This window comes from Pseudomonas sp. URMO17WK12:I12 (assembly GCF_000514395.1).
In the GTDB taxonomy this organism is placed as follows: Bacteria; Pseudomonadota; Gammaproteobacteria; order Pseudomonadales; family Pseudomonadaceae; genus Aquipseudomonas; species Aquipseudomonas mucoides.
In genome coordinates this window covers 288,358-344,948 of the sequence record NZ_AZVV01000008.1, presented here as the reverse complement: position 1 = coordinate 344,948, position 56,591 = coordinate 288,358, and the positions used below count along the sequence as shown (strand labels likewise).

At 58.6% G+C, this 56,591-nt stretch carries 52 protein-coding genes (1 of these 52 running past the window's edge); 30 read left to right on the top strand and 22 right to left on the bottom strand.

Annotated elements, in window-relative coordinates:
* A protein-coding gene (locus D882_RS0112355; protein WP_027923539.1) for a hypothetical protein crosses the window boundary here: on the bottom strand, window positions 1-189 show its 5' portion. It extends 162 nt beyond the left edge of the window; the window shows 189 of its 351 coding nt (coding positions 1-189); it begins with the start codon at window positions 187-189; its stop codon lies off the left edge, out of view.
* Between the two features lie 189 nt (window positions 190-378).
* On the opposite strand from D882_RS0112355, the gene D882_RS0112350 reads away from it, so the two are divergent.
* Window positions 379-1,227: a Ku protein gene (locus D882_RS0112350; protein WP_027923538.1), complete on the top strand. Its 849-nt coding sequence runs from the start codon at window positions 379-381 to the stop codon at window positions 1,225-1,227.
* A gap of 131 nt (window positions 1,228-1,358) precedes the next feature.
* On the opposite strand, the gene lpxO is transcribed toward D882_RS0112350, so the two are convergent.
* The gene (lpxO, locus tag D882_RS0112345) at window positions 1,359-2,258 is read right to left on the bottom strand and encodes a lipid A hydroxylase LpxO (RefSeq protein WP_027923537.1); all 900 of its coding nucleotides are present in this window, start codon (window positions 2,256-2,258) and stop codon (window positions 1,359-1,361) included.
* 494 nt (window positions 2,259-2,752) lie between these two features.
* Between lpxO and D882_RS0112340 the strand changes: the two genes are divergently transcribed.
* The gene (locus D882_RS0112340; RefSeq protein WP_080943075.1) at window positions 2,753-4,342 is read left to right on the top strand and encodes an ABC-F family ATPase; all 1,590 of its coding nucleotides are present in this window, start codon (window positions 2,753-2,755) and stop codon (window positions 4,340-4,342) included.
* Between the two features lie 190 nt (window positions 4,343-4,532).
* Entirely contained in the window at window positions 4,533-5,720 is a 1,188-nt protein-coding gene (locus D882_RS0112335) for an MFS transporter (RefSeq protein WP_027923535.1), read from the top strand.
* 23 nt (window positions 5,721-5,743) lie between these two features.
* On the opposite strand, the gene D882_RS0112330 is transcribed toward D882_RS0112335, so the two are convergent.
* Complete coding sequence (locus D882_RS0112330; protein WP_027923534.1) at window positions 5,744-6,781, bottom strand: dienelactone hydrolase; 1,038 nt, start codon at window positions 6,779-6,781, stop codon at window positions 5,744-5,746.
* Window positions 6,782-7,031: 250 nt separating this feature from the next.
* A complete protein-coding gene (locus D882_RS0112325; protein ID WP_007949372.1) occupies window positions 7,032-7,643 on the bottom strand; it encodes an FMN-dependent NADH-azoreductase in 612 nt (203 codons plus the stop codon).
* Window positions 7,644-7,772: 129 nt separating this feature from the next.
* Between D882_RS0112325 and D882_RS0112320 the strand changes: the two genes are divergently transcribed.
* Both D882_RS0112320 and D882_RS0112315 read left to right on the top strand, forming a co-directional pair.
* A complete protein-coding gene (locus D882_RS0112320) occupies window positions 7,773-8,681 on the top strand; it encodes a LysR substrate-binding domain-containing protein (protein WP_027923533.1) in 909 nt (302 codons plus the stop codon).
* On the top strand, window positions 8,678-9,037 hold the full coding sequence (locus D882_RS0112315; RefSeq protein ID WP_027923532.1) for an MmcQ/YjbR family DNA-binding protein: 360 nt from the start codon (window positions 8,678-8,680) through the stop codon (window positions 9,035-9,037). Before D882_RS0112320 ends, D882_RS0112315 begins: the two co-directional genes overlap by 4 nt.
* On the opposite strand, the gene D882_RS0112310 is transcribed toward D882_RS0112315, so the two are convergent.
* Both D882_RS0112310 and D882_RS0112305 read right to left on the bottom strand, forming a co-directional pair.
* Complete coding sequence (locus D882_RS0112310; protein ID WP_027923531.1) at window positions 9,034-9,465, bottom strand: DUF1294 domain-containing protein; 432 nt, start codon at window positions 9,463-9,465, stop codon at window positions 9,034-9,036. The genes D882_RS0112315 and D882_RS0112310 overlap by 4 nt on opposite strands.
* The gene (locus D882_RS0112305) at window positions 9,462-10,292 is read right to left on the bottom strand and encodes an undecaprenyl-diphosphate phosphatase (RefSeq protein WP_027923530.1); all 831 of its coding nucleotides are present in this window, start codon (window positions 10,290-10,292) and stop codon (window positions 9,462-9,464) included. Before D882_RS0112305 ends, D882_RS0112310 begins: the two co-directional genes overlap by 4 nt.
* A 292-nt stretch (window positions 10,293-10,584) precedes the next feature.
* Here D882_RS0112305 and D882_RS0112300 point away from each other — a divergent pair, with 292 nt between their 5' ends.
* The 9 genes from D882_RS0112300 to D882_RS0112260 all read left to right on the top strand — a co-directional run bounded on the left by D882_RS0112300 (window position 10,585) and on the right by D882_RS0112260 (window position 18,897).
* Window positions 10,585-12,219, top strand: coding sequence for a methyl-accepting chemotaxis protein (locus tag D882_RS0112300; RefSeq protein ID WP_027923529.1), 1,635 nt, complete (start codon window positions 10,585-10,587; stop codon window positions 12,217-12,219).
* A gap of 227 nt (window positions 12,220-12,446) precedes the next feature.
* Window positions 12,447-13,010: a nicotinamide riboside transporter PnuC gene (gene pnuC, locus D882_RS0112295; protein WP_027923528.1), complete on the top strand. Its 564-nt coding sequence runs from the start codon at window positions 12,447-12,449 to the stop codon at window positions 13,008-13,010.
* Window positions 13,007-13,531 carry an AAA family ATPase gene (locus D882_RS0112290; RefSeq protein WP_027923527.1) on the top strand — a complete coding sequence of 175 codons (525 nt, stop codon included), beginning with the start codon at window positions 13,007-13,009 and terminating at the stop codon, window positions 13,529-13,531. Before pnuC ends, D882_RS0112290 begins: the two co-directional genes overlap by 4 nt.
* A 356-nt stretch (window positions 13,532-13,887) precedes the next feature.
* Window positions 13,888-14,343 (top strand): hypothetical protein, encoded by a 456-nt coding sequence (locus D882_RS0112285; RefSeq protein WP_027923526.1) that lies wholly within the window; start codon window positions 13,888-13,890, stop codon window positions 14,341-14,343.
* Window position 14,344: 1 nt separating this feature from the next.
* The gene (locus D882_RS0112280; protein ID WP_027923525.1) at window positions 14,345-14,923 is read left to right on the top strand and encodes a hypothetical protein; all 579 of its coding nucleotides are present in this window, start codon (window positions 14,345-14,347) and stop codon (window positions 14,921-14,923) included.
* A gap of 63 nt (window positions 14,924-14,986) precedes the next feature.
* Window positions 14,987-16,006: a hypothetical protein gene (locus D882_RS0112275; RefSeq protein WP_027923524.1), complete on the top strand. Its 1,020-nt coding sequence runs from the start codon at window positions 14,987-14,989 to the stop codon at window positions 16,004-16,006.
* A gap of 63 nt (window positions 16,007-16,069) precedes the next feature.
* Complete coding sequence (locus D882_RS0112270) at window positions 16,070-16,750, top strand: C39 family peptidase (RefSeq protein ID WP_027923523.1); 681 nt, start codon at window positions 16,070-16,072, stop codon at window positions 16,748-16,750.
* Between the two features lie 44 nt (window positions 16,751-16,794).
* On the top strand, window positions 16,795-17,538 hold the full coding sequence (locus D882_RS0112265) for a hypothetical protein (RefSeq protein ID WP_027923522.1): 744 nt from the start codon (window positions 16,795-16,797) through the stop codon (window positions 17,536-17,538).
* A gap of 45 nt (window positions 17,539-17,583) precedes the next feature.
* Window positions 17,584-18,897 carry a transporter gene (locus D882_RS0112260; RefSeq protein WP_027923521.1) on the top strand — a complete coding sequence of 438 codons (1,314 nt, stop codon included), beginning with the start codon at window positions 17,584-17,586 and terminating at the stop codon, window positions 18,895-18,897.
* A gap of 69 nt (window positions 18,898-18,966) precedes the next feature.
* On the opposite strand, the gene D882_RS0112255 is transcribed toward D882_RS0112260, so the two are convergent.
* Window positions 18,967-20,292, bottom strand: a complete 1,326-nt coding sequence (locus D882_RS0112255) for a sigma-54 dependent transcriptional regulator (RefSeq protein WP_027923520.1) — start codon at window positions 20,290-20,292, stop codon at window positions 18,967-18,969.
* A 344-nt stretch (window positions 20,293-20,636) separates the two neighbouring features.
* Between D882_RS0112255 and D882_RS0112250 the strand changes: the two genes are divergently transcribed.
* From D882_RS0112250 to nhaB, 3 genes are all read left to right on the top strand, one after another.
* On the top strand, window positions 20,637-20,903 hold the full coding sequence (locus D882_RS0112250) for a hypothetical protein (protein WP_027923519.1): 267 nt from the start codon (window positions 20,637-20,639) through the stop codon (window positions 20,901-20,903).
* Window positions 20,904-21,173: 270 nt separating this feature from the next.
* On the top strand, window positions 21,174-22,460 hold the full coding sequence (locus D882_RS0112245) for a hypothetical protein (RefSeq protein ID WP_027923518.1): 1,287 nt from the start codon (window positions 21,174-21,176) through the stop codon (window positions 22,458-22,460).
* Window positions 22,461-22,533: 73 nt separating this feature from the next.
* On the top strand, window positions 22,534-24,036 hold the full coding sequence (gene nhaB, locus D882_RS0112240) for a sodium/proton antiporter NhaB (RefSeq protein WP_027923517.1): 1,503 nt from the start codon (window positions 22,534-22,536) through the stop codon (window positions 24,034-24,036).
* Window positions 24,037-24,148: 112 nt separating this feature from the next.
* Here the strand turns inward: nhaB and D882_RS0112235 are convergent, their stop codons facing one another.
* Genes D882_RS0112235 through gnd form a run of 3 tightly spaced genes read right to left on the bottom strand, consistent with a single transcriptional unit; the run spans window position 24,149 to window position 27,476 of the window.
* Complete coding sequence (locus D882_RS0112235; protein WP_027923516.1) at window positions 24,149-24,979, bottom strand: Cof-type HAD-IIB family hydrolase; 831 nt, start codon at window positions 24,977-24,979, stop codon at window positions 24,149-24,151.
* Window positions 24,976-26,499, bottom strand: coding sequence for a glucose-6-phosphate dehydrogenase (zwf, locus tag D882_RS0112230; protein ID WP_027923515.1), 1,524 nt, complete (start codon window positions 26,497-26,499; stop codon window positions 24,976-24,978). Before zwf ends, D882_RS0112235 begins: the two co-directional genes overlap by 4 nt.
* Window positions 26,496-27,476: a phosphogluconate dehydrogenase (NAD(+)-dependent, decarboxylating) gene (gene gnd, locus D882_RS0112225; RefSeq protein WP_027923514.1), complete on the bottom strand. Its 981-nt coding sequence runs from the start codon at window positions 27,474-27,476 to the stop codon at window positions 26,496-26,498. The genes zwf and gnd overlap by 4 nt, the downstream gene beginning before the upstream one ends.
* A gap of 274 nt (window positions 27,477-27,750) precedes the next feature.
* Here gnd and D882_RS1000000132010 point away from each other — a divergent pair, with 274 nt between their 5' ends.
* From D882_RS1000000132010 to D882_RS0112205, 4 genes are all read left to right on the top strand, one after another.
* Window positions 27,751-27,933, top strand: coding sequence for a DUF6026 family protein (locus tag D882_RS1000000132010; RefSeq protein ID WP_081743948.1), 183 nt, complete (start codon window positions 27,751-27,753; stop codon window positions 27,931-27,933).
* Between the two features lie 194 nt (window positions 27,934-28,127).
* Window positions 28,128-29,864, top strand: a complete 1,737-nt coding sequence (locus D882_RS0112220) for a phosphoethanolamine transferase CptA (RefSeq protein ID WP_027923513.1) — start codon at window positions 28,128-28,130, stop codon at window positions 29,862-29,864.
* A gap of 168 nt (window positions 29,865-30,032) precedes the next feature.
* Window positions 30,033-32,267: a TonB-dependent siderophore receptor gene (locus tag D882_RS0112210; protein WP_027923512.1), complete on the top strand. Its 2,235-nt coding sequence runs from the start codon at window positions 30,033-30,035 to the stop codon at window positions 32,265-32,267.
* 93 nt (window positions 32,268-32,360) lie between these two features.
* Window positions 32,361-32,570, top strand: a complete 210-nt coding sequence (locus D882_RS0112205) for a hypothetical protein (RefSeq protein ID WP_027923511.1) — start codon at window positions 32,361-32,363, stop codon at window positions 32,568-32,570.
* 50 nt (window positions 32,571-32,620) lie between these two features.
* Here D882_RS0112205 and D882_RS0112200 read toward each other — a convergent pair whose 3' ends face one another.
* From D882_RS0112200 to D882_RS0112180, 5 genes are all read right to left on the bottom strand, one after another.
* On the bottom strand, window positions 32,621-33,112 hold the full coding sequence (locus D882_RS0112200) for a GNAT family N-acetyltransferase (RefSeq protein ID WP_027923510.1): 492 nt from the start codon (window positions 33,110-33,112) through the stop codon (window positions 32,621-32,623).
* A 102-nt stretch (window positions 33,113-33,214) separates the two neighbouring features.
* The gene (locus tag D882_RS0112195; protein ID WP_027923509.1) at window positions 33,215-33,796 is read right to left on the bottom strand and encodes a DinB family protein; all 582 of its coding nucleotides are present in this window, start codon (window positions 33,794-33,796) and stop codon (window positions 33,215-33,217) included.
* A gap of 18 nt (window positions 33,797-33,814) precedes the next feature.
* Complete coding sequence (gene zapE / locus D882_RS0112190) at window positions 33,815-34,933, bottom strand: cell division protein ZapE (RefSeq protein ID WP_027923508.1); 1,119 nt, start codon at window positions 34,931-34,933, stop codon at window positions 33,815-33,817.
* A 129-nt stretch (window positions 34,934-35,062) separates the two neighbouring features.
* Window positions 35,063-35,404 (bottom strand): nuclear transport factor 2 family protein, encoded by a 342-nt coding sequence (locus D882_RS0112185; RefSeq protein ID WP_027923507.1) that lies wholly within the window; start codon window positions 35,402-35,404, stop codon window positions 35,063-35,065.
* A gap of 52 nt (window positions 35,405-35,456) precedes the next feature.
* Entirely contained in the window at window positions 35,457-36,173 is a 717-nt protein-coding gene (locus D882_RS0112180) for a YafY family protein (RefSeq protein WP_027923506.1), read from the bottom strand.
* 216 nt (window positions 36,174-36,389) lie between these two features.
* Here D882_RS0112180 and D882_RS0112175 point away from each other — a divergent pair, with 216 nt between their 5' ends.
* Window positions 36,390-37,442 carry an aldo/keto reductase gene (locus D882_RS0112175; protein ID WP_027923505.1) on the top strand — a complete coding sequence of 351 codons (1,053 nt, stop codon included), beginning with the start codon at window positions 36,390-36,392 and terminating at the stop codon, window positions 37,440-37,442.
* Between the two features lie 115 nt (window positions 37,443-37,557).
* On the opposite strand, the gene speB is transcribed toward D882_RS0112175, so the two are convergent.
* Together speB and D882_RS0112165 are read right to left on the bottom strand one after the other, a co-directional pair.
* Window positions 37,558-38,517, bottom strand: a complete 960-nt coding sequence (gene speB, locus D882_RS0112170) for an agmatinase (RefSeq protein WP_027923504.1) — start codon at window positions 38,515-38,517, stop codon at window positions 37,558-37,560.
* A gap of 17 nt (window positions 38,518-38,534) precedes the next feature.
* Window positions 38,535-39,626 (bottom strand): polyamine ABC transporter substrate-binding protein, encoded by a 1,092-nt coding sequence (locus D882_RS0112165; protein ID WP_027923503.1) that lies wholly within the window; start codon window positions 39,624-39,626, stop codon window positions 38,535-38,537.
* A 100-nt stretch (window positions 39,627-39,726) separates the two neighbouring features.
* Here D882_RS0112165 and D882_RS0112160 point away from each other — a divergent pair, with 100 nt between their 5' ends.
* The 3 genes from D882_RS0112160 (at window position 39,727) to D882_RS0112150 (ending at window position 42,742) form a co-directional block, all read left to right on the top strand.
* A complete protein-coding gene (locus D882_RS0112160) occupies window positions 39,727-40,626 on the top strand; it encodes a LysR family transcriptional regulator (RefSeq protein ID WP_027923502.1) in 900 nt (299 codons plus the stop codon).
* 98 nt (window positions 40,627-40,724) lie between these two features.
* Window positions 40,725-42,200, top strand: coding sequence for a nucleobase:cation symporter-2 family protein (locus tag D882_RS0112155; RefSeq protein ID WP_027923501.1), 1,476 nt, complete (start codon window positions 40,725-40,727; stop codon window positions 42,198-42,200).
* 53 nt (window positions 42,201-42,253) lie between these two features.
* A complete protein-coding gene (locus tag D882_RS0112150) occupies window positions 42,254-42,742 on the top strand; it encodes an LEA type 2 family protein (protein WP_027923500.1) in 489 nt (162 codons plus the stop codon).
* Window positions 42,743-42,852: 110 nt separating this feature from the next.
* On the opposite strand, the gene D882_RS0112145 is transcribed toward D882_RS0112150, so the two are convergent.
* Window positions 42,853-43,776, bottom strand: a complete 924-nt coding sequence (locus tag D882_RS0112145; RefSeq protein ID WP_027923499.1) for a carbon-nitrogen hydrolase family protein — start codon at window positions 43,774-43,776, stop codon at window positions 42,853-42,855.
* A gap of 84 nt (window positions 43,777-43,860) precedes the next feature.
* On the opposite strand from D882_RS0112145, the gene D882_RS0112140 reads away from it, so the two are divergent.
* A complete protein-coding gene (locus tag D882_RS0112140; protein ID WP_027923498.1) occupies window positions 43,861-44,769 on the top strand; it encodes a LysR family transcriptional regulator in 909 nt (302 codons plus the stop codon).
* A gap of 9 nt (window positions 44,770-44,778) precedes the next feature.
* On the opposite strand, the gene D882_RS0112135 is transcribed toward D882_RS0112140, so the two are convergent.
* Complete coding sequence (locus D882_RS0112135) at window positions 44,779-45,033, bottom strand: hypothetical protein (protein ID WP_027923497.1); 255 nt, start codon at window positions 45,031-45,033, stop codon at window positions 44,779-44,781.
* Window positions 45,034-45,198: 165 nt separating this feature from the next.
* On the opposite strand from D882_RS0112135, the gene D882_RS0112130 reads away from it, so the two are divergent.
* The gene (locus D882_RS0112130; RefSeq protein WP_027923496.1) at window positions 45,199-45,516 is read left to right on the top strand and encodes a YqjD family protein; all 318 of its coding nucleotides are present in this window, start codon (window positions 45,199-45,201) and stop codon (window positions 45,514-45,516) included.
* Between the two features lie 103 nt (window positions 45,517-45,619).
* On the opposite strand, the gene D882_RS0112125 is transcribed toward D882_RS0112130, so the two are convergent.
* A complete protein-coding gene (locus tag D882_RS0112125; RefSeq protein WP_027923495.1) occupies window positions 45,620-46,657 on the bottom strand; it encodes an Ldh family oxidoreductase in 1,038 nt (345 codons plus the stop codon).
* Between the two features lie 226 nt (window positions 46,658-46,883).
* On the opposite strand from D882_RS0112125, the gene D882_RS0112120 reads away from it, so the two are divergent.
* Entirely contained in the window at window positions 46,884-51,737 is a 4,854-nt protein-coding gene (locus D882_RS0112120; protein WP_027923494.1) for a dermonecrotic toxin domain-containing protein, read from the top strand.
* Window positions 51,738-51,832: 95 nt separating this feature from the next.
* Entirely contained in the window at window positions 51,833-52,834 is a 1,002-nt protein-coding gene (locus tag D882_RS0112115) for a FecR family protein (protein WP_027923493.1), read from the top strand.
* A 55-nt stretch (window positions 52,835-52,889) separates the two neighbouring features.
* Here the strand turns inward: D882_RS0112115 and D882_RS0112110 are convergent, their stop codons facing one another.
* Window positions 52,890-55,235 (bottom strand): acylase, encoded by a 2,346-nt coding sequence (locus D882_RS0112110; RefSeq protein ID WP_027923492.1) that lies wholly within the window; start codon window positions 55,233-55,235, stop codon window positions 52,890-52,892.
* Between the two features lie 226 nt (window positions 55,236-55,461).
* Between D882_RS0112110 and D882_RS0112105 the strand changes: the two genes are divergently transcribed.
* Window positions 55,462-55,863, top strand: a complete 402-nt coding sequence (locus D882_RS0112105) for a fe2+ zn2+ uptake regulation protein (RefSeq protein ID WP_027923491.1) — start codon at window positions 55,462-55,464, stop codon at window positions 55,861-55,863.
* On the opposite strand, the gene D882_RS0112100 is transcribed toward D882_RS0112105, so the two are convergent.
* Window positions 55,853-56,041 (bottom strand): hypothetical protein, encoded by a 189-nt coding sequence (locus D882_RS0112100; protein ID WP_027923490.1) that lies wholly within the window; start codon window positions 56,039-56,041, stop codon window positions 55,853-55,855. The two genes, D882_RS0112105 and D882_RS0112100, sit on opposite strands and share 11 nt — an antisense overlap.
* Window positions 56,042-56,591 lie beyond the last annotated feature (550 nt).

The following is a 56,591-nucleotide window of genomic DNA, read 5'->3' as shown; positions in this document are numbered from 1 at the left end:
GGCGCTGGATTGAGAGCCTTGCATGCTGTTCGGGTTGGCGCGACGAATCGGGCTGTTGTAAGGGTTGCTCGAGGCTCCCGTTGGGCTTTGGGCCAGCAGCCATGCTGAGGGTGGCGAAGCCTGGGCCATGCCGCTCAGCAAACCACTCAGCGCCAGCACGGTGCAGCAGCCGAGTACATATCTGTTCATGGGGCGAGCCTCTCGACGTGGATAGGGTCTTCGATAGCACGCTACGCCCGGGGTTCGGTTTTGTTAACTAAAACCTCCTTCACAAGATGTAACACAAGACGACCACGCCGCCCGGCCGGGCTCCTCAAGCGGCTGAAACTTTTGCCTCAGGCCACGTGTCACCTGATCATCACTCGCGAGAAGACGACCATGGCACGGGCAATCTGGAAAGGCGCAATCAGTTTCGGGCTGGTGCATATCCCTGTGGCGCTGGTCTCGGCGACGTCTTCCCAAGGGGTGGATTTCGACTGGCTGGACAACCGCAGCATGGAGCCGGTCGGGTACAAACGCGTGAACAAGGTCACCGGCAAGGAAGTCACCAAGGAGCATATTGTCAAAGGCGTGCAGTATGAAAAGGGCCGGTACGTGGTCCTCAGTGAAGAGGAAATCAAGTCGGCGCACCCGCTGTCCACGCAAACCATCGACATCTTTTCTTTTGTCGACAGTGAACAGATCCCCTTGCAAAACATCGATACGCCGTACTACCTCGCCCCGGATAAACGCGGCGGCAAGGTGTACGCGTTGTTGCGGGAAACGCTAAGCAAAACCAACAAAGTCGCCCTGGCCCACGTGGTGTTGCACACGCGCCAGCACTTGGCGGCCTTGATGCCGCTGGAGTCGGCGATGGTGCTGGTGATGTTGCGTTGGCCCGCAGAAGTGCGCAGCCTCGATACCCTTGAACTGGGCAGCGAAGTGACCAAACCCGAACTGGCCAAGGGTGAACTGGATATGGCCAAGCGCCTGGTGCAGGACATGAGTGCTGACTGGAAACCTGAAGACTACCGCGACAGCTTCGAAGACAAGATCATGGCGCTGGTCGAGAAAAAGGCCAATGAAGGCAAGATTGAGGATGTCGAGACGGCGACGGGTGAAGAGGAGCGCAAAACGGCGGATGTGATTGATTTGACTGAGTTGCTTAAACGTAGCCTGGGAAGTAAAAGTGCCGGGAAGGCCAAGCCGGCGGCGCAGAAAAAAGCCACGAAAAGCTCGCGTGGTTAGTTTCGAATGTTGTGGTGTTTGTTATGGCCCTATCGCGAGCAAGCTCGCTCCCACAGTTGATTTGTGCACGCCACAGATCAAACGTAGGAGTGTGCCTGCTCGCGATGGCTTGATCCGCCACACCACTAAACTCAGATCAGCACAAACACCGCCAGCAACCCGCCAAAGATCGCCCACTTTTCCAGGTAATAACGCCTGCGATTACGCTGCTTCAACGCTTTGCCCCGCAAACGAATCTTGTAGATTCTGGTGAACAGACGGTTAATCCCCCCCGTCCTGTCGCCCTCATCATTCGGCGCCCCGGCCGCCGACATCACGTTACGGCTGAACCACCCATTAAACGCCGCCGCCCAGCCATACTTCATCGGACGCTCGACGTCACAGAACAGAATGATCCGGTTCTGTTGCGTGGTGTTCTCGGCGTAATGAATGAATGTTTCGTCGAACATCACCGCTTCGCCGTCGCGCCAGTGGTACTTCTCGCCGTCGACATTGATGTAGCAACCAGCATCGTTCGGCGTCTCCAGCCCCAGGTGATAACGGTAAGAACCGGCATAAGGGTCACGGTGACGGACCAGTTTCGAACCCGGCGGCAGTTCGGCGAACATCGCGGCCTTGATCGAGCCGATGCCCTGGACCAGCTCCGTGGTACGCGGGCAGAGTTTCATTGCCGAAGGATGACTGTCGCCGTACCACTTCAGGTAAAACCGCTTCCACCCGGTCTTGAAGAACGAGTTGAAGCCAACGTCGTTGTACTGATCCGCGCGCTTGATCTCCCCCGCCTTCAGCAGGTTTTGGCCTTCAGCACGAATTTCTTGCCAATGCGCCTGCAACGGGCTCAGGTCTGGGAAATCCGCCGGATTGAGATAAGGCTTGCCCGGAATTTTCGAGAACAGATAAAGGAAGCAATTGAGCGGCGCCAGAAACGAAGAGTGATCACTCAACTGGCGCCCCAGTTTGTGGCGCACGCGACCGCGCAGGTGGACGTACGCAATGGAAACTATGTAAACAAGGGCGATGATCAGTTTCACAGAAATCGTCACACGTCTGAAGTGAACAAACTGCCTTCCCGGCCAACCCATTGGCCAAGGGTCTTGTGCAGCGTCTGAAAACCAGACAGCGAACCCGGTAGCGCGTCCTTGAGCCTGCGCCGGCTGTCGGCATCGGGTGAAAAATCGCATTTTAGCCACTCTCTGTAACAAATAGTTAGCTTGCAAATGTGAAAATCTGTCCGCTGGTACTGTCAATGCGCCCAAGCGGTCTCAACGCCCTATCGTTTAGAGAGCCAGACCAGTACAATCGCCGCCAAACATTACGCGCCCCCCTTGGTTGATGACGGGAATGAACCCCGTCTCAGCGCACTTCGACTCGGGCCAAGCGCTCCATATGCTGCTGTCCACTTATTGCCAGATGGACCTTCCGCTTCTGACCGGGATGCATTTCCCGTGGTTTGAATACCGGAAACGGGTACTGAATCGGTACTGCCGCAACCCTAGCTACTCTGAATGCTTCGCAGGAAAAACCTTTGATCTCTACAGCTAACATCACGATGCAGTTCGGCGCCAAGCCGCTATTCGAAAACGTTTCGGTCAAGTTCGGCGCGGGCAACCGCTACGGCCTGATCGGCGCCAACGGTTGCGGCAAGTCGACTTTCATGAAAATCCTCGGTGGCGACCTCGAGCCATCCGGCGGCCAGGTCATGCTCGAGCCGAACGTGCGTCTGGGTAAATTGCGCCAGGACCAGTTCGCCTACGAAGAATTCACCGTGATCGATACCGTGATCATGGGTCACGAAGAGCTGTGGAAGGTCAAGGCCGAGCGCGATCGCATCTACTCGCTGCCGGAAATGACCGAAGAAGACGGCATGGCCGTGGCCGAGCTGGAAACCGAATTCGCCGAAATGGACGGCTACACCGCCGAATCCCGTGCCGGCGAGCTGTTGCTGGGCCTGGGTATCGGCATCGAGCAGCACTTTGGCCCGATGAGCGAAGTTTCCCCAGGCTGGAAACTGCGCGTATTGCTGGCGCAGGCGCTGTTCTCCGATCCTGAAGTGCTGTTGCTCGACGAACCGACCAACCACCTGGACATCAACACCATCCGCTGGCTGGAAAACATTCTGACCCAGCGCTCCAGCCTGATGATCATCATCTCTCACGACCGTCACTTCCTGAACAGCGTGTGCACCCACATGGCTGACCTGGATTACGGCGAACTGCGTCTGTTCCCGGGCAACTACGACGAGTACATGACCGTGGCGACCCAGTCCCGCGAGCAACTGCTGTCGGACAACGCCAAGAAGAAGGCGCAGATTTCCGAGCTGCAATCGTTCGTCAGCCGCTTCTCGGCCAACGCCTCGAAAGCCAAGCAAGCGACCTCCCGCGCCAAGGCGATCGACAAGATCCAACTGGCCGAGGTCAAGCCTTCGAGCCGTGTGAGCCCGTTCATCCGTTTCGAACAAACCAAGAAGCTGCACCGTCAGGCGGTCATCGTCGAGCGCATGGCCAAAGGCTTCGACGGCAAGACCCTGTTCAAGGACTTCAGCTTCCAGGTTGAAGCCGGCGAGCGCGTGGCGATCATCGGCCCGAACGGTATCGGTAAAACCACCCTGCTGCGCACCCTGGTCAACGAACTGACCCCGGATGCCGGTACGGTGAAGTGGACCGACGCAGCGGAACTGGGCTACTACGCTCAGGACCACGCGCACGACTTCGAAGACGACTGCAACCTGTTCGACTGGATGGGCCAATGGACCCAGGGCGGCGAGCAAATCGTTCGTGGCACCCTCGGCCGCATGCTGTTCTCCAACGACGAGATCCTCAAGTCGGTCAAGGTCATCTCCGGTGGTGAGCAAGGTCGCATGCTGTTCGGCAAGCTGATCCTGCAAAAGCCGAACGTGCTGATCATGGACGAACCGACCAACCACTTGGACATGGAATCCATCGAGGCGCTGAACCTGGCGCTGGAGAACTACCCGGGCACGCTGATCTTCGTCAGCCACGACCGTGAGTTCGTATCGTCGTTGGCGACCCGCATCATCGAGTTGAGCCCTAGTGGCGTGATCGACTTCAGCGGTACTTATGACGATTACCTGCGTAGCCAGGGTGTAGTGTTTTAAGAGCAGCGATTAGTTTCAAGCTGCAAGCGGCAAGTAAAAGCCCTGTCCATGTGACGGGGCTTTTTGCATTTCAGGGCCAAGTGGTGGTCGTTCCCACGCTCGGCGTGGAGAATATAGTTAGCCTGCTTCCTTTTATTCCCAGCCCACGCCATGATGCAGCTCTCCCACCGCCGCCCGCGAACGAGCCCAAATGTCTGCGCAGCAACAGCCCCCGCAAAGCTCCCTGGCGATCACCCTGCAGATCGTCTCCATCGTTTTTTATACCTTTATTGCCTTCCTCTGCATCGGCCTGCCGATTGCGGTGTTGCCAGGCTATGTTCATGAGCAACTGGGCTTCAGTGCGATCATCGCGGGGCTGACCATTGGTTCGCAATACCTGGCCACCCTGCTCAGCCGGCCGATGGCCGGGCGCATGTCGGACAGCATTGGCACCAAGCGGGCGATTGTCTACGGGTTGTCGGGGATTGTGCTGAGCGGCGTGTTGACGCTGATGTCGACGTTGCTGCAGAGCATGCCCTTGCTGAGTCTATTGATCCTGATCGCCGGTCGCTTGCTGCTCGGGATCGCCCAGGGACTGATCGGCGTCGGCACCATCAGTTGGTGCATGGGCCAGGTCGGCGCCGAGCACACCGCCCGTTCCATCTCCTGGAACGGCATCGCGTCTTACGGCGCCATCGCCATCGGCGCACCATTGGGGGTGGTGATGGTCGCCGAGTATGGTTTTGCCAGTCTGGGGATCGCGCTGTCGCTGTTGGCGCTTGCCGCGCTGCTGCTGATCCGCAACAAACCCTCAGTGCCGGTGATTCGTGGCGAGCGGCTGCCCTTTTGGGCGGTGTTCGGGCGAATCGCTCCGTTTGGGGCGAGCCTGAGCCTGGCGTCCATCGGGTATGGCACGTTGACTACCTTTATTACCCTGTATTACGTCAGCCGTGGCTGGGCCGGTGCCGCGTATTGCCTCACCGTGTTCGGTGCCTGCTTCATTTTGGCCCGGCTGTTGTTCATCTCCAGCATCAGCCGTTTCGGCGGATTCACCTCGGCCATTGCCTGTATGAGCATTGAAACCGTGGGTCTGGTGCTGTTGTGGCTGGCGCCTTCGACGGGTTATGCGCTGATCGGCGCGGGCCTGACCGGTTTTGGCTTGTCGCTGGTTTATCCGGCGCTGGGGGTTGAAGCGATCAAACAGGTGCCCAATTCCAGTCGTGGCGCGGGGTTGAGTGCTTATGCGGTGTTTTTTGATCTGGCACTGGCCATCGCCGGACCATTAATGGGCGCAGTGGCGTTGAACCTGGGGTACACGTGGATTTTCTTTAGCGCGGCGTTGTTGTCGGTGACCGGATTGGCGTTGACCCTGCTACTCAAACGCCGCGCAATGGCCTAGCCAGCGGCTACAAGGGTTGTGCTTCACTGATCTGCGGTTTGCAGGCCTGCGCGGGTGGCGATGCCCAGGGTGCGAGAGAAGAATCGCCCGGCCTCGGAAATCATGTCACGATGGATGCCCTCGCGGTCGACACCGTCGGCGTCGGTACACAGCGCCGGCATGGCGGCGATCTGCTCTTCGTTGCACGGCGCCATGAACACGAAGTGCCCGGCTCCCGCCAGCAATTTGAAATCAGGGGCAATTGGCAACTTACGCGCGAGTGCAGCGGCGTTCTTGTCGAATGCGACCAGTTTGTCGCCGTCGCCGCTATACAGCAGCACCGGCACATGCACCTCGGACAGGGTGTGACGGCCGAACTTCAAACTCAACGGCGCCATCAACAGCAAGGCACGCACACGCGGGTCGGCCACGGGTTGAAGATCGTCACGATCCACAATCAATTCACCCTTAGTGTTGCAAGCATCGCGGTCGTCCGGGCGTTCCTCGCAATAACGACGCAGACGATCCAGATCAGGCGTAGCACCCGACAGGATCAACGCCGTCTCACCGCCCGCCGAATAGCCGATGACCCCGACCTGATTGGCATTGACGAACGGCGCAAGCATGCGATCGCCCAGGGTGGCGGTAATGGCTTCGGAAATCTGGATCGGGCGTCCGTAAAGATTGCTCAACGTACCAAGACGGCTGTGGTCTTTGGAGTTGTCGCCGGGATGGATCACCGCCACCACCACAAAACCCTTGCGCGCCAGCGAGGTGGCGAGGTCATGCAGGGCCAACGGGGTTCCGGTGTTGCCATGGGACAGCATCAGCATCGGGAAACGGCCGATAGCCACCGGGATGTCTTCACCGGCTTCGACCGTGTAGCCCTCGATTCTGCTGGTGTGTTCGCGGTCACTGGAGGGATAGAACGCGATGGCGTGCATCGGTTGCAAATCGAGAGGGTCGAGAAAACTCATCTCATGGAAGCCGACGCTCCAGTGAGGATGTGGCGCAGGCGCGGCGTGCACTGAATTCAGGCTGCTGAGCAGGCAAAACAGTAACGTTGCACAAAGACGCACCATAAGGATGCCCCACCATTTTGTTACTTGACCGGAAAGCCCGTTCTCCTCGGTTGATCGAGGCAGCGGCCTTGTACCAGCAATCGCGGCCACCAAGGTCGTTGCAGAACGGGAGCGTTAACCCCCTGTTGCATAACCTGGGCCACAACCTGAAACGGCCAGAAACAAAAAACTCCGTATCTGGCACTTGCGTGACCAGAATACAGAGTTTTTTGGGGTGTTGCCTGAGCTGTTTTGCGTTTTTACGCAAGCCTTACGCGGCGGCGAACAATTGCTCGCTGATTTGCGCTTGAGCGTCGCTCATGGCTTTGGTGCGCACTTCATCACCGTAAGCCAGGCCATGGGCACGGACGAATTCAATGTCGGTGATGCCGATGAAGCCGAACAGTACTTTCAAGTACTCTTCGTGAGCCACACCCGTGGCCTGACCGGCATGCAGGCCACCGGAAGTCGAGACGATCACGACTTTCTTGCCGCCGCACAGGCCTTCAGGGCCGGCTTCGGTGTAACGGAAGGTCTGACCGGCAACGGCGATGCGATCGATCCAGGCCTTGAGTTGGGTCGGGATGGTGAAGTTGTACATCGGTGCGGCAATCACCACGGCATCGGCGGCGAGGAATTCGGCCAGGGTAGTGGCACTCAGCTCGGCTTCGTGCTGCTGGGCGGCGTTGCGCAGTTCGGCGGTAGTGCCCGCGGCAACAAGGGTCGTGGCGGAGAAATGGCTGATGGCATCGGCGGCCAGGTCGCGGTAAGTGACCACGGCGTTTGGCTCTGCGGTTTGCCAGGCTTTGACGACTTCGCTGCTCAGCAGGCGGGAAGCCGAGTTGTCACCAAGAATGCTCGAATCGATATGCAACAGTTTCATGTGGGATCTCCAGGTGAGGACCGCCACGGGGCGATCTGATGGAGTGAATCCTACAGACGAAACCAATGGCTGATTAGACCGCAACAATGCGATAGTTCGTCCCACTGATAGAACAATCGGACTGCCGTCATGCAAGACCTCAATGATCTCTACTATTTCGCCAAGGTGGTGGAAGCCGGCGGTTTCGCGGCCGCCGGGCGTTTGCTCGGGATTCCCAAGTCGCGCCTGTCGCGGCGTATCGCCGAACTGGAAGAACGCCTCGGTGCGCGCCTGCTGCAACGCACTACCCGGCAACTCAAGCTGACCGCTGTGGGCGAGCGCTACCTGCGGCACTGTCAGGCGATGCTGCTGGAAGCGGAAATGGCCGATGAAGCGGTGGCCAGCATGTCCAGCGAACCACGTGGGCGCTTGCGAGTGTCCTGCCCCGTGGGCCTCGCGCATGAAATGTTGCCGACGGTCATCGCCCGATTTCTTGAGAAGTATCCGCAGGTGCAACTGGAAGTGATGCTGCTCAATCGCCGGGTCGACCTGGTGACTGAAGGCGTCGATGTCGCCTTGCGCGTGCGAGAGCTTGGCGACGAAGATCCGCTGCTGGTGACCCGACGCCTGCGCCAGGCACAAATGGCCATGGTCGCCACCCCGGCGTTTTTGCACGAACGTGAAATCAATCACCCCGAAGACCTGAAAACCCTGCCGGTGCTCGGCGCCCTTGAAGCCGACCGCATGGTGCATATCCGCCTGCTGGATCAACAGGGCAAAAGTGTCGATCTCAGCATGGAGGCGCGGCTGGGCATCGATGACTTTATCGTGCGCAAGGCCTGCACCCTCGCCGGCCAGGGTTTTACCCTGTTGCCGATGATGTATTGCGAGCCGGAGCTGGAAGACGGTTCGCTGGTTCAACTGTTGCCCGATTGGTCGTTGCCTGGCGGCTGGCTGCAAGCGGTCTACCCTCACCGGCGCGGGGTGATGCCGGCGGTTCGTGCCTGGCTCGACCATTTGATCGAAACATTCAGCGCCTGTGGGGACCGTTTGATATGAAGGCTGGACGTATGAACGAAGAGGATGTCGCGCAGTTCTGTCTCGCGCTGCCGGGTGCGCGGGAAGACTATAAATGGGGCGGTGTACGGGTATTTTCGATTGCCGGAAACAAGATGTTCGCGTTGCAGAACTTGCGCGGCGATTCCCTGGCCTTCAAAGTCGACAAGGACCTGTTCCTGGGGCATTGCGATCGACCGGGCATCCACCCGGCTCCCTATCTGGCGAGAGCCCAGTGGATCATCATGCAAACGCCCTACCCGCTGGGCGCCGAAGAACTGCAAGGCTTATTGCAACGGTCCCACCAATTGGTGGTGAGTAAACTGCCCAAGCGCACCCAGGTGGGACTGCTGCTTTAAAACAAAGCCAACAGATTCGCGCCGAGAAACATCTGATCGATCCAGAACACCTGGTGCAGCAACACAATCAGCCAGAACAGCAGTTGATAGGAAACTTTGCGGGTCTTGTGCCGAAACACCTGCTGGGCCAGCAAGGCGCCGGGCCAGCCACCGGCCAGTTCGACCGCGTGCAAGACGTTTTCCGGCGTGCGCCAGGCGTCGGTGCGGGCCTTGCGTTTGTCGCTCCAGTACAGGAAAAACGCCAGCACACTGACGATCCCGTATGCCGCCAGCGGAATCAGCGACACCCCACGCAGCCAGAGTGACACCGACCCAAACAGCGGCAACGCGCACAGCACTGCGAAAACCAGCAGTTTGAGCCGCAGGTTCTGGATGCGCTCTCCCCCGGACCTGCGTCCGGGGTCGTGGCGCCTGCCGGCGTCACTCATGGCTTGGCCGCGGACCAGTCAACCCAGCCGAACTGCCAAGTGGCCAGAATGACCAGGCCGAACACGATGCGGTACCAGGCGAACGCTGCGTAGCTGTGGCTGGCGATGAACTTGAGCAGGCCACGGACCGCGATCATCGCGAAGATGAAGGCTGTCACGAAACCGATCGCGAACACTGGAAAATCAGCCGGCACGAACAGGTGGCGGTATTTGAACCCCGAATACACCGCCGCCGCGACCATGGTCGGCATCGCCAGGAAGAACGAGAACTCGGTAGCGGTCTTGCGCGACAGGCCGAACAGCAACCCGCCGATGATGGTCGACCCGGAACGCGATGTCCCTGGAATCATGGCCAGGCATTGGGCGAAACCGACTTTCAGCGCATCTTGCCAGGTAATCTCGTCGACGGTTTCGGCATGCACCTGATGTTGGCGTTTCTCGGCCCACAACATAATCACACCGCCCACCACCAACGCCGTCGCGACGGTAATCGGGTTGAACAGGTAATGGTGAATCAGGTCGGAGAAAATCACCCCCAATACCACCGCCGGCATGAAGGCGATCAGCAGGTTGGCGGTGAAGCGACGCGCGCTCGGTTGCGTTGGCAAACCGGTGACCACATCGAGAATCTTGCGACGAAACTCCCACACCACCGCCAGGATTGCACCCAACTGGATAATGATGTTGAACGCGATAGCCCGCTCACCACCAAAGTTAAGCAAGTCGGCGACGATGATCTGGTGCCCGGTACTGGAAATGGGCAGAAACTCTGTCAGCCCTTCTACTACGCCAAGTATCAATGCCTGAAAAGCGGTCCAAAGATCCATCAATCCCCCAAAAGCAATGCCCCCAGGCATGCCCCGTTAGTTTTGTTTAAACGTTCATCGCGCTGAGCGTAGTTGAAGTTCCGCGCGCACAGGATCCAGACGAAACCGTAAAAATTCCGTGAAAAATCGAGCGTGATTCAGGTTTTTCCGCGCGGGGCCGAAATCCTATCAGACAAGCCTTTAAAACGCTGCTGCGGAATAGGACTTGGGTCGCATAGGCCCGACCGGCAAAGCGTGGTTGGATGCGGGCATTGGTTTATGACAATAAAAAGAAAACTGGAGTAACCGCGTTATGAACAGCTTGCGCAGTGTGTCGATCAGCCGACGCTTGTGGCTCATCTTGATCGTGTCGGTGGTGATGCTGCTGACGTTGGGCATGTTGATGCTCAAGCAGATTCACGACGACCTTTATCAGGCCAAGGCGCTGAAAACCCAGCACGTGGTACAGACCGCCAGCGGCATTTTGAATTACTACCATGACCTGGAAACGGCCGGCACCCTCACGCGCGAGGCCGCGCAGAAACAGGCACTGACCGCGGTTCGCGGACTGCGCTACGACCAGAGCGACTATTTCTGGATCAACGACCTGACGCCGGTGATGATCATGCACCCGGCCAACCCCAAGCTGGACGGCCAGAACCTCTCGGCCATCCGCGACCCGGACGGTTTTGCGGTGTTTAACGAAATGGTCGCCGTGGCCAAGGCCAAGGGCGCCGGCATGGTCAACTACCGCTGGCCGAAACCGGGCGCCAGTGCCCCGGTGGAAAAAACCTCTTACGTCAAACTCTTCGAGCCTTGGGGCTGGGTGATTGGCTCGGGCGTGTACATCGACGACACGCAGGCCGAATTTAACGGCCAGGTATGGAAGGCCACTTTCCTCGGCGTGGTCATCGCGCTGGTGATGGCGCTGTTGGTGATCCTGATTGCCCGCAGTATTGTGCGCCCGCTCCAAGACACCGTGAACGCCATGGCCAATATCGCCAGCGGTGAAAGTGACCTGACCCGCAGCCTCGATACCCACGGCCGGGACGAAGTGGCGCAACTGGCACGACACTTCAACGCGTTTACCACCAAGCTGCGCCTGGTGATCACCGAGCTGCAGGTGTCCGCCAGTGCGTTGGGTCAGTCGTCCAGTGAGTTGGGTAATGACGCTGCCCAGGCTCAGCAACGCAGCCAGCAACAGTCGCAGCAGATGGAACTGGTGGCCACGGCGATTAATGAAGTGACCTATGGCGTGCAGGATGTGGCGAAGAACGCCGAGCATGCGGCCAGCGAAATGCGCGATGCCGAATCCCAAGCGCAGCAAGGCCAGATCAACATCGACGGCAGCTTGCAGCAGATCGACAAACTGTCCGGCACCATCGATCAGGCAGTCGAGGTGATTCGTACCCTGGCAACGGAAAGCACGCAGATCGGCAGCGTCCTGGAGGTGATCCGCTCCATCGCCGAGCAAACCAACCTGCTCGCCCTCAACGCCGCCATCGAAGCGGCCCGGGCCGGTGAGCAGGGTCGCGGGTTCGCGGTGGTGGCCGATGAAGTGCGCCTGCTGGCCCAGCGCACGCAGAAGTCCACGGCGGAAATCCAGTCGATGATCGAACGCCTGCAAAGCCATTCGGAGGCGGCGGTCAAGGTCATCGGCGACAGCAGCCGCGCCTCCCAACTGACCATCGAACAAGCCGGTCTGGCCGGTGCGAGCCTGAATGCGATTGGCCAGGCGTTACGCAACCTCAACGGGCTGAACGCGTCTATCGCCAGCGCGACGTTGCAGCAGGCCCATGTGGTGGAAGACATCAATCAGAACGTGACCCAGGCCGCGGGCTTGTCCCACAGCACCGCGTTGGCAGCGGAGCAATCGAGTGTGGCCAGTGTTCGGCTGAAAGACCTGAGCGAGCAGTTGAACGGTTTGCTCAAGCAATTTCGCGTGTAACCCCCTGTAGCAGCTGTCGAACAACGGGAGGCTGCGTTCGGCGACGAAGTCGTCGTGAATTCAGGCAGCGCGGTGTTTGAGTCAGACCGCGTGTACAGGGTTTACGACAGCTGCGCTGCCGAACGCAGCCTCGCGCTGCTCGACAGCTGCTACTAGCCTGCAGGTTCTACTTGGCGGCGGCTGCCGGTACAATCCGCCCCCCACTTCGCTCTCCCCAAGGAACCTCCATGTCCGGGCTTGAACTGTTTGCCGCTGCCCTCGGTGTGATCGCCGTCTGGTTGACGGTCAAACAGAACCCCTGGTGTTGGCCAATTGGCCTGGTCATGGTCCTGCTGTACAGCTGGATCTTTTTTGAGGTGAAGCTCTATTCGGACATGCTCCTGCAAGTGATCTACGCCGCGCTGCAACTCTATGGCTGGTGGCAATGGACCCGTGCAGGCGAAGCGAATACCGGTCGGCAGGTCAGCCGGCTTGACTCGAAATCAGTCGCTTTGGGCCTCGCGGTCGGCGCGCTGGGCAGTGTGCTGTTGGGCGCCGCCATGGCGCACTGGACCGATGCTGCCCAGCCATGGCTCGACGCTGCACTCACGGGGTTCAGCCTGGTCGCGCAACTGTGGATGGCGCAAAAACGCGTGCAATGCTGGCCGCTGTGGATCGCCGTCGATGTCATTTTCGTCGGGCTGTTCATCTACAAAGGCATGTACCTCACGTCGGCCCTCTATGCGCTGTTCCTGCTGCTGGCCGTGCAAGGCTGGCGTGAATGGCGTGCCGACCCGGTACTGCGCGCATGAAGGTGCTGGTGCTCACGGGGCCCGAATCCAGTGGCAAGAGCTGGCTGGCGGCTGAGTTACAGGGGCATTTCGGCGGTGTGCGGGTTGATGAATACGTGCGCTGGTTCATTGAGCAGAACCCACGCGACACCTGCCTGGGGGATATTTCCAACATCGCCCGCGGCCAGTTGCAATGGGAAGATGAAGCCCGCTCCCGGCAGCCCCGGCTGTTGATTCTCGACACTCATTTGCTGAGCAATATCCTCTGGAGCCAGACCTTGTTTGGCGACTGCCCTGAATGGCTTGAGCCGGCATTATTGGCTCGCCATTACGATTTTCACCTGCTGCTATCGCCGGAGCACGTCGACTGGACAGATGACGGCCAGCGCTGTCAGCCCGAACTGAGTGAGCGCCTGGAATTTTTCAAGGCAACTCACCTTTGGCTCGAACAGCACCGCCAACCGTTTCAGGTCCTGCGGGGAAGCTGGGAAAACCGCCGGGGGCAGGCCTTTGATGCGGTCACCCGACTGCTGGATTCCTGAGCCGGTTTTGGGTCGATTTCCCCAGCCATTTCCCCTGTTTTGGGGCAAGAGTGTCCATTCGTGAAACACTCATCTACCCGCAAAGAGGCCATTTCAGCGCCCTTCATCATCTTGTCATGACTCTTGTTAAGCGCTTGAAACACATCCTCGCAAACCCTTGTTCCAGAGCTTTGCGTCGCGATTGTTCAGCCAAACCCTGTCGAGCTTGTCTCAGCCATGAAACAGCGGACGTATCGCGCACTTTTCACAAAACGTTAACCCGTTGAATTAAAACGACAATTCAAAAGCGGCACAGCTTTCGCTCTCTCCTTCCCAACGCTGACAAGGGCCAGCCCACAAAAGAAGGAATTGCTGCCGTGGGGACTTTCAATAAAGGCATGACTTGCCTACTGCTGATCGGATGTGCCGCCACGTCGGTACTCAGCCTCAACGCTCAGGCTGATGGCAATGGCGTCATCGTTCTCACACGTGATGTCCAACCCGTCCCAATTGGCCGCACTGGCGGCAAAGACCCCTACCCGACCACCGTCAATGCCAACCCTTCAGCACGCATCACGTCGACCATGAGCAACACCGAGTTGACTGACGGTGATTTCGCCAGCATTGCCAGCGGCTCGACCATCAGCGGCAACATCAATCCAAACTCAACCGGTGGCAGCATGCCAGGCCTCAATGTCGTGACCAATCCCAACGGGATGCCTGGCATGAGCGCCGGCCACGGTGGTGGCAGCGGTGCCGCGATTTCCGGAACCATCAATCGGGCCATGAGTTCCGGCATGGCCCCACTGACCAGAATGGCCGGAGGTCAATGACATGAATCGTAGCCTGATCTTTCTCGCCTTGTTCGCCAGTGCCAGCGCCATGGCCGACTCCGGTGTTCCAACCGTGAACAACGCCACCATCCAGGATGCCGGCGTTCAGTACAAAGGCAACTTGAACGTCAACCAGGCGGCCGGCGATCAACAACAACAAACCAACGTTCGCGCCATCGCAATCGGTACCAATGCCGGGGCGAGCACCAAGATTCACCAGTCAATCGACACCTCCGCCAATCCGTCCATGAATGCGACGGCCACCATCGGCGGAACCTCTTTCAGTAATGGCAACGGTGTACTGGGCGTCAACCAGAGCGCCGGGGCCAACAACCAGATGGCCAACGCTGCGCGGATCAGCATCAGTGCTGGACCGCAGAGCGTCGACGATAGCGCCCTTTCTCAACAGAACGTGGCGTTGCTACCAAGCTCAGGAGCAACTGGGTCCCAAACCGGCAGTCGCCAGGTCGTTACCAGCGACCAGGCCTTCACCGGCAGCCGAGGGATTATCCAGGTGAACCAGAGTGCCGGGGTGGGGAACCGAATGGCTAACACCCTGAGCATCCGGGTCGCTGACTGACCCAAACGCAGTGCGATTAGAAAGTACCAACACTTAACCAACTAATAAGCACGGAGAAACACCATGAAACCTACAATGGCTCTCAAACCACTGGTTTTCGCTCTCGCAGCAGTGATGGCAATCGCAGCACAAGCAGGCGGTCGTGATGATGATCACGGTCATGGCAATGGTCACGGAAACGGGCATGGCAGTCATCAGCCTAAAGGCCCAACCCTGGATCAGATTCTTTCAATTACGGCTGGCGCCGGTGCTACTGTTCTGGATACACAGAACAGCGAAGGCAACACAGTGCTGAACCAGGGCACCCAAAACGGTGCAGCAACCGACAACTCGCTCAATGGTTCCAACGGTAATATGGGCGCTAACGTGGCCGCCGGCGACGGCAACCAACAAGACAACGCCGCCGCACTGGCTACTGCTGACGAAAGCTTCATTTTCGGTTCTGCAGTGGCGGCTTCCAGCGCCACACAAAACAACACCAACAACGCCGTTAACAACTACTCTAATACCAACACCGCCACGCTCACCAATGCAGGCAACAATGGTTCCGGCAACATCGGGATGAACGTGACCGCTGGCAACTTCAACCAACAGAAAAACAACCTGGCGATTGCTGTATCGGGTGGCCGTGTAGCCGCAGCAGCCGCATCGGCTGACCAAAGCTCCAGTGGTCTGCAAGTGGCCAACAACGGCACTCAGACCTACAAAACCGACACCCTCAGAGGCACCTTCACTGCTGCTGGCGCGTTTGTAGCAGCGGGTAAAGCAGTGTCTACTCCTGCTGACGATGATCATGGCCACGGTGGCTATGGCAACGACAACAGAGGTGGTGGTCATGGCGGCCATGACGATGGCAAAGTCAATTCCGACTTCGTTGCAGTTGGCGTCTTCGGTCTGGCTGGCGTAACCACTCAGCAATACCTGACTCCAGATGGCTGGAAAAACCCTGTGACCAACACTGCTGTAATGCAAAACTCGATGAACAACTTCTCCGGCAACGGCGGAGCCAACGTATCGTCTGGTGTAGGCAACCAACAAAGCAACTCGCTGTCCATCGCCGCAGGTTGCAAAGCCTGCCTGTAATCGCGATCGAAATGAAAGCCCCGGCAACGGGGCTTTTCCACAGTCCGCCAAGGCGTATCGATCATGCGTAAGACTGCCCTTTTCGCCCTCCTCTGCCTGTCTGGCCTGACTCAGGCCGCACAGATGCCAGTTGCCGCCCTGCCTGGCGGCGTGTTGGTCTATAAGCAGGTGCAGAGTTTGCGTGAGCGCAAGTTTGCCGACATCGTCGAACAGAAAACCGACTTCAGCTGTGGCGCTGCCGCACTGGCGACGGTGTTACGCCAGGCCTATTGGCTCGACGTCGATGAGGAGCACATCATCAAAGGCATGCTGGTCAACGCTGACCAGAACCTTGTTCGTACGCAAGGTTTCTCCATGCTGGACATGAAGCGCTACATAGAAAGCATCGGCATGCGCGCCAGGGGCTACAAGATCCCACCTGAAAAGCTGGATGCTGTAACGATTCCGGTGGTGGTACTGATGGAAATTCGCGGCTACAAGCACTTCGTGGTGTTGCAGCGTGCTGACAAGAACTGGGTCTATATCGGCGACCCGGTACTCGGACACAAACGCTACTCCCACGATGACTTTGTCAAAGGTTGGAACGGCATTGTCTTCGCTATCGTAGGTCCCGGTTACGACAAAACCAATGCATTGCGCAGTCCACCGGTACCACTGACAGCCAAGAACAAGCTGGATACTTTCAATCCTGTCAGAGACGCTGAATTGATGGATTTTGGTTTCATACAGAGCGACTTCTTTTAATCGCCAAAAGATGATAGTGGGGCAGGATGCTCCGGGAGCAGCAGATGAAAAGTTCATACTGGCTGGCCGTTGCCTGTCTGGCAGCGAGCGCATCAGGCTATGCCAATGGATTCAAACCCATCGAAATAAAGGATCAGGAACTGGCCCAGTTGCGCGGCCGTTATGTAATGCCCGGCCGGATTATCAGCTTCGGCGTGGTCATGAGCAGTACCTGGCGCAACGCCAGCGGAGACGTCATCGGCGCAACGTCGTCCATGCAGATCCAGGCAACAACGATCAAACCCGAATTCTACGTATCAACCATCAAGATCGACGGCAATGGCACTACGCCTGACCAAGGCGCCGGCAGTGTGATTGGTGGAGCAGGCCTGGCGACCAGCCAAGGCGTTACCCAAAGTGTTCGCGCCGCCGGGGACGGCAACACCGCCTACAACAACGTCTCGATCGACGTGAAGGAAGCCAACCAGGCTCCTGCGCTTGTGCCAGGTCAAGGACAAGCCCTGATGGCCGGACAAACCATCACCGGCAGCAACGCCGCCGGCAGTGTCGCCGTGTCAGCCACCGGGGGTGGCATACAAATGGCTATTCAGGCCAGCGGCAACCAAGGCACTGCACTGCAACAAGTCGCCCAGGGCGGATTGCTGCAGAACACCCGATTGCTGGGCAACAGCAACATGGTCAATAACCTCACTCAACTCAACGTGGTGCTCAATAATAATGGCCCGAGTGCTGGCGCATTGGACTGCAACCTGACCCAACTTAACGCCCTACGCACCTTAGGATATTGAACTACGCTGACTCTCGACCATTGGGCTTTAAGGGACGGCTAATTCATGTATCGATCAGTGTCACTGCGCGCAGTAGTTTGTTTGAGCACTCTGTTTCCGGCGGCGATGTTGCAAGCAGCACCCAACGCCGACGTAGAGGCCCTGAAACAGGAACTTCTGGAGCTAAAGCAACGATACGAAGTACAACAAAAAGCCCTGGCGGTACTTGAACAACGGGTCCGCCAGGTAGAGGACCAACCCGTAGCTCCCCCACCAAAACGCCTGGCCAAGTCGCCAGCCGACATGAAAGGGAACGCGGGGACCGCGGTAGCCACAGGGACTGGCGCCGCAGCCGCATCGGGGGGAGCCGCAGGGGGCAGTGGCAGTTCTTATGGCCAATCGCTGGCTGACGATTCACAACCGGCACAGAGCGTTTCCAACCTGTACGACGAAGCCAGCGGGTTCTTCGGCGGCGGCAAATTCAGCGTCGAAACCGGGCTCACTTACTCCCGATACGACACCCGCCAGCTGATCCTCAACGGCTTTCTCGCACTGGACTCGATCTTCCTTGGCAACATCAACCTCGATCGGATCAAGGCTGATACCTGGACGCTCGACCTCACCGGTCGCTACAACTTCAACAACCGCTGGCAGTTCGACCTGAACGTGCCAGTCATTTACCGCGAGTCGACGTACCAGTCCGGTGGCGGCAATCAGGGCGCGGCTAACGTCACCACTGAAGCGACTGTCACCCAGGATCCGGAAATTGGTGACGTGAACTTTGGTGTCGCCTACAAGTTTATGGACGAGTCGGTGAACACCCCGGATGCCGTGTTCACCTTCAGGGTCAAGGCGCCTACGGGCAAGGATCCGTTCGGGATCAAACTTCGCCAGACCGACGCCAATACCAACCTGTTCGTACCTGACTCCCTGCCAACCGGTAACGGCGTATGGTCCGTCACCCCGGGCATTTCGCTGGTCAAAACCTTTGACCCTGCGGTGTTGTTCGGCAGCTTGTCTTACACGCACAACTTCGAAGAATCCTTCGACGACATCAGCGCGACGGTCAACCAGAAAACCCCGGGCAAGGTGCAAATCGGCGACAGCTTCCAGATCGGCGCGGGTATTGCGTTTGCCCTGAACGAAAAGATGAGTATGTCGTTCTCGGTGTCTGACCTGGTGCAACGCAAAAGCAAGCTGAAACAGGATGGCGGGGACTGGGAATCCGTGGTCTCCAGCGATGCAAACGCCGGCTACTTCAACATCGGCATGACCATTGCGGCCACCGACAACCTCACAATTGTTCCCAACCTGTCCATGGGTATGACCGACGATGCCCCGGACTTCCAGTTCAGCCTGAAATTCCCTTACTACTTCTAACCCCTGACAAGGAATGGAAAAGGCCCGCTGCGATGCAAGTCGCAGCGGGCCTTTTCGTTTTGCCGCGCCCTAGCGGATCTGATGTTTGTGCAGCAATCGGTAGAACGTCGGGCGTGAAACACCCAATACTCTGGCGGCGACACTGAGGTTGTCACTGTGCCGATTCAGTACATCGCACAACGCCTGGCGCTCGGCGCGCGTCTTGTAGTCTTCGAGCGTGCCCATGGGCGTAGCGAAGGCTTGCTGGCTGATCAACCCAAGATCCCGCGCTTCGATTTGCCGCCCTTCGGCCAACACCAGTCCACGCCGTACCCGGTTGGCCAGTTCGCGGACATTGCCCGGCCAATCATGCTTGCCCATGGCAATCAGTGCGTCCTCACTGAAACTGCGCGGACGGCGGCCGGTTTCATGGCTATAGAAATGGGAAAAGTGGTTGGCCAGCATCGACAGATCGCCGTGGCGTTCACGCAACGGCGCGGTGACCACCTGAAGCACGTTCAGGCGGTAGTACAAATCTTCACGGAAGCGTTTCTTCTCGATGGCGGCCTCAAGGTCGACGTGTGTTGCCGCCAATACCCGCACGTCCACCGGAATCGGCTGACTGCCGCCTACACGTTCAATGTGTTTTTCCTGTAGGAAGCGCAACAGATTGGCTTGCAGTTCCAGCGGCAAATCGCCGATTTCATCGAGGAACAACGTGCCGCCGTTCGCCGCTTCGATCCGCCCGACCTTGCGTTGATGGGCGCCGGTGAAGGCGCCCTTCTCATGGCCGAACAACTCGGACTGAATCAGGTGTTCGGGAATCGCGCCGCAATTGATCGCCACAAAAGGTTTGCTGTGGCGTTGGGATTGTCGGTGCAGGGTGCGGGCGACCAACTCCTTGCCGGTGCCGCTTTCGCCGCGGATCAAGACCGGAGATTCGGTGGGCGCCAGTTTACTCAACAACTTGCGCAGTTCGCGGATCGGTTTGCTGTCGCCCAGTAATTCGTGCTCAGGCTGATCGATGTGAATCGTGCCCTGGCCACGCAGGCGCGCCATACCGAAGGCCCGCCCCAGGGTGACCTGAACCCGGGAGACGTCAAACGGCAACGTGTGAAAATCGAAAAACCATTCACAAACGAAGTCCCCGACATTCTGCAAACGCAGGACTTCCTGATTGAGTACGGCGATCCACTCGGTGCCGCTGCGGCTGATGAGCTCTTTGACGGCTTCCGGGCGTTCCAGGTGGAAAGGTTGTAATCGCAGGAGGCCAACGTCGCAGGTTTTATCGCCGGCATTCTCCAGAGAACAGCTATCAACATCCCAACCCACAGAACGTAAACCCGGTAACAGACGATAGCAGTCGTCACAGGGGTCTACTACTAACAGACGTCGTAACGCGGGCGTTTCGATCATGACTGTTCCTTGGCGCCAAATATTAGGAAATATTAGTAAAAACAGTCATTTGGCGGACCTGGCTGTAACATTAGCAAGAATTTGACACGGCCTTGTATCGATTGACTATAGAGCAGCCACTTAATAAGTTATAAGCAACGACTTGCTTAGTTACCTAACGAGTTGAACCTTTCATTTAGCTTTCAGAAGAAGCCCCTGCTATTGAGTATATGAAAGAAAGTTGAAATTTCTTTTGTTTGGGTGTGACCTGACCCCCTATTGGGTGCATCAGTACAAGTAACCAGCCGAACGGTAAGCCCAACCGACGGCACATCACTTGATTGGGCATACAGAGAGAAGACCCCATGACCGCCCCGCTCCGTATCAACGAAGCTCTTTTGATTGCCGACCGCGCATTTCAACCTTTCCAATGCGTTGCCTGGGCTCAACAAGACGGCAACGGCGAGCTCTGCATCACCGTCATCGACCGCACCAAAACCCATATCGGCCGCACCCAGATCCCTTGCAGCGCCTATACCGATCCTGCACAACTCGAACACCTGCTGGAGCAGGCCCGTGCCGAACTGAGCCAGGAAGGTTATAAACTGCAATCGTGGTCCATGCCGCATTAAGGGTGTTTGCGGATTACTTTCGGGTCATCCGCCCTTCCCCCGTTTATCTGGCTGATTGCGACAGTAACAGCCCACTTAATACTTCAACTTCCTCGCCACGTATTACTTGGCTGCCTTGTCAGTGGTTCGAAAAGACACTGTTCTGGCACACAGTGACCCTCCGTCTGTTAGTTATGACCGTTGTGCGATCGCTCATTCAGGGATTGAATGTTTCGCAGGCAGTTGCCCTCCCGCACCCGGGTTTCGGTCAGCTCGCAAGGAGATGCGCGAATGCCACACCAGACGGCTTTTGCCCTACCAACGCAGAACATCGCTGGCGACCTCGACAGAGGTTTTGCCGCCAACGGTAAAGCCCAAGTGTATTTCGCAGGCAGTACCTCAAGCATCGCCAACAGCGTGGAAATCGACTCGAATGGTCGTGTGCTGGTGGCGGCAACCGTCGGCATGCGAGACGGCAATTGCTTTGGCCTGGCCCGCTTACTGGAGGACGGCTCGGCAGACTTGGCATTCGGCCTTGACGGCAGCGTTATCGGGCAATTCCAGCGCGGTCACGAGGCCATGGCGGGCAAAGTCCACGTCCTCGCCAACGGACACCTGCTGGTGGCCGGTCTGCACTATGAAAACGCCCACCGAACGCTACCCGCGCTGGCACTGTTCGACTCGCAAGGTCACCCCGTCGAACATTTCGGTGACAACGGGCGCTGTGTCGTCCGCCTGCCGGGAAACCTGTCCCAGGGCATGCGCGACCTCTGGCTGCCTCCGGGGGTTCCGGGGGCCGAAGCCTGCGACGTCCAGGTCCAGGCAGACGGCCGGATCCTGCTGCTGGCCAACCATCATTTTGAACTGGCCGATCACGTCGGTCTGCTGATACGTCTCACCCGCCAAGGTGAACTGGACACGTCCTTCAACGGCCGGGGCTTTGTCATCGTCCGGCATTTATTGATGAACTCCTGGCTCAGCAGTCTGATGGTGCAACGTGACGGCCGGATCATGGTGGGTGGGTCGATCAATTTTCCCGAAGAAGGCTTGCTCGCCCGTTACCTCCCCGATGGCCGCCTCGATGACACGTTCGCCGTGGATGGTTTTATGACGTTCAAGGCCGAGGAACGCGGCGCTCAGGTCAGCCAGATCATCGAGCAGGACAATGGCGACTTGCAGTGTTTCGGCAGCAGCCGCGACCCCATGCATTGCCTCGCCTTCAAAGTACACAGCAACGGCCGCCCGGACGCCCATTGCAACAGCGGCCATCCCCAACTATTGAAAATCGGCCGCAGCGGGTGCCAATGGACAGCCGCCCGGCGCCTGAGCGACGGTCGTGTATTAGCGGTCGGCGCCACGATCGGTGGGGTTGAAGCCGACTTTCTGTTAGCCCGGTACTTACCGGGTGGACAGCTGGACCCAGGGTTTGCCGAAGGCAGCTGCTGGGTTCGCACGCGTCTGGGCCGCAGCCTGGACACGGCCACGTCGGTGGCCGCTCAGGCTGACGGAAGAATCGTCGTCGGCGGTTATTCGCTGGATGGCAACTATAAGGCCATTGTCGTGCGACACTTGGGCTAGACCGGCATTTCCGCACTTGATATTCCCATCTTGTTACGGCAAGTTGCGCGCTTCTTAATACAAGGAGTAGCCGATGTCCGGTTCAATGGCCCAGGCGTTCGCGCATAACTTTCTCGGCCACTCACCTCGCTGGTACAAGGCGAGCATTCTCGGTTTCCTGATTCTCAACGCACTGGTGCTTTGGACCGTAGGTCCGGTCGTGGCCGGTTGGTTGCTGGTGCTGGAATTCATCTTCACCCTGGCCATGGCGCTCAAGTGCTATCCACTGATGCCTGGCGGGCTGCTGCTGATCGAAGCCCTGCTGCTGAAAATGACCACACCGCAGGCACTGTATGACGAACTGGTGCACAACTTTCCGGTGATCCTGCTGCTGATGTTCATGGTGGCCGGCATCTACTTCATGAAAGACCTGCTGCTGTTCCTGTTTTCGCGCTTGTTGCTGGGGGTTCGCTCCAAAGCGCTGCTGGCGTTGATGTTCTGCTTCCTCTCGGCATTCCTGTCGGCATTCCTGGATGCCTTGACCGTCACGGCGGTGATTATCAGCGCGGCCGTGGGGTTTTATTCGGTGTATCACCGCGTCGCCTCGGGCAATGATCCCCGCCAGGACAGCGAGTTCAGCGATGACCAGCACCTGCCGCAACTCCACCATGAAGACCTCGAACAGTTCCGCGCCTTCCTGCGCAGTCTGTTGATGCACGGTGCCGTGGGCACGGCGTTAGGCGGTGTATGCACGTTAGTGGGTGAGCCGCAGAACCTGCTGATCGGCCATGAGATGGGCTGGCACTTCGCCGAATTCTTTTTGAAAGTGGCCCCGGTTTCGCTGCCAGTGCTGGTGGCCGGCCTGGTGACCTGTGTGTTGCTGGAGAAACTGCGCTGGTTCGGTTACGGCACTCTCCTGCCGGACAACGTGCGTACCGTGCTGGCCAACTATGCCGCCGAAGACAACGCCGAACGTACCCCACGCCAGCGCGCCGCCTTATTGGTCCAGGGCGCCGCGGCGTTGATCCTGATTGCAGGGTTGGCGTTTCATATCGCGGAGGTCGGCCTGATCGGGCTGATGGTGATCATCTTGATCACTGCATTCACCGGCATCACCGACGAGCACCGGATCGGCAATGCGTTCAAGGACGCCATGCCGTTCACCGCGTTGCTGGTGGTGTTTTTTGCGGTGGTGGCGGTGATTCATGATCAGCAACTGTTCACGCCGCTGATCCAGTGGGTCCTGGCGCTGCCGGCCGACCAGCAACCGGGCATGTTGTATATCGCCAACGGCTTGCTGTCGGCTATCAGCGACAACGTGTTTGTGGCGACCATTTACATCACGGAAGTGAAACGGGCGTTCATTGCCGGTCATATGTCCCGCGAGCACTTCGAGACGCTGGCCATTGCGATCAATACCGGGACGAATCTGCCCAGCGTGGCGACCCCCAATGGTCAGGCAGCATTTCTGTTTCTGCTGACCTCGGCGATTGCGCCGCTGATTCGCTTGTCGTATGGGCGGATGGTGTGGATGGCGTTGCCGTACACAGTGGTGATGGGTGTGTTGGGCTGGTATGCGGTCAGCTACTGGCTGTAACCCTGACCAAAAACTGCAGGAGTGAGCCTGCTCGCGATAGCGGTCATACATTCAACGATGATGTTGACTGATAGGGTCTCATCAAGAGCAGGCTCACTCCTGCAAGGGGGATTTATGTGGGTTGGCGAGGGAGGATGTATTGCTCGATCGCCTGGGCCGCACCGTCTTCGGTGTTTGCGCCCGTCACCACGTCGGCCTGACGCTTGACCGCCTCTTCCGCCTGCCCCATGGCAATCGACAGCCCGGCGCGATGAAACATCGCCGGGTCGTTGCCACCATCGCCCAGCGCGGCGGTCTGTTCCAGCGCAACCCCGAGGTACTCGGCCAGTGTTGCCAGCGCCGCGCCCTTGTTCGCCTGCATCGCCGTCACGTCCAGGTACACCGGCTGTGAACGCGAGACCTGGGCCTGCCCCTCAACCTTGGGCAGTAATTGCGCCTCCAGCTCGATCAGCAACCCGGTGTTATGGCTGGCCGCGACAATTTTGTCGATGCGTTCCAGGTACGGTTCGAAACTCTCAACCACCACTGGCGGATACCCCAGGCCATGCTGCTCCCGGGGAACCATCGGGCCATTGGCGTCCTTCAACAGCCAGTCGCCACCGCTGAACACCCAGACTTCAATGTCCGGCAGATCGGCGAACTGCGTCAGGGTGATGAGCGCAGCGGTGGCCGGCAAGTAATGGGCCACCAGCAAGCTACCGTCCGGGTTGACGATCGTGCCGCCATTGAACGCCGCCGTCGGCACATCGACGCCTAATGCTTCGATCTGCTGCAACATCGCTTTCGGCGGGCGCCCGGTGGCCAGGCTGAACAGCACGCCCGCCTCGCGCAACGAACGGACCGCAGCAATGGTGCGCTGACTGAGCGTGTGATCAGGCAGCAACAACGTGCCGTCCATGTCACTGAGCAGAAAACGGATGGGCTGTTGCGTGGCGCCTGTCATCCGAGGCTGTGCCAGACGCGACCGTCACGGGTCAGCAGCTTGTCGGCGTCGACCGGGCCGTCCTCACCTGCCGCGTATGGCTGAACCGTTGCGTCCTGCTGCCAGGCATCGAGGAACGGCTGGACGGCGCGCCAGCCGTTTTCGATGTTGTCGGCGCGCTGGAACAGCGTCTGGTCGCCGGTCAGGCAGTCATAGATCAGCGTTTCGTAGCCGGTAGACGGCTGCATCTCGAAGAAGTCCTTGTAGGCAAAACCCAGTTCGATATTGGCCATCTTCAACGCCGGGCCAGGCCGTTTGGCCAACAAGTCGAACCACATGCCTTCGTTGGGCTGAATCTGGATGCGCAGGTAGGTCGGTTGCAACTCATCGACCTCGGTGTCGCGGAACTGCGCATACGGCGCCGGCTTGAAGCAGATCACAATCTCGGTATCGCGCACGCTCATGCGTTTGCCGGTACGCAGGTAAAACGGCACGCCGACCCAACGCCAATTGTCGATCATGACTTTGAGCGCCACGTAGGTTTCGGTCGTGCTGTCGGGTGCCACGTTGTTTTCCTGGCGATAACCCGGCAGCGGGTTGCCGTCGACTTCGCCGGCGGCATATTGACCGCGGACCGAGTTGGCCCGAGCCTCTTCGGTGGACCAGGGGCGAATGGCCCCCACCACCTTGGCCTTCTCCCCACGTACCGCATCGGCGCCAAACGCGGCCGGCGGTTCCATTGCCACCATCGCCAGTAACTGGAACAGGTGATTGGGCACCATGTCCCGCAGGGCGCCGGTGTGTTCATAAAAACTGCCACGGGTTTCGACACCGACGGTTTCGGCGGCGGTAATCTGCACGTGGTCGATGTAATGGTTGTTCCAGAAGGCTTCGAACAGGCTGTTTGAAAACCGGCTGATCAAAATGTTCTGCACGGTCTCCTTGCCCAGGTAGTGATCGATCCGGTAGATCTGGTTTTCCGTCATCACCTTGAGTAAACACGCATTCAAGGCTTCGGCGGTTTGCAGGTCGGAGCCGAACGGTTTTTCGATGACCACCCTTCGGAACGATTCAGGCGTTTCCTGCAGCAAACCCGCCGCGCCTAGCCGACGCACCACTTCGCTGAAGAAACGTGGCGCGGTCGCCAGGTAGAAGACCGCGTTGCCGGTGCCGCTGTCGGCGATTTTGGCCGCCAGCGCTTGATAAGTGCTGTCGTCCAGGAAGTCGCCCTGGACGTAGCTGATGCCTTGGGCCAGTTTGTCCCACACCTGCGGATCAAGGGCTTGATCGCCCTTGCCGACCTTGGCGGCCACTTCGGTTCGAATGAAGTCTTCGAGCTTGCGGGCAAAGGCATCGTCAGTGATGGCGTTGTGGTCAACGCCGATGATCCGCAATCCATCCCCCAGCAGACCGTCGCGACTCAGGTTGTACAGCGCCGGCATCAGCAAGCGCTTGACCAGGTCACCGTGGGCACCGAACAGGAACAGCGTGGTCGGTGGTGCGGGTTCTGCCTTGGATTTATTGCGGATCAGACGGGTCATTTTTTCGAAGTCTCCACATGGCCGCCGAAGCCGAAGCGCTGGGCAGAGAGAATCTTGTCGCCAAAGGTACCTTGACCGCGCGAACGGTAGCGCGAGAACAGCGAGTTCGACAGCACCGGTACCGGCACCGACTGTTCCATGGCGGCTTCGATGGTCCAGCGACCTTCACCGCTGTCAGCCACCGAGCCGGAATAGCCATCGAGTTTCGGATCGCTGGCCAGTGCGTCGGCGGTCAGGTCGAGCAACCAGGACGAGACCACGCTGCCACGACGCCAGACTTCGGCGATGTCGGCGACGTTCAGGTCAAAGCGCTGGTCTTCCGGCAGGTTGGTGCTGGCCTTGGTCTTGAGAATGTCGAAACCTTCGGCGAAGGCCTGCATCATTCCGTATTCGATGCCGTTGTGAATCATCTTCACGAAATGCCCCGAACCTGCAGGGCCGGCGTGGATGTAGCCACGCTCGGCGCGATCGTCATCGGACTTGCGGTCCTTGGTGCGCGGGATGTCACCCATGCCTGGCGCCAGGCTGGCGAACAGCGGGTCAAGGCGTTGAACCTCTTTGGCATCGCCGCCAATCATCATGCAGTAGCCGCGCTCCAGGCCCCACACGCCGCCGGAGGTGCCGACGTCGATGTAGTGCAGGCCTTTTTCCGACAAGGTCTTGGCCCGGCGGATGTCGTCCTTATAGAAGGTGTTGCCGCCGTCGATGATGGTATCGCCAGCTTCGAGCAGGTTGCTCAGGGTCTCGATGGTGTCTTCGGTCGGTGCGCCGGCTGGCAGCATGACCCAGACCGCTCGCGGTTTGGCCAGGCCGGCGACCAGGGCCGGCAAGTCTGCGACGCCCGTGGCGCCCTCGGCAGCCAGGGTATCGATAAAGGCGGTATTGCGGTCGTAAACGACAGTGGTATGCCCATTGAGCATCAGGCGCCGCGCAATATTGCCGCCCATGCGGCCCAGTCCAATGATCCCGAGTTGCATGTGCTGATGCTCCCTACTACAAATAATGTGTGTCAAAGGTTATAGCCCAACGTGAGTCATGGGGGGTTAGTCCAGAGCGTTGGCACATAGTTTCCGGGCATTGTGCCCGATCCTGATTGATAACGTCGGTAATCGCGCCGAAGACACAACGACCATGAAAAATAAAAAAGTTCCCTTGTGAGGCAAAAGAAATCAAAATCAGCGCCGATAGTAGATCAGCACCCGCTTGCAAGGGGCGGTTCTACAGTTGAGACAACCATTTGCGAGGTGAGCAATGGGCACAGTACACGCAGCACGGCCAGCACAGACCCTTTACGTTACGATTCGTCGGGATGAATTGCGTCAATTGAAAGAAGAGCGCGACCTCTTGAAGCAGGAACTCGCGCAACTGCGCCAGCTGACTCAAGGCACTCAATCGCCCTCCTTGCCCGTTACCCAACGCGCACCTCACGCCTGATTTTTCAGGTGAATCGGAGACAGCCTTGCGCTGTTTCCGACCTCGTTTTGCCCCCGCGATCTCTGCCAGTTCACAAATTTTTCACAAATACTGACTGATAATTCCTTCCATTATGGCCACTCGGTTCTCGTGTGGTTTCCGTTCGTCGGCAAGGGATGGCACGACGTCGAAGTGATTTCTGGCTGGAGCGTTGAATGGCTTTGTTTAAACGCAGCACTGCGTCTGCGAAAGGTTTCGATTGGGCAGGATTCCTCTGGCTATTCCTGTTCTTCTGGTATTTTTCCGGCATCACCCAATTACTCATTCAACTGACTGGCACCTCGGGCTTTACCGGGTTCCGCCAGGCGTTTGTGATGAGCGCCATCTGGCTTGCGCCGATGCTGTTGTTCCCTAAACAGACGCGCGTGATGGCGGCGGTGATCGGTGTCGTGCTGTGGGCCTGCTCGATGGCCAGCCTGGGTTACTTCTTTATTTACCAGCAGGAGTTTTCCCAAAGCGTCATCTTCATCATGTTCGAGTCGAACATCTCTGAAGCTGGCGAGTACATGACCCAGTATTTCGCCTGGTGGATGGTCGCGGCGTTCCTCGCCCACACACTGTTCGCTTATTTCCTGTGGACTCGCCTGCGCCCGGTCGTATTGCCGCGCGGGCAGGCACTGGTTGCCGCGACGGCCATTGTGATTGCCGTGGTCGGCTACCCGCTGGCCAAACAGACCGCGCGCACCGGCAGTTTTGCAGAAGGTTTCGACAAGTTCGAAACCCGCATCGAGCCTGCCGTGCCTTGGCAGATGGCCGTGGCCTATCACCGCTATCTGGAAACCCTGGCGGGCATGCAAGACATGCTGCACAGCGCGAGCAAGATTGCACCGCTGAAAAACCTGACGGACACCATGGCCAACCAGCCGGCGACCCTGGTGCTGGTGATCGGCGAGTCCACCAACCGTCAGCGCATGAGCCTCTACGGCTATCCGCGTGAAACCACACCGGAACTGGACAAGCTCAAGGATCAACTGACGGTCTTCGACAACGTCATCACCCCGCGCCCTTACACCATCGAGGCGTTGCAGCAGGTGCTGACCTTCGCTGACGAAGAAAATCCGGACCTTTACCTGTCCACTCCATCGCTGGTCAGCATGATGAAACAGGCGGGCTACAAGACGTTCTGGATCACCAACCAGCAAACCATGACCAAGCGCAACACCATGCTGACGACCTTCTCCGAGCAGGCCGACGAGCAGGTGTACCTGAACAACAACCGTAACCAGAACGCTGCGCAGTACGACGGCGACGTGGTCGAGCCGTTCAACAAGGCACTGGCCGATGCCGCGCCGCGCAAGTTGATCGTGGTGCATTTGCTCGGCACACACATGAGCTACCAGTACCGCTACCCGCCGACGTTCGACAAGTTCACCGACCGTAAAGGGGTGCCGGACGGCGTGCGCGACGACCAGGTGCCGACATACAACAGCTATGACAACGCAGTCCTGTACAACGACTTCGTGGTATCGAGCCTGATCAAGGACTACGCCAAGTCCGATCCGAACGGCTTCCTGCTGTACCTCTCCGACCACGGCGAAGACGTGTTCGACTCCGTCGGCCACACCACCCTCGGCCGTAACGAGAACAAGCCGACCGCGCCGATGTACACCATCCCGTTCATGGCCTGGGCATCGCCGAAATGGCGCGAAAACCATGACTGGAGTTTTGCCGCAGACCTGAGCCGGCCTTACAGCAGCTCGCAGCTGATTCACACCTGGGCTGACCTCGCCGGTTTGAGCGCTGATGAACTGGACCGCAGCAAGAGCCTGGTCAGCGCCAACTTCAAGCCGCGCCCATTGATGATCGGCAACCCTTATGAGCGCCAGGTGCGCCCTCTGATCGACTTCAGCCTGATGAAGCCGAAAGTTGATTCGAAAATCGTTCAACAGTAGATCCATTCAGGGGCCGATTCCGGCCCCTTTTGTTGCGCCCTGCGCAAAACCTCCCCTCTTCGATACACTTTAAAACGAGATTAATTCTCGTTTATTGCTAAATCCCCTCTCCTCTCTTCGTCTTTGAACAAACGGAAATTTTCCATTGACGACAAGGAGTCGGCTGCGATGTTCGCGCCCATCACCCGTTCCATGACTTTGACCTTCGGCCTGTGCAGCGCCGCACTCAGCCCTGATGTGCTGGCCGAGACTGATCCCGACAAACAGCCCGCCACCCTTGAACTGGCCGCCACCAGCATTTCCGCCGACAGCCTGGGCAGCACCACCGAAAACACCGAGTCGTACACCACCGGCGCCATGAGCACCGCGACGCGCTTGAACCTGTCGATCAAGGACACGCCGCAATCGGTGTCCGTCGTCACCCGTCAGCAAATGGACGATTTCAAACTCGGCACGCTGTCCGAAGCCATGGGCCAGACCACCGGCATCGTGGTCCAGCACAATGACTCGGACCGGGTCAGCTATTCGTCCCGTGGGTATTCGATCACCAACTTCCAGATCGACGGGATGCTCAATACTTTCAGCTACATGAAGTCGGATTCGGACACCATCATCTACGACCGCATCGAAGTGGTTCGCGGCGCGACCGGCCTGACCACCGGCGCCGGTGATCCGTCGGCAACGATCAACATGGTACGCAAACGACCGACCGCGCAGTGGGAAGCGCTGAGCGGGGTCAGCGCTGGCAGCTATGACGATTACTACAGTTACGTGGACGTCGGCGGGCCGCTGGCCTTCGATGGCCGCTTGCGCGGGCGCAGCGTGCTGGCGTATCGCGACAGCCATTCCTACCGTGACAAGTACCAACTGCAACGGGAAGTCGGCTACGGCATTATTGAAGCCGACCTGACCGACGACACCCTGCTTGCGGTGGGTTACGACTATCAGGACAAACAGGTGCAAGGCACGTCCTGGGGCACGGTCCCGTACTGGAACGCCGACGGCAGCAAAGCCCATCTGGGCCGTTCCACCAACATGGCCACGCCGTGGAGTTCCTGGCCGCTGAAGGACAAGACAGCATTCGCCACGCTGGAGCAGCAACTCGGTGCGGGCTGGCACTTCAAGGCGGCCTACACCCATCGCGAGAGTGACACTGACGGCAAGATTTACTACGCCGGTGGCGGTTTCCCCGAGGCGGATCGCAGCGGTATGGTCGCCAACGTCAGCCACATGGTCGGCACGCAAAAGATGGACGTGTATGACTTCAACGTGGCCGGGCCTTACTCACTGTTCGGGCGTGAACACGAAATGATGATCGGCTATGGCGAGTCGCAACGCAGTGAAGACAATCCTTACACGGTGGATGGCGCACGGCGGTCGGATTACGAAAATGTGCCTGACTGGAAATACATGGGCGGCATTCCCAAATTCCCCGACACCGTCACCAGCCTGCAAGGCGCTCATGAAAAGACCCGACAAAAAGCCGGCTACCTGGCCACGCGCCTGACCCTGGCCGACGACCTGCACGCGGTACTGGGCAGTCGTTATGGCACGTGGGAAATCTCGAAAAAGTCCAACAGTTACGACAACAACCTGCAACTGGCCGGCGTCGAAACCACCCGCCAGCAGCACAACGACATGTGGACGCCCTACGCCGGTCTGCTTTACGACATCACGCCTGAGTACACCGCTTACGTCAGCTACACCGACATCTTCAAGCCGCAAGACGCCCGCGACAGCAACCGCAAATACCTGGAACCGGTAGTGGGCAGCAACTATGAACTGGGGCTCAAGGGCAGCCTGCTGGAAGAACGCCTGAACCTGGCCACGGCGCTGTTCTGGAGCAAGCAAGATAACGTCGCCGAACTCGACGACTCTGTACCGCCGGACCCGGTCACCGGCGAGGAGTTTTTCAAATCCGGCGGCAAAGGCAACAAGGTCCAGGGGTTTGAAGCCGAGGTCTCGGGCGAGCTCATGGCGGGCTGGAACATGACGGCCGGCTACACCTACACCCACTCGGTCAATGGTGAAAAGCAACGCACCAACACCCCTCAACCGCTGAATATGGTGCGGCTGTCCACGGCGTATCGCCTGCCCGGCGAATGGCAGGCCCTGACCGTCGGTGGCGCGGTGAACTGGCAAAGTGACGTCTACCGCGCGGCCAGGCGCCCGATCGGACGGGGCGCCAATGGTGAAGTGATCACCACCAGCGCGAACATTCGCCAGGAGGCCTACAGCGTGGTGAAGTTGATGTCGCGGTATGAGTTCGACCGGCACCTCTCGGCATCGCTGAACGTCGATAACCTGTTCGACACGAAGTACTACGACAACGTCGGGTTCTACAACGGCGTGTTTTGGGGTGACCCGCGCACCGTCACGTTAAGCCTGGACTGGAAGCTCTAGCGTGCTCATTCCCATTTGGCGGAATCGGCAGATAATGTCCCTGCGACATTGCTTCATGGACGAAAGGCCCTTAACCCGTAATGGGAGGCACCCATGAAATGTACGACCCTGATCGTTGCTGGCCTGATGATGTTCGGCTCAGTCTCTGCATTTGCAGAATACGGCTCCGAACGCATGCGGTATTACTACGAGACGCTGCATCTCGCCCAGCAAAAGGCAAATGGCTTCGAGATCAAAAATATTGAACTGCGTGTTCCGAGCGATCAAACCGCACAGGTGACCGAAAACTACAAACCGAAGTAATCGAAGCCAGCCGGGCGTCCTGAGGGGCGCCCTTTTTTATGCCTGAGCAGTTAAAGCGCCTTGGTCCAGAACAGCATGCGGCCATGGGCCGGATCGAACATGCCGGCGGCAAACCCGAACTTGCCGTAGGACGCCTGTGCGACCGCATTGCCTTCGAGGACTTCCAGGGTGATCTTGCAGCAACCCCGCTGACGGGCAATGTCTTCAACCTTTTGCAGCATCTTCTGGCTCAGCCCCAAACCGCGGAACTGCGGGACCACCGACACGTCATGCACGTTGACCAGTGGCCGACAGGCAAAGGTCGAGAAACCTTCGAAGCAATTGACCAACCCGGCCGGCGCGCCGTCGACGAAGGCCAGTACACTGAACGCGTGGGGACGTTTGGCCAGCTCTCCGGGCAACTGCTGCAGGGTATCTTCGGGCAGTGCATGCCCGCCGCCCATCGGGTCCTGGGCATAGGCATTGAGCACCACACCAATCGCCTCGGCGTGCACCGGGTTGGTGTAGCTGGCCTGAAGTACCAGAATGTCTGCGGATTCCATTTCCATCGTTGCTATCCCGTCGAGTTATCCCGGCGCGTCACTCGCGCCGCGAAGTCGAAGGACATTAGCGTGAGTCGCCATCGCCGACAACCCGAACCTGCCTCAAACACCCCAGATCAGCGTCTCGGTCCAGCCCAGTTCGGCAAAATCCGCCGCCCGCAAACCCGACTCGCCAGAGCAGAAAAACTCATCCAGTTGCGGCGGTGCCACCGAGGTGCCGCTGAGCATGGCATGGACCTGGCCACGATGATGAAGCTGGTGTTCGAACAGATGGGACAGCAGACGTAAACGGCTGTCATGTTGCGGCGTGTCCCGGGCGATGGTGACGATTCGTCCCAGGTCTGTATCGCGCAATTGCTCGCAGTAGGCAATCAACCGATTGTCCACCAGCGATTGCTCGCGCTTGAGGTCTGCACCGACGCTGCATGGCTCGTCTTCCTTGAAAAAAACGTAGCAGTCGGGGTGTGGATCATCACCACGCAACTCGCGCTCCAACGCGTCCACGTAAAACCAGTCGCAGGTCAGGATGTGATTGAGGGTGGCGACGAGGCTGGGGAAGAAACTGACTCGCGGGGCCGCGAGCTCGGCCGGGGTCAACTGGCTCCAGGCCTTGGCCAGTCGGTAATTGGCCCAGGCGTTTTGATACGCCATGGTCAGCAAATGGTGAGACAGGGGCTGATTCATGTTCACGGCTCCCGAAAATCAGGCTTCAGCAAAGCGTTGCAGCTGCATTTCCTTCAAACGGCTTAACGTGCGACGGAACGGGAATTCCAGATAACCCTCGGTGTACAGGGCCTCCATCGGCACCTGCGCTTCGAGGTACAGCGGCACTTTGCGGTCGTAGCACTCGTCCACCAGCGCGATGAAACGCCGCACGCCATCGTCGTGCACGGACAGTTGCGGCAGCTCGCGGTCTCCCGCAACGACGTGTTCGGCCGCATCTTCGGTGCCTCGGGCGATGCGCCCTTCGCGTTTTTGTGCGCTGAGGTTGGGCACTTCACTCAACAGAATAGCGCTGTAGGTGTCGCACAGGGCCATGAAGTCCATGGCCGAGAAAGGTTGTTCGCACAGGTCGGCATAACGGCACCACAGCACGCCAGCGCTGGCCTGCAGGACATTGACGTGGCGGTAGCCGACGGTCACCGGATCGCGGGACACGGACTGGCCCACGGTCAAGGCCTTGAACACGTCACCCAGTGCATCGGGATGCGCGGCGTCGCTCACCCAGTAGCGCTGCAACGCGGTGCCCGGATGCAGGCGGTGGTCTTCGCCGCCCTCCACCGCGATCACCTGCATGTGCCGCTTGATCGCCTCGATCGCGGGCATAAAGCGGTCGCGATTGAAGCCATCGGCGTAGAGCTGATCCGGTGGCAGGTTGGAGGTGCATACCACCACCACGCCCTGCTCGAACATCACCTGAAACAAACGCCCGAGAATGATCGCGTCACCGATGTCGTTGACGAACAACTCGTCGAAACACAGGACGCGCACGTCCTCACTCAACTCCCGCGCCAACGCCTTCAAGGGGTCGGCGGTGCCGGTCAGTTGAAACGAACGCTGATGCACCCAGCCCATGAAGTGGTGGAAATGCTGACGCCGGGCCGGCACGCGCAGGGTTTGATAGAACTGATCCATCAACCAGGTCTTGCCCCGCCCGACCGGTCCCCACAGGTAAACGCCGGTGATCGGCGTTCGCCCTTCATGCAAGGCTTCGTGGCATTTTTGCAGTGCCCACACGGCGTGTTCCTGGGCTTCGTCCTGGACGAAACCCTTGGTTTCAATGGCGTGTTGCCAGGCGCTTAACGGAGAGTCGACATTCATGCGCGGGAGTATACGTCCGAACTGTCGCCACCGCCTCAGGGCTGCATCAGGACCGTAGCAACTGTCGAGCACCGCGAGGCTGCGGCTACGTGCGAACGCAAGCTGCTACAAGATCGGGGTTGGATTGAGCTACAGCGAGATGTCCAGTCGGGCGATCTTCCCCTGTTCGTTGAGGCGGAACATGTAGCGCAGTTCCAGCGGGCTGCCGGGAAAGGTGCCGGAGATCAGGTTGTGCACCAGCACCTTGCCGGTGCGCTGCTGAACATTCAGCACCTCGACCCGGGGCTGATAGCGCTGCGCGGTCTCTTCCATCCATTGGGCGATTGCGCGGGTGCCGATCTGGTGCTGGCCTTCATCGAACACATTGGCATCCTCGGCGAAAAAACTGGCGACCCTGGAGGTGTCGCGAGCATTGGCGGCGGCAATGTAGGCGGCGATCGCGGGGGCCAGTAAAGAGGCGGGATTGGACATGGTTGCGGCTCCTTGTTTATTGATTCTGCACCCATGCTAAGACAAGCCTGTGTCAATTCTTGTCAGGAGTGAAACGCCCCGCTTCATCCAGTTGCATCTGTTTGCGCCAGACCCGTAACAAGTCGCTGCGCCGCCCCGGATAACGCTCGCCCGGCTCATTGGCGGCGCAAATCCGGTCGGTGCGAAAGGTCCGGTAGGCACTGCGCAATTCGCACCAGGCAACAATGATCCGCACTTCATTGAGAAAACCCAACGCCAGTGGCCAGATCAGCCGCTGGCTGGGCACTTTGTTGGCGTCGGCGTAGTCGATGTTCAGCTTGGACTGGTCGCGGACAGCCTGGCGGAACACGCTCAACGGCACCACATTTTCCGGATAGCCATAACCGGGTGGCCCGGGCAGCACCGTCGGGTTTCGCAACGCGTCCTGGGCTTCAGGCGCCAACACGGCGGCAATCTTGGCCAATGCGTCGGCCGCCGCTTTGCTCAACACCTCGTCGCCACGCTGATCGACGTAGCGCAAACCCAACACGATGGCCTCGGTCTCGTCGGCATTGAGCATCAAGGGCGGCAAAAACAGACCGCTGCGCAGCACGTAACCCACCCCCGCTTCGCCGAAGATCGGCGCGCCGAGTGCGGTGAGTTCGGCGATGTCGCGGTACAGCGTGCGTTCGGAAATCTCCAGTTCACCGGCGAGCGTGGCGGCGGTCACCGGACGACTCTTGCCCCGCAGCACTTGCAACAACGTGAGTAAACGAGTGGTTCGCGACACGATGGACTGGCTCTGTCTGAAAAAGTTGTAGGGGCTTAATTGTCGGAGCTTAGCAGAGGTCCCTGTCAGAAAGTGGCAGCAGCGAAACGTCCGGTGGTCGCCTGTCTTGCCACTTCAGGAAAAGTGCATTGACGGCATAGATTATCAGCATCATATTTAATACATGTTGATAAACATCTATATTCAATCCCGACGTCTTTTCTCAGGAGTCACTCCATGCATTACAAAGTGTTCGGCCGCAAAACCGGCTTGCGGGTTTCGGAACTGGCACTGGGCGCCGGCAATTTCGGCACGGGTTGGGGGCATGGCGCCGAGCGTGACGAAGCGAAGCGTATTTTCGATGGTTATCTGGAGGCCGGCGGCAACTTCATCGACACCGCCAACGGGTATCAGGCAGGTCAGTCGGAAGTCATGCTCAGCGAATTTATCGCGGCAGTGCGCGATCGCCTGGTCATCGCCACTAAGTACACCTTGGGGACGACACCGTCCGCGAGCATTTCCCACACCGGCAACAACCGCAAAAACATGGTTCGCGCCGTGGAAGAAAGCTTGACCCGGCTCAAGACCGATCACCTGGACCTGTTCTGGGCGCACATGAGCGATGGCGTGACGCCCATGGAAGAAATCCTGCGCGGCTTCGATGATCTGGTGCGCGCCGGCAAGATTCATTACGCAGGACTGTCGAACTTCCCCGCGTGGCGTATCGCCCGTGCCGACGTGTTGGCCGAGGTGCGTGGTTTTTCGCCGATTGCAGCGATTCAGGTGGAATACAGCCTGGCTGAACGCACGGCCGAACGTGAACAACTGCCGATGGCCGAAGCCTTGGGCCTGGCCGCCACATTATGGTCGCCATTGGGTGGCGGTTTTCTCACTGGCAAGTACCGATCCAGCGATGACGACAATCGCGCGACCAAACTCGGCATGTTGATTCATGCGGAAAAAGGCGCCCGGGAAACGGCCCTTCTTGACACCCTGCTCGCCGTTGCAGCCGAACTGGAAGCGAGCGCGACGCATGTGGCCATTGCCTGGTTGCGGGCAAAAGCCCAGCGCTCGAGCACTGCGCTGATTCCGATTCTGGGCTCGCGCACCCGTGAGCAACTGGATGCGACGCTGGGGGCATTGAACGTGCAGTTGAACGCGGATCAGTTATCACGACTCGATGGCGCCAGCGATGTCGCCAAAGGCGTGCCGCACGAAACGCTTGCCGGCTCTTTTTCGCGGTTTAGCGGTGACCATACCCTCGACCTGCCGATCATCCCCGTGGCCTGACACCCATCAGAATGTGGGAGCGAGCCTGCTCGCGAAAGCAGACTGACATTCAACCTCAATATTGAATGTGATGGCTTCTTCGCGAGCAGGCTCACGCCTCCAGGTTTTACGGTATTTACCGGTCGACCCTGTGGCGGGCGGCATAGAGGCACAGCATTTCCATGGCCAATGTCGCCGCCGCCAGCGAGGTAATGTCTGCGTGGTCATAGGCCGGTGCGACTTCCACCACGTCCATGCCCACCAGATTGATCCCGCGTAACCCACCCAGAATCTCCAACGCCTGCACGGTGCTCAAGCCCCCGCAAACCGGTGTCCCGGTGCCGGGTGCAAAAGCCGGGTCGAGGCAATCGATGTCGAACGTCAGGTACACCGGGTTATCCCCTACCCTCGCCCGGATCGCTTCGACAATCGCCTCGCAACCCTCACGATGCACCTGCCGCGCATCCAGCACCTGGAACCCCCGGTGATCGTCATTAGTGGTGCGCAAGCCGATCTGCACCGAACGCGCCGGATCCACCAGCCCTTCCTTCGCCGCGTGCCAGAACATGGTGCCGTGGTCGACCCGCTTGCCCTCTTCATCCGGCCAGGTGTCGCTGTGGGCGTCGAAGTGGATCAGCGACAACGCACCATGTTTACGCGCATGGGCCTTGAGCAGCGGGTAGGTAATAAAGTGGTCGCCGCCGAAGGTCAGCATCGCGCTGCCGCTGTTCAGGATGTGTTCGGCGTGGGCCTCAATACTTTCTGGCACCGTGTGTGGCGAACCGTAATCGAAGTCGCAATCGCCGTAGTCGATGACGGCCAAATGATCGAACGGATCAAACGTCCACGGCCAGTGGCGTTCCCAGGCAATTGCGGTGGACGCGGCGCGTATTCCACGTGGCCCGAAACGTGCGCCGGGACGGTTGCTGGTGGCGGTGTCGAACGGCACGCCGCTGACCGCGACGTCGACTCCGCGCAAGTCGCGGCTGTAGCGACGGCGCATGAAACTGGTAATACCGGCGTAGGTGCTTTCGGCGGCAGTCCCGTAGAGGCTGTCGCGGGTCATGGCCTGATCGTTTTGCATCGGGACGTCCATGGTGATCTCCTTTTAAATTATTGGCGGCTACGGAATGTGGTCCACAGGCGCGTGCGCGACCGCAGGTCCTTGAGGCTCATGCTTTGGTCGGCGTACAGGCGTGCGCGCATGTCGGGCAGTGGAAAGATGTCCGGGTCGGTGCGCACGGCTTCATCCACCAGCGGAGTTGCCGCCTGGTTGGCCGTGGCGAAGAACAGCGTGTTGGTCAACGCCGCGACGGATTCGGGGCGCAACATGAACTCGATGAAGGCCCGGGCTTCTTCGGGGTGCGGCGCGTCCTTGGGAATCGCCAGGTTGTCTTGCCAGACCAGCGTGCCTTCCTGGGGAATCCGGTACGCCACCTCAAACGGCTTGTTGGCCTTGCGTGCCTGATCAGCGGCCATGCTCGCATCACCGTTGTAGGTCAGCGCCAGGCATATGCTGCCATTGGCCAGGTCGTTGATCTGCCGGCCGGAGGCGACGTACAGCACATTTGGCTGCAGCTTATGTAATAACGCCTCGGCGGCTGTCAGATCGGCTTTATCGGTGCTGTAGGGATCTTTACCCAGATAGTGCAGCGCCAGGCCGATGACTTCCTGCGGCGAATCGAGAATCGCGATGCCGCAGTCTTTCAGCTTGCTGGCGTATTCCGGCTTGAACAGCAGGTCGAGGCTGTTGAGCGGTACATTCGGCAGACGCTTCTGCACCGCTTCGACGTTCATCCCCAAACCCAGCGTGCCCCAGGTATAGGGCACGCCATAGCGATTGCCGGGATCGACGGCGGCCAGTTTTTCCAGCAGGTCCGGGTCAAGATTGGCGTAACCCTTGAGCCCTTCGTGGGAAATTTCCTTCAGCGCACCCGCCACCAGACCACGGGCGAGCACGCTGGACGACGGCACCACCACGTCATACCCGCTGCCGCCCGTCAGCAGTTTGGTTTCCAGCACTTCCGAAGAGTCGAACGTGTCGTAGCGCACGTGAATCCCGGTTTCCTTTTCGAACGCCTGCAAGGTTTCGGGCGCCACGTAGTCGGACCAGCTGTAGAGGTTGACGGTCTTTTCCTGCGCCTGAGCCGACACCGCCATGGCGAGGAACAACGTGGGGAAACACAGCTTGAACATGGGAGCCATGACGAACACCTGACCAGAGAAGTGGTTGCAGGTTGCGCGCTCGGTTACATTGACGAAATATCAAGTTTGTTAACCTGACTTTATGGCGGAGTAATGTTTGATGCTCGGGCAACTACACGACCTCGACCTGCAACTGCTGCGCCTGTTTGTCCGTGTGGTCGAGTGCGGCGGCTTCAGCGCGGCCCAGGGTGAACTGGGCCTGAGCCAATCCAGCATCAGCCAGCAAATGGCCAAGCTGGAAACCCGGCTCGGTTATCGCCTGTGCAGTCGCGGCAAGGGTGGATTCAAGATTACGCCCAAGGGCGAGCAGCTATTGACCGCGACACGCGGACTGTTTGAATCCATCGAAGCGTTTCGACATCAATCCAACGGTGTGGCCGGCAGATTGATTGGCGAAGTGCGCCTGGGGCTGTCCGAAGCCCTTGATCAATCGGTGCTGCAACAGGTGGCCGATGCGATCCGGCGTTTTCGCGAACGGGACGAGTCGGTGCGCATCGAACTGATCAGTGCCATGCCCGGCGAAATGGAACGCTTGCTGCTGCAGCAACGGCTTGACCTGGCCATCGGCTATTTCTCTCAGGTGCAAAGCGCGTTTGACTATCGCGAACTGTTCACTGAAACCCAGCACCTGTATTGCGCTCCCGGTCACCCATTGTTCACGGATGACGCGCCGACCGACGAGGCGCTGCAAGCCTGCGACCGGGTCGATCACCCTTACCGTTTCCTGCGCAGTGACGAGCCGTTCCAGGGCAAATTATGTTCGGCGCGCTCGGAACAGGTCGAAGGCACCCTTGCCTTCATTCTGTCCGGCAAGCATGTCGGTTATTTGCCCAATCACTTCGCCCGCAGTTGGGAAGACAAAGGTTTATTGCGTGCCGTGCGCCAGAGCGATATGAGTTTTGAAGTGGCGTTTCATCTCGCACGGCATCGCGCTCAAGTGCCGGGGGATGCGCAGAAGGCGTTTGAGCAGGATTTGCTCGCAGCCTTCAGTAAAACCTGACCTTTCAGGCAGTTATTGTTCGTTGCCCTCAGTGTCCACTGCTGGCATCCTGCGCCTCCATTTTCTGACCCGGCCCGCCGTTTGGCACGCAACCCACCATGACCGCCTCTGAAAAAGCCCCCGTTTTGCGCAACAACGACCTGATTTACGGCCTCAACGACCGCCCGCACCTGACCGCCACCGTCTTCGCCGCCCTGCAGCATGTATTGGCGAGTTTTGTCGGCATCATCACCCCGACCCTGATCATGGGTGGCGCCCTCGGCCTGCAAAGCGAAATACCGTACCTGATCAGCATGGCGTTGTTCGTTTCCGGCCTGGGCACCTTTGTTCAAGCCCGGCGCTTTGGCCCGGTCGGTTCTGGTTTGCTGTGCCTGCAAGGCACCAGTTTTTCCTTCATCAGTGTGATTCTCAGTGCCGGGTTCATGGTCAAGGCTCGCGGTGGCGGCACCGATGAAATCCTCTCGACGATCTTTGGCGTGTGCTTTTTTGCGGCGTTCATTGAAGTCGCGCTGAGCCAGTTCATCGGCAAATTGCGGATGCTGATCACCCCGGTGGTCACCGGCACGATCATCACGTTGATGGGCCTGTCGTTGGTCAAAGTGGCCATGACTGACATTGCTGGCGGCTTCGGTGCGGCGGACCTTGGCGCGGCCAGTCATCTGGCGCTGGCGGCTTTGGTGCTCGGCACGATTGTGCTGCTGAACCGGGTCGATGTGCCGTTTCTACGCCTCGGCGCCATCGTCATCGGCCTGACCCTGGGTTACGTCGTGGCGTGGCTGATGGGCGACGTCAATTTCGCCAGCCTGCCCGACGTACCGCTGATGAGCGTGCCGGTGCCGTTCAAGTACGGCTTTAACTTCGATTGGGTCGCGTTTGTGCCGATCGCGGTGATTTTTCTCGTCTCGCCACTGGAAGCTGCGGGTGATCTGACCGCCAACTCGATGATTTCCCGGCAACCGGTCAAGGGCCCGATTTACATTCGCCGGATCAAGTCCGGCCTGCTCGCCGACGGCCTCAACTCCGCCATGGCCGCCGTGTTCAACAGCATGCCGATGGTCACGTTTGCGCAGAACAACGGCGTGATCCAGCTCACCGGCGTGGCCAGTCGTTACGTGGCGTTCTTCATTGCCGGTTTGCTGGTGCTGCTGGGGTTGTTCCCGATGATCGGCGCGGTGCTGCAACTGATGCCAAAACCGGTGCTTGGCGGCGCCGAACTGGTGATGTTCGGCACCGTCGCGGTAGCCGGGATCAAGATCCTCGCCGAAGCCGGCCTGCATCGACGCAACATGCTGATCGTGGCGATTTCCCTCGGCCTGGGCCTGGGCGTGGCGGCGGTGCCTGAGGTGCTGCGCGAGTTGCCGCTGGCACTGCACAACATTTTTGAATCGCCCATTACCGTCGGGGCGTTGTGCGCTATCGTGCTGAACATCTTCCTGCCCGAGGAGTTCATGGCGCTGGAAGAAGACGATTTCGATCCGGAAGCCTCGATCCTGCAGGTCATGGAAAACCCTGATGTGCCGGCCAAGGCTGAACCCGCAACGCCTGGGGCTGTCGCACCGTTGGACCGCCCGTAAGGCTCAAGGGCTTAATCTTGAGCGGTTCAGCCCTTTTCTTTTCGAGAGTTTTTATGCGCCGCGTTCACGCCATCATCCTTTCCCTGCTGTTGTTGTCTCTGAGCGCCTGCGCCCTGCTCCCCAATCGTGATCCATTGAACATCAATGTGGTGGGCATCGAACCGCTGCAAAGCCAGGGCATGGAAATTCGTTTTGCGGTGAAAATCCGCGTGCAGAACCCCAATGACAGCTCCATCGACTACAACGGCGTGGCGCTGGACCTGGAGGTCAATGGACAGCCGCTGGCTTCGGGGGTGAGCGATCAGTCGGGGTCGATTGCGCGCTTCTCTGAAACGGTGCTGACGGTGCCGGTCAGCGTTTCGGCGTTTTCGGTGCTGCGCCAAACCCTCGGGCTGAGCCAGACGCAATCGCTGAATGACTTGCCTTACGTGTTGCGCGGCAAGCTGGCTGGCGGATTGTTTGGCACGATGCGTTTCACGGACACGGGCAAACTCAGCCTGCCGGGAGCGGCGGCAATCCCCCGGCAAACCCCGCAATCGTAAACACCACAATTCACCTGTAGAAGTGAGCCTGCTCGCGATGGCGTCGTTTGAGGCAATACACTTGTCGACTGCTACACCGCTATCGCGAGCAGGCTCACTCCTACAGGGGGTTATGTGGTGAAGCGGACACCGGGTTTGGCGCGCTCATCCACCGTCAGCTCAAACACATCCGGCCGCGCATAATGCCCCACCACGTCGTAGTCATACCGCGCACGAATCAAAGCGTCCGTGTCGATTTCCGCCGTGAGCAGACCTGCGCCGTCACGCAACGGCCCCGCCAATACGTCACCCATCGGCCCGACAATCACACTCCCGCCAGCAATCAACGGCCGATCCGCCGGCCAGTTGGCAATCTCCACACCCAAGGCCTGGGGTGAGTCCTGAACCTGGCAGGCGCTCACCACAAAGCAGCGTCCTTCATGGGCGATGTGACGCATGCTGACCTGCCACATCTCGCGCTCGTCTACCGTCGGCGCGCACCACACTTCAATGCCTTTGGCGTACATCGCGGTGCGCAGCAGCGGCATCATGTTTTCCCAACAAATCACCGCACCGATACGCCCGACCTGACTGTCGATCACAGGCAACGTCGAGCCATCGCCCTTGCCCCAGATCAACCGTTCGGTGCCAGTGGGCATCAGCTTGCGGTGTTTGGCGACCAGTCCGGCCTGCGGGTCGAAGTACAGCGCCGTGCAGTGCAGCGTGCTGCCCGCACGTTCGATCACGCCAATCACCAGGTTGGCCCCGGTCCGTGCCGACAACCCGGCCAGGGCTTCAGTCTCGGCGCCGGGTACGTCGATGGCGTTGGCGAAATACCGGGCAAACGCTTCACGCCCTTCCGGCAATCGATAACCCAGTTGCGTACCAAATCCTTCGCCCTTGGGGTAACCGCCGAGCAACGCCTCGGGCATTACTACCAATTGGGCGTTGGATTCAGTAATGGCTTTTTCCCAGGCAAGAATCTGTTCCAGAGTGTCGGCCTTGCCACCGGGCAAGGCACCGATTTGCAGCGCAGCAACGATTGATTTGGGCATCGCAGTGACTCCATTGGCATCAGGTATTGCTCATTCTCCGGCGCCACGGGATCATGAATAAAGCCCGATTCGTTGCTGAATGATATGAACACTATGAATATCGCCAACGTCGACCTCAACCTGCTCAAAGTCTTCGAAGCCCTGCATGAAGAGTCCAGCGCCAGCCGAGCGGCCTTGCGTCTGGGCGTGACGCAATCGGCAGTCAGTGCCGCCTTGCGCAGGTTGCGCGAGGTCTATGGCGATCAGCTATTCGTGCGCACCGGCCGCGGACTGGCACCGACGCTCAAGGCCAATCAATTGAAACCGGTGGTCAGCGATGCGCTGAACAAATGCCGCCAGAGCCTGGCGATGGTCGATCCGGCGGCCCATCAGTACGATGGCCGTTCAGTGTCGGTGGGGATGTCGGACGATTTCGAGATCGCCTATGGTCGGCGATTGATCGATGAAATCGCGCGGACTGCGCCGAAGCTGCGGCTGATCTTCCGCCAAACCCACAGCCAGATCGTCGGCCATGCCTTGATGGAGCGCAGCATCGATCTGGCGATCACCGCCGGTGGATTTGCCGAGCGTTTGCTCAGCCGTCAAGTATTGGGAGAAGGCGGATATCTGTGTCTGGTGGATCGCGCCAGCCTCGCCGAAGCACAACAAACCCTCAGCCTTGAAGAATTCGTCACACGCGAACACCTCCTGGTCTCGTCCGGTGGTTTTATCGGCATCACCGATGAAGGGCTGGCGGCGCTGGGCTTGAGTCGTCGGGTGTGTGCGTCGACCACGCATTTTGCCGCGCTGCCGCACTTGCTCAAAGGCAGTCAGGCGGTGGCGACCATTCCCGCGCATGCCGCTCAGAGCATTGCGGCGCTCAGTGGTCTGGCGCTGCTGCCCTGCCCTTTGGCCTTGCCGCGTTACCCGATCGAACTGGGCTGGCGCACCAGCACCCAACTCGACCCGGTGGTATTGAAAGTGCGCGAAGCAATTGTCGCGTGTTTCGCCTGAAGCCCCGCCTTACTTGTTGGCCGCCATGAGCCGATTGACTTCACTGCGCACCATGTTGGCGTATTCCGGTGGCGACATTGCGTCGAGTTCGGCGCGGACCCATTCGGACCACTTGCCTTTGCGTTTGGCGCGTTCACCAAATAGCCGCGCGGCTTCGCCCTTGGATTTGCCCAGGTTGCTTTGCCAGAGGTCGAACAGACGGGATTTTTCATCTTCCAGCGCCGCGCGCTCGGCGAGGGGTTTGTCGGCCAGATTGAAACTCATTGGAATGTCCTGCTGCGTAAAATAGGCGACATCTTACACTGTAGGACGAAACGTCCGACTCAGGAATTTTCTGTCCGGCAGGCTCGACGGGGAAATCCACTGCAACTTTTTCACCCGCGCCAGACTCCATTGTTCACTGCCTACTTACCTGCAAGGAGTACCTCAATGGCTCGCAAAACCGCTGCACAAACCGCCGAAGACCAAATCAAGGATCTGGCATTCAGCGAGCTGACCACGCTGATCGAAGAATCGGAAAAACTGCTGAACAGCAGCGCCGCGCTGGTCGGCGAGGAAGCAGAAACCCTGCGTGAGCAAATCGCCCAGAAACTCCAGCAGGCACGGGATTCGGTCAGCAGCGTGCGTGACCGCACAAAACCTGCCGTCGAAGCCACCGAAACCTACATCGGCGGTCATCCATGGCAAACCGTGGCCATTTCTGCCGGATTCGGGCTGGTGGTCGGGTTGTTGCTGGGTCGGCGCTAAGCCTCCCCGCTTTGCACAGTAAAAAGGCGAGCCATTGGCTCGCCTTTTTCATACCCGCCTAACACCGACTCGTAGCAGCTGCCGAAGGCTACACAGGCTTGTGTTACCGCGCGAGTGCCCGCAGGTTCGCCAGCGTCTCGGTGTCGAGCGCAATACCTTGAGCCGCGGACTTGGCCCGTTGCGAATGGCGGCGATCACCCGGCAGGCGCTTGAGCCCCACGCCGTGCATCTGCCGCACCAGTTCCTGGCTGCGCTCGGCAAAGTTTTGCCCGGCGGCCTTGCTCGGGTCGATGACGATCAACAGTTGGCCAGTCCATGGTGTCTTGGCGCCGGGATGGTTCGACCAGTCGAACTCAAAGGAAAAATTGCCGCCGGTCAGCGCCGCCGCCAACAATTCCACCATCATCGACAGGGCAGAACCTTTGTGCCCGCCAAACGGCAGCAGTGCGCCACCCTCGAGAATCGCTTTCGGGTCCTGTGTCGGCTGGCCGAGGCTGTCCACACCCATGCCTTCCGGCAAACGCTCGCCCTTGCGGGCCGCGATCTGCACATCGCCATGGGCGATGGCGCTGGTGGCCAGGTCAAAGACAATCGGCTCGCCATCCGCGCGCGGGGCGGCGAACGCGATCGGGTTGGTGCCGAACAACGGACGATCGGCACCGTGCGGCACCACGCAAGTCATGCTGTTGACCACGCTGAGCGCCACCAGCCCTTCGTAGGCAAAGGGCTCGACGTCTGGCCACAAGGCGGCGAAATGGTGCGAGTTGCGAATCGCCAGCACCGCAATGCCGGCGCTGCGCGCCTTTTCCATCAACAGGGAGCGTGCAGCCGCCAGGGCCGGTTGGGCAAAACCATTGCCGGCGTCGACGCGCACGAATCCTGAGGCCACGTCTTCGACCACTGGCACGGCCTGGCCATTGACCCAGCCGCTGTTCAGGGTCGAGACATAACCCGGAATGCGGAACACGCCATGGCTGTGAGCACCGTCGCGTTCGGCGCCGGCACAGTTGAGGGCCAGGGTTTTGGCGACGTCGGCAGAGGTGCCATGACGTAGAAAAATCTGTTCGAGCAATTGAACGAGCGCGTCGAAATCGAGCGTTTGGGTGTTCGAACTGACGGCCATTTCGGGCGATGCGGTCATCTGAAGCTCCAGTTTTATTATTGGGTGCGGGCAACAGGGTGAAGCGAGGTTGCAAGGCAACCTGAAAAGAGTCGCCGATTAAGCGCTGTTGTACCGGCGTCCTGTCAAGTCTCGGCAGCCAGATTGGCTCAAGCAATATGTACCGCACATGAGCCAGATAGCGGCCGTACCGTTATTCCTCGACTTAACGACTGCGACCTGCGGATCCCCGCACATCGAGGACATCATGACCGCTCCTTCAATGCCGTATTTTTTCGACGAGGCACAAACTGCCTCCAATGCCCGAGAACCCGGTAACCGCGAAAAAGCGCTGAACTTCACGCTCGATGACCTGCAATGGCTCAAGAACGTTTACCTGGCCACCGAAGTAGCCCGCACCGCGCATAACAACCCCATGCACGTCTCCCGGTTGTGGCTGACCGTGCCGGACACGGCGGACGTCCCACTGGCCGGCGCTTTCGCCATGGGCCGCCCCAAGGATGGAGAAGTCACGCTCTACACGCCATGGAAAGGCTTGATCAAGTTTGCGGACATGAACGAGCTGAAACGCAAGCTCAAGGAGTGGTTGGCGTCGCCGACCGACAAGGTTGCTCTGCTGCGTTTCCTCTCCATTGAACAACGTAGCGCTATAGCCGTTGCCACAGTGCCTGACATTTGCACAACAACAATCGAAGGCGCGGTGTTCCAGGACCAGCAGCTCACCCTTGATACCAATCAAGCTCAAAACATCAAGACGATGATGGGCGAGCTGCTCAAGATGCCCACGCTGCAGTCTATGCTCAACGACACCCTGAAAAACGCGTTGTACAAGCCGTTTCCAGCACTGGACCAGCGCCTGACTCGACTGAAGACGTTTATCAGTACAGTGTCAGCCTTCGACGGGGGTGACTATGAGCACACGACCTCTTCGCTTTCACTGGGCGATGCCCTCCTGCACTTTTACCTGACCAACCAGTGGCCCCCCGGCGACTCCAGGGTCTTTGAGCATCCCGGTCACGGCGTGAGCAGTGACGCCGATAACCAGGCCTGGGAAAGCGCAGTCAAAGAGATCGCCCAAAGTTTCACCCCTCACTTGTACAGCCTGCTCGACATGTTCTGGAACACCGCCATGAGCAATGGGATGCCACGCCTGGCGTTTTTCAGCGAGGGCCTGCGCGATACGTTCCAACTGAAACTTCTGCTCCAGCGTCAGGACGGCATTTTGACCACGCAGGAGTATCTGCAACTGATGAAGGTCTGCCAAGAACCCGGGGATGCGACGTTGCGCATCGAAAAAGTCAGGGTGACGGCCCCGTTCAAGCATTTCGTGGAACTGGCCTCGACCTTGATGATCGGGGGCGCCGACACCTTGGGGTTTCTATACACCCCCTCCCGAGGTATCGAAGCGACTGACAATTTGTCAGCGGTCAAAAAGATCGTACTGCAGATGATGAACAGTGAAGGTCACGAAGATGCGCTGCTCAACTTCATGTCGCTGGATGAACGTCTCACCCTTCTGGGCATGGAGCCGCAGGAGCGCCTGATTGAAGGCAGTCCCCTCGTCGGCCCGGTATTTGACCAAGTCATGACCGACATCCTTCACAAGCAACAGGACAACCTCAGTCATGCCTTGAGTCGTTACCGTGAAAGTGAAGGCACGCTCTCCCCACATGCCCTGCTGGATAATGCTCTGGACGTGCGTGGTCTTATTGATGGTCGACTGCTGGCCACCGCTTCCACAGGCCGCTGGAGTACACGGGTCGATCAGCGCATTAGCGGGCAACCGGCAACGGTGCGAGCCGATTCAGCCAAAGAGCAGATGACACTGCTCGATTCGGTTGGGCAGGCGCTCGATCAACGGCGTAAACAACACCCGGTCATTCCCGTCGGCGTCAATACACTCGCTCGAGTAGAAAGCCTCCTCGACTCATCCGTGGCGGACTTGCAATCGAGTTTTACGCATACCCTGTCAACGGCATTGCGCAGCGAATTGAAGCTACACACGGTGACACGCACCTTGGGCGCGACCGAGCAGGCAATCATCAAAACGGTGCTCGATAGCCCGATACACCTGCAGCGAGCGGCGTTAAACGGTTTCTTGCCAGACGTATTTTCCCTGGCATTGAAGGCCGGCGACGTGACGACCCCATTGAAGCTGGCGAGTTGTTTTGTGCTGACTGAACGAGGAGGCCTGGACCTGAAGCACTCGGGCAAGGCGATTTTGTGGACGCCGGCATCGGGATTCGAAGCGTTCAAGACACTGTCACAGTTGCAGACCGAACTTGATCAGCGCCTCAAGGATGACACTCTGCGTTTAACCCTTCTGGAAAACCTTGGTCGTAGCGAGCGAATGGCCGGCAGGACGTATGGGCTGGCGCCACTGCAGCGGATACACGGGCACTTTCTCGATCACCTCCAAAAGCCTTACGTCCATCTGGACCAGGCATGCATTACCCGCGCATTGGCCACGCCACTCCCCCCCGCGCGGCTGCCTGATCTTCTGAATCTGGTGGCGCTACGTGAGCCGCTGACAGGGTTGGGTCGCGCGTCGGACATTGCCCAGTCCCTGACGACGCAGCAAAAACTTCCGGCATGGCTCGCCAAAGCGTCCATTGAAGATCTGGTGCTGCATGGCGAACTGCTTCAGCAATACCTCGACAACGTCAAAGACGACGAGGATTACCTGAGCGGCCTGCGATCACTGCAGCGTACGGCTCACGCAGCGCTTGAAAAACAACTCAAGGCGGACGCCTTCAACATTGATCCGGACAAGGTCCAGGTCCAGATCAGCGCACGTCTGACGTCGCCGGCCCGGACTCAAACACTGACCGACTTCGCATTGACGGCTATGAAGGAGCTGGATCAGGCCCGATTCAAACTGCAATCGCTGGATACCAGTGTCATTCCCGAGGGGATGAACGAACAGTACATCAAAGATCTGATACGAAATCTTAAGCCGGGGGAGCATCAGCAGAAAATACTGAGTGAAGCCCTTGCTGATACCCCGGCCAACGCCGATCGCAGAAAGTGCTTTTACAGACAATTGCCTTGGCAACTGATGCATTACGCTCACACGGAAAAACTGCAGGAACGCCTGAGCGAAAAAGGCTTTGATCTGATCCGGCAAATCATGGACATGCCCGACGCCATCGCTCGCGCGGCGGTCGAAGGTGCCCATGCCATTATCCGTCCGCTCGAGCTCTTGGGGATCAAGAGCGCACAGACGATCAAAGTGCCCGGTGTCTACCTGATCGGCTCAGCCACCGATAGCGCAGCCCCCCACGTCCTTGTCGCACCGCACAGTCCCCGTCATGGGATAAAGGAATATGAAAGTGAAGTTCAGTTACTGACAGAGTTGAAGACTCGCGGACCGCTGCTCGACTGGATACTCATGAACCTGACGCCGTCTGACCGGACGGTGCTTGAAAACCGGATGGCGACCACTCACAACCGCGTCACTCGAGCCGTAACGGCTACTTCCGACAAGCCGCCTCAAGAAGTCACATTGGCGTCCAGTCCGATCAAGGGCCACCTCTTCAGCCAGTTGTTCAAAGACAACGCTGCGCTACTGGGCCGACTGCTCGGTTGTCAGTCCGACGACAAAAACCAGGGCGAATGGGAAACCATCAAACACGTACTGGGCGAAGACCTGCACGAGGCTTATTCGTTTTTCATGGGGAAACTCGCTTACCCCATGACCGTGTGGCGCAGTTACCGCGACATCAAGCAATCTGCCGAAGACCTTCAAACCCATAAATGGGGGGCTGCAATAAGTGCCTTCATCGACGGTATTGCTCAACTGGCTTCGTTGCGGCAATTAGCAGGCGATCAAGTGCAATTACCCGCAGTAACGGGGGCAGCGGCTCCGACGTCGTCCGCTAACCGATTTAGCTGGCATGAGGTCAATACCACCGCCCTCGAACGCACGCAGTTAAAGCGCCATGAAAGCATCGACGTCGATCTCAATTCACTGACCTCCGACTCGACACTTGGGCTCTACACTCATCCAGCCTCCGGAAAACACTACGCGCCCGTTGAAGGAAACGTCTATCCGGTCGTCAAGCTTGACACCCGTTGGCGCATTGCAGGCAGCCAAAAAAGTGTGCCTTTTCTGCGCCAAAACACCGTAAAACAATGGGTCCTGGACCGCCAGAGGCTGGCGTCCCGCTTCAACCTTATCGACCGATTGGACACCGTAATGGCCGTTTGGGGAGGCATGAACGTCGATGCCCGCGGGATGGCACAGATCCGGCGATTGTTTCCGTACAAGGCACGTCAGATCGATGAAGCACTGGACCTGGCAACCACCTATGCCTGGAACAGCTTTCGAAACCTGCAATTACTAAAGACTACCGACACTGCGGTGACCCCGGTGCACCAACTCATCACCGACTTTATAGGCGTGTCGCAAGTTCTGCCCGCGCATGTGGAGCAGCTTGAAAAAGTCGTGGAGGAAATATTTTCAGCGTTGCTCGACCCGACGCTCAGAACGGCCAACTCCAGTCGATTTACGATCGGCAGGGTGATCGAGGATGCAGAAAACACCTTCGGCTTCATTACGCCGAAAGACCCAAAACGCAAAATTTACCTGGCGGAAAAATTTTTCGCTTCCAGCTACGAACACTACCGCTCGCACCTCAGCGACGTGCACTTCCCCATCGGCGCCCATAGCCGTTCGATGACCCTCATTCATGAGCTCTCACACATCGTCTGTAAAACCCTCGATATTTCATACCTCGACACCGGCCGCCCATTCGCAGACCTGATCGGAACAGTGACACAGGATGCCAAACAGCTCAAAAGCGCGTTGACCACGCTTCAAGACACCGCACTGTCCATAAAGACGCCCTATACCCAACTGTTCATGGCGCAAAACCCTGACACTGGTGAGTGGGAAGACCTGGGTCATACAGCCAGTGAAGACACTGACCTGATCAAAGAACACGTTTTGACGCTGACCGGCGCAGAAAACCTGAGCGAGGCCCGCCACACGTTTAAAAGGGACCCACTGATCAGGTTGAAAGTACTACTTGGCAACGCCGACAGCGTCGCCTGGTTGATCGGTCATTTGGGACGGCAACTGCACGCCAGTACCCCTTGAACTTAAAAAAAGGCGTGTTTGATAGTTAATTGCCATGACGGCTGTTCTCGCCAGCTTCCTCGCAAGGTTAGAATGCCGGAAATCAGGATGAGTCAATGACCGACAATTCTCTATCGCCAGCCGACTATGATGCGATCACCGATGCCGCAGCGCATTGGTGCATGCGCCTGCATGCAGTCGACTGCACGGCTGAAGAACGTGTAGCTTTCGAACGATGGCATGACGCCCATCCGCTGCATGCATTCGAATATGAAGCCATGCTGGAGATCTGGGAGGTTGCCGGGGATCTGCCGCGTCCTGAACCCGTCAATCACGGTGCGCGCCTCAAATCCACTACGCCTTGGCGCAGTCTCGGCATTGCCGCTGCGGTGTGCACCCTGGCGTTGCCACTGGCGGCATACAGTGGGTGGAGTTTGGGTTGGTTACCCAACTCGTACCAACACTTTGAAGCCCGTGATACGGTCCGTCAGGTCACCCTGAGCGACGGCAGCCAGATTGAACTGAATCTTGGCAGTGAGCTGACATTCAGCAACTACAAGGATCAGCGGCGGGTGACGCTGAAAAAAGGCGAAGCCTTCTTCAGCGTCAGCCATGACACGACTCACCCTTTTGTCGTCAAGGCCGCCAGCGGCAGTATCCGAGTCACCGGGACCCGATTCAACGTCTGGATGTACGAGGACCAGGTTCGTGTGAACCTGATCGAAGGGTCGGTGCTGGTCACCAGCAACGACGACCTCCCCGGCGATGGCGTACGTCTAGGCCCCGCCATGCAGGCGTGCTTTAAACAGGGTGACTACACGCCACAAATCAGTCAGACCTACGCCAACGATAATTCGCTGGCCTGGCGCAGTGGCAAACTGGTGCTTGATAACCTGGCACTCATCGATGCCCTGCCGTTGATCAATCGTTACCTGAGCAAACCCGTGATGGTGGCCGATCACAGTACCGGTCAGATCCGTCTCGGCGGAATCTACAACATCAAAGAGCTCAACAACCTGGTGGCGTCCTTGCCCAAGGTGCTGCCGGTTTACCTGACCCGCAACAAGGACGGCAATCCGGTCCTCAACTCCATTCCGCTAACCCCCCCTAAAAGCTGAAGGCCGCAACCCTTGTGGGGTGCGGCCTTCGTTTTTGATCCAAGTGCCTTTGCTGTTACTGCGCAGCCACCGTCCCGGCGTTTCCATCCTGCTCGCGAATTGTCTGCGCCTGGTACTGCGGGTCTGACGTGATCTGCTGCTCGGTAAACGGCAGCACACTCAACTGTTTCTTCGAAAAAGCCAGCGTCTGATCCCGCGCGTACTTCGAACCCGGATCGCTGGACAACGAGAACGCCAGCAAACCTTGAGCGTGTGGCCCCTCGTCATCGAAGGTCACTACCTGCAAGTAGCTCGTGCCACTGACCACTTCAAGTTTGCCGTCTGTTCTCGGCACGCTTTGTATGGCGTTGTAGACGCCCAACGTGCCGGGTCCACCATGGATCGGCGTTTGCTGGCCGCCGCTGCTGGCCACCTGAATATCGCCCCAGCGTACGTCTGGCTTCAACCCTTGGGCTTTTACCTGTTCAACCGAAACGAGCATGGCCTCGCGAAGAGCCTTGGCGACATCCGCCCGGTCAATGGCCAGACCACGCGGGGTGTTTTGCGGATCTTTGGGATCAAATGCCACGCGCCAGATACCGGGGTTTTGCTGCAACGGTTCCATGACATTCTGGAAGTGGACAAAGCCCAGCCCGCTGTCCAGATTCGCCCGGCGATCCCACGCCTTTAAATGGCCGCACAGCGGCGTCAGCGCCGCGGCATCGGCGCCAAGGTTACCGGCACAAAACTGCAGCAGATCCGGCATCACCTGTGCGGCCAGGTACACCTGATCGTCCATGACCATCCGTTGCAAATCCCCTGTCGTCAAACGCCCGGACTGCTCCAGCGTGGCCAAGCGATCCAGTGCAAAACGCGAGCGCAAACCCAACGGCTGGCCTTCCTGGCTGATCAATGGCGAGAACCCGGTGAGCGGTTGCGCCGGGTTGGCCATCCAGGCGGAATCATTGGAGTGCTGCACAAAATCCTTTCGCGACAACTGCGGTAATTTGTCTGGGGCAAAAATGCCTTTTTGCGCTGCTCGCGGGTCAATGTCCCAGGCACAGGCACTGTTGGAGCCGTCGAGCACGATCATTTGCAACCCGGCCCTTGGATCGCTGCACTTGACCAGTTTTTCCGCGTTGACGTTTGGCACCACCGACAGGTTCATGTACAGCGTTTGCCCCTGATCATCCACGGCCAGGGTGTTGACCCACGGGATGCCCTGAAGGGCGTGCACCGAGGCCTGCAACTCCTTGAGGCTGTTCGCCTGGTTCATCGCATACCACTGCTGCAGGACCCGGTCGTTATCCAGGTTGGCATCGCGCAGGCTGTACGCGTATTGATGATTCCAATCCAGTTTTCCAGGCCATTGCACGATCGGGCCGAAGGACGTGCTGTACACCACATGAGAAACCGGCGTGGTCTGACCATCAGGTTGCTGCACATTCACCGTGAGGGTTTGTTTTTTCATCGGCAAGGACTTGCCGTCGAGCAGGTAGCGGGTCGAATCCTTGGGATCAAGTTGCAGTCGATACAGCGTGAAGTGTTTGGATGAGTCCACGGTGTGGGTCCAGGCCAAGTGCTGGTTGAACCCGATGTTTATCATCGGCAACCCTGGCAGCGCAGCGCCCATCACATCCAGTTTGCCGGGAATTGTCAGGTGCATCTGGTAGAAGCGCATTGCGCCGACCCAGGGAAAATGCGGATTGGCCAGCAGCATCCCGCGGCCATTGAACGAACGTTCGCTGCCGATGGCCACGGCGTTACTCCCGCGATCCAGCGCAAACCGCTGCATGCGCGAGGCCGCCACCTGGAAGGACGATGGCTCAGCGATCACTTGCGTGACGGCTTGGGGTGGAGTGGCACCCGCCAACGCTTCGGCGAACTGCCCTACTCCACCTTCGACCAGTAGACGACGGGTCAGCTTGACCAGGTCCTGGGCAGTAATCTCGCGCACCCAGCCCCCCTGACACTGCGCGGGCAAACCCTGGACCCGGCGTTCTGCCAGCGAACGGTTGTAGCCGGCGACATAACCGTCAATGAGTTGCTGCACTTCGGGCGTTTGCGCCTGCCAGAAACCGGCGACGGCATCGGGTGTGTTCAGCCAGATGAAAAACAGGTCGCTGACCAGATTCTCACGCTCTTCGACAGTCAGTTGTTCCGGGCCGAAATAGCGTGAGCGTTCACCATTGACAGTGACAATTTCGTTGGCCAACAAACACAGGTTGTCCTGCGCGTAGGCGTACCCGATGCCATAACCGAGCCCCCGTTCGTTGTCGGCACGAATGTGAGGCACGCCGAAACTGGTGCGGCGAATGTCAGCGCTCGCCTGTTCTGTCTGACTGCGGGCGTTTGCCGCAAGACTCAGCGCCACTAACAAACCCGCAAGGCTTAGCCTGGTTAACTGCCTGAAAATAATCACACTCGCTCCTGATCGAATAGACAAACACCCTGCCTTCTCTCAGGAACGAAACAAAAGACAAAAATTTAGGCTCGCAAAGCCATTCCAAATGGCCTTCTCACGGGCTGCTCACATGGCACCGACAAATTTTCTACATTTGGGCCTTCATTATTTGTCGTGCTCGTTCGTCTAAATGACTGAGAGCCCCCTTCACATTTTCTGGCCGGCTCGGAAAAGGAGTTTTTGCATGTACAACTCGCAACTGCCAATGGACGGTAGCAATGCACCCTCGGGCCCTGCCATGGGCTCCGGTATTTTCGAGCCGCGCGGCGAGCGCAACGGCAATGAGCGCATCCGGTTGCTGCTCAAAAGCTTTGGCCTGCGCACCAGCCTGATTCGCCTCAAAGTCATTGACGCCTTACTGGTTGCCGCTGAAAGCGATCGTAGTCTCGGCGTGCGCGGCGTGCACAGCCAGTTGCTGGACCTGGACATTCCCTTGTCCTTTCTCAGCGTGCGTGAAGTGTTGAAACGTTTGTGCAGCGAAGGCGTGATCACGCTCAATCCGGACAAAAGCTACAGTCTGCATCCGCACGCTGTAGCCATGCTCCATCGCGATTCACCCGTTGAAGATACGTCGCTCAAGCCTTGACCTTGCGACGCATCACGCCGTTGATCACCACCACGACCACCGCCACACCAATGGCGATGTACTGAAACAGCTTCTCGCTGATGACACCTTCGTTTTGCAGATACGAAAGGCCGAACATGATCCCCAGCACGACCAGGGAGATCAGAATCGAGTATTTCAAACGTTGCGATTGAGTCATTGCGAGTTCCTGAACCTGAAAATGTATCCGCTTTGTATCCGAACGCATGCCAACCCCCTACCTTTCTTCGGGGATGGCGAGCTGTAAACGGGGTCTCATGTTACAGCCGATGAAGAGATTTGGCTTCATAGCGGCGCTAACCATGAGGATTTCGAAATGTTTCGTCGAATCACACAGCTGATTCCCCTGATCGCAATTTTGGCCTTGAGTGGCTGCATCATTTTCCCCCACGGCGGTTGGCACGGGGATCACCACTATAATCGTGGCGGGCCCGGTTATTACGAGCATCGATAACTTACGACCGGGACAAGAGCTATTCATTATTTACTTTAGTACGTAGGACAAATCCGACAAGCTCTTAACTAATGCCCGCGCTGTCGCGGGCATTTTCGTTAAACCCATTAATGTTTTTCACCCTGCGACTCACATTGCATCATCTCGCAAACAGTTGAAACGCCCTGTTTCAATCCTTTATTAGAGCCCTCCCTGATCGTTGGATACTCTTACTGCGCAACAAGAGCACACATCAATTAACTCGCAGCAAAAAACT

Excerpts from the sequence above, each read along its gene's own strand:
- D882_RS0112160 (WP_027923502.1), top strand. The coding sequence starts at position 39,727 with ATGCTCGGGCAACTACACGACCTCGACCTGCAACTGCTGCGCCTGTTT.
- D882_RS0112280 (WP_027923525.1), top strand. The coding sequence starts at position 14,345 with ATGAATCGTAGCCTGATCTTTCTCGCCTTGTTCGCCAGTGCCAGCGCC.
- gnd (WP_027923514.1), bottom strand. The coding sequence starts at position 27,476 with ATGCAACTCGGGATCATTGGACTGGGCCGCATGGGCGGCAATATTGCG.
- D882_RS0112195 (WP_027923509.1), bottom strand. The coding sequence starts at position 33,796 with ATGAATCAGCCCCTGTCTCACCATTTGCTGACCATGGCGTATCAAAAC.
- D882_RS0112185 (WP_027923507.1), bottom strand. The coding sequence starts at position 35,404 with ATGTCCAATCCCGCCTCTTTACTGGCCCCCGCGATCGCCGCCTACATT.
- D882_RS0112335 (WP_027923535.1), top strand. The coding sequence starts at position 4,533 with ATGTCTGCGCAGCAACAGCCCCCGCAAAGCTCCCTGGCGATCACCCTG.
- D882_RS0112150 (WP_027923500.1), top strand. The coding sequence starts at position 42,254 with ATGCGCCGCGTTCACGCCATCATCCTTTCCCTGCTGTTGTTGTCTCTG.
- D882_RS0112350 (WP_027923538.1), top strand. The coding sequence starts at position 379 with ATGGCACGGGCAATCTGGAAAGGCGCAATCAGTTTCGGGCTGGTGCAT.
- D882_RS0112220 (WP_027923513.1), top strand. The coding sequence starts at position 28,128 with ATGGCTTTGTTTAAACGCAGCACTGCGTCTGCGAAAGGTTTCGATTGG.
- D882_RS0112165 (WP_027923503.1), bottom strand. The coding sequence starts at position 39,626 with ATGGCTCCCATGTTCAAGCTGTGTTTCCCCACGTTGTTCCTCGCCATG.
- D882_RS0112270 (WP_027923523.1), top strand. The coding sequence starts at position 16,070 with ATGCGTAAGACTGCCCTTTTCGCCCTCCTCTGCCTGTCTGGCCTGACT.
- D882_RS0112100 (WP_027923490.1), bottom strand. The coding sequence starts at position 56,041 with ATGACTCAATCGCAACGTTTGAAATACTCGATTCTGATCTCCCTGGTC.
- D882_RS0112260 (WP_027923521.1), top strand. The coding sequence starts at position 17,584 with ATGTATCGATCAGTGTCACTGCGCGCAGTAGTTTGTTTGAGCACTCTG.
- D882_RS0112115 (WP_027923493.1), top strand. The coding sequence starts at position 51,833 with ATGACCGACAATTCTCTATCGCCAGCCGACTATGATGCGATCACCGAT.
- D882_RS0112310 (WP_027923531.1), bottom strand. The coding sequence starts at position 9,465 with ATGAGTGACGCCGGCAGGCGCCACGACCCCGGACGCAGGTCCGGGGGA.
- zapE (WP_027923508.1), bottom strand. The coding sequence starts at position 34,933 with ATGAATGTCGACTCTCCGTTAAGCGCCTGGCAACACGCCATTGAAACC.
- D882_RS0112145 (WP_027923499.1), bottom strand. The coding sequence starts at position 43,776 with ATGCCCAAATCAATCGTTGCTGCGCTGCAAATCGGTGCCTTGCCCGGT.
- D882_RS0112105 (WP_027923491.1), top strand. The coding sequence starts at position 55,462 with ATGTACAACTCGCAACTGCCAATGGACGGTAGCAATGCACCCTCGGGC.
- D882_RS0112275 (WP_027923524.1), top strand. The coding sequence starts at position 14,987 with ATGAAACCTACAATGGCTCTCAAACCACTGGTTTTCGCTCTCGCAGCA.
- D882_RS0112155 (WP_027923501.1), top strand. The coding sequence starts at position 40,725 with ATGACCGCCTCTGAAAAAGCCCCCGTTTTGCGCAACAACGACCTGATT.
- D882_RS0112320 (WP_027923533.1), top strand. The coding sequence starts at position 7,773 with ATGCAAGACCTCAATGATCTCTACTATTTCGCCAAGGTGGTGGAAGCC.
- D882_RS0112235 (WP_027923516.1), bottom strand. The coding sequence starts at position 24,979 with ATGACAGGCGCCACGCAACAGCCCATCCGTTTTCTGCTCAGTGACATG.
- D882_RS0112210 (WP_027923512.1), top strand. The coding sequence starts at position 30,033 with ATGTTCGCGCCCATCACCCGTTCCATGACTTTGACCTTCGGCCTGTGC.
- D882_RS0112130 (WP_027923496.1), top strand. The coding sequence starts at position 45,199 with ATGGCTCGCAAAACCGCTGCACAAACCGCCGAAGACCAAATCAAGGAT.
- D882_RS0112135 (WP_027923497.1), bottom strand. The coding sequence starts at position 45,033 with ATGAGTTTCAATCTGGCCGACAAACCCCTCGCCGAGCGCGCGGCGCTG.
- D882_RS0112330 (WP_027923534.1), bottom strand. The coding sequence starts at position 6,781 with ATGGTGCGTCTTTGTGCAACGTTACTGTTTTGCCTGCTCAGCAGCCTG.
- D882_RS0112265 (WP_027923522.1), top strand. The coding sequence starts at position 16,795 with ATGAAAAGTTCATACTGGCTGGCCGTTGCCTGTCTGGCAGCGAGCGCA.
- D882_RS0112205 (WP_027923511.1), top strand. The coding sequence starts at position 32,361 with ATGAAATGTACGACCCTGATCGTTGCTGGCCTGATGATGTTCGGCTCA.
- speB (WP_027923504.1), bottom strand. The coding sequence starts at position 38,517 with ATGGACGTCCCGATGCAAAACGATCAGGCCATGACCCGCGACAGCCTC.
- D882_RS0112125 (WP_027923495.1), bottom strand. The coding sequence starts at position 46,657 with ATGACCGCATCGCCCGAAATGGCCGTCAGTTCGAACACCCAAACGCTC.
- D882_RS0112175 (WP_027923505.1), top strand. The coding sequence starts at position 36,390 with ATGCATTACAAAGTGTTCGGCCGCAAAACCGGCTTGCGGGTTTCGGAA.
- D882_RS0112315 (WP_027923532.1), top strand. The coding sequence starts at position 8,678 with ATGAAGGCTGGACGTATGAACGAAGAGGATGTCGCGCAGTTCTGTCTC.
- D882_RS0112255 (WP_027923520.1), bottom strand. The coding sequence starts at position 20,292 with ATGATCGAAACGCCCGCGTTACGACGTCTGTTAGTAGTAGACCCCTGT.
- D882_RS0112140 (WP_027923498.1), top strand. The coding sequence starts at position 43,861 with ATGAACACTATGAATATCGCCAACGTCGACCTCAACCTGCTCAAAGTC.
- D882_RS0112305 (WP_027923530.1), bottom strand. The coding sequence starts at position 10,292 with ATGGATCTTTGGACCGCTTTTCAGGCATTGATACTTGGCGTAGTAGAA.
- nhaB (WP_027923517.1), top strand. The coding sequence starts at position 22,534 with ATGTCCGGTTCAATGGCCCAGGCGTTCGCGCATAACTTTCTCGGCCAC.
- D882_RS0112300 (WP_027923529.1), top strand. The coding sequence starts at position 10,585 with ATGAACAGCTTGCGCAGTGTGTCGATCAGCCGACGCTTGTGGCTCATC.
- D882_RS0112120 (WP_027923494.1), top strand. The coding sequence starts at position 46,884 with ATGACCGCTCCTTCAATGCCGTATTTTTTCGACGAGGCACAAACTGCC.
- D882_RS0112245 (WP_027923518.1), top strand. The coding sequence starts at position 21,174 with ATGCCACACCAGACGGCTTTTGCCCTACCAACGCAGAACATCGCTGGC.
- zwf (WP_027923515.1), bottom strand. The coding sequence starts at position 26,499 with ATGACCCGTCTGATCCGCAATAAATCCAAGGCAGAACCCGCACCACCG.
- D882_RS0112200 (WP_027923510.1), bottom strand. The coding sequence starts at position 33,112 with ATGGAATCCGCAGACATTCTGGTACTTCAGGCCAGCTACACCAACCCG.
- D882_RS0112325 (WP_007949372.1), bottom strand. The coding sequence starts at position 7,643 with ATGAAACTGTTGCATATCGATTCGAGCATTCTTGGTGACAACTCGGCT.
- pnuC (WP_027923528.1), top strand. The coding sequence starts at position 12,447 with ATGTCCGGGCTTGAACTGTTTGCCGCTGCCCTCGGTGTGATCGCCGTC.
- D882_RS0112290 (WP_027923527.1), top strand. The coding sequence starts at position 13,007 with ATGAAGGTGCTGGTGCTCACGGGGCCCGAATCCAGTGGCAAGAGCTGG.
- D882_RS0112250 (WP_027923519.1), top strand. The coding sequence starts at position 20,637 with ATGACCGCCCCGCTCCGTATCAACGAAGCTCTTTTGATTGCCGACCGC.
- D882_RS1000000132010 (WP_081743948.1), top strand. The coding sequence starts at position 27,751 with ATGGGCACAGTACACGCAGCACGGCCAGCACAGACCCTTTACGTTACG.